This window comes from Bacillus sp. SCT118 (assembly GCF_058566435.1).
On sequence record NZ_CP191225.1, the window covers coordinates 1,153,090 to 1,210,760 of the forward strand.

At 45.1% G+C, this 57,671-nt stretch carries 56 protein-coding genes (2 of these 56 only partly in view); 42 read left to right on the plus strand and 14 right to left on the minus strand.

All coding sequences use genetic code 11. The features are described from left to right. The 5 genes in view from melA to ACQVGT_RS05860 are tightly spaced (at most 33 nt apart) and all read right to left on the minus strand, a layout consistent with a single transcriptional unit that may run on beyond the window. Positions 1-255, minus strand: the 5' portion of a protein-coding gene (melA, locus tag ACQVGT_RS05840; RefSeq protein ID WP_015384421.1) for an alpha-galactosidase MelA. The gene continues 1,044 nt to the left of window position 1, outside the view; the window shows 255 of its 1,299 coding nt (coding positions 1-255); it begins with the start codon at positions 253-255; the stop codon falls past the left edge of the window. A gap of 19 nt (positions 256-274) precedes the next feature. After that, the gene (locus ACQVGT_RS05845) at positions 275-1,105 is read right to left on the minus strand and encodes a carbohydrate ABC transporter permease (protein ID WP_015384420.1); all 831 of its coding nucleotides are present in this window, start codon (positions 1,103-1,105) and stop codon (positions 275-277) included. After that, the gene (locus ACQVGT_RS05850; protein WP_015251409.1) at positions 1,102-2,013 is read right to left on the minus strand and encodes a carbohydrate ABC transporter permease; all 912 of its coding nucleotides are present in this window, start codon (positions 2,011-2,013) and stop codon (positions 1,102-1,104) included. Before ACQVGT_RS05850 ends, ACQVGT_RS05845 begins: the two co-directional genes overlap by 4 nt. Then, positions 2,006-3,286: an ABC transporter substrate-binding protein gene (locus tag ACQVGT_RS05855; protein WP_015483584.1), complete on the minus strand. Its 1,281-nt coding sequence runs from the start codon at positions 3,284-3,286 to the stop codon at positions 2,006-2,008. The genes ACQVGT_RS05850 and ACQVGT_RS05855 overlap by 8 nt, the downstream gene beginning before the upstream one ends. 33 nt (positions 3,287-3,319) lie before the next feature. Beyond that, positions 3,320-4,354 (minus strand): LacI family DNA-binding transcriptional regulator, encoded by a 1,035-nt coding sequence (locus ACQVGT_RS05860; RefSeq protein WP_015384418.1) that lies wholly within the window; start codon positions 4,352-4,354, stop codon positions 3,320-3,322. Positions 4,355-4,573: 219 nt separating this feature from the next. Between ACQVGT_RS05860 and ACQVGT_RS05865 the strand changes: the two genes are divergently transcribed. The 10 genes from ACQVGT_RS05865 to ACQVGT_RS05910 all read left to right on the plus strand — a co-directional run bounded on the left by ACQVGT_RS05865 (position 4,574) and on the right by ACQVGT_RS05910 (position 15,337). After that, entirely contained in the window at positions 4,574-5,473 is a 900-nt protein-coding gene (locus tag ACQVGT_RS05865) for a dienelactone hydrolase family protein (protein ID WP_015483583.1), read from the plus strand. 208 nt (positions 5,474-5,681) lie between these two features. Beyond that, on the plus strand, positions 5,682-6,458 hold the full coding sequence (bioW, locus tag ACQVGT_RS05870; protein WP_015384416.1) for a 6-carboxyhexanoate--CoA ligase: 777 nt from the start codon (positions 5,682-5,684) through the stop codon (positions 6,456-6,458). Further along, on the plus strand, positions 6,448-7,794 hold the full coding sequence (bioA, locus tag ACQVGT_RS05875) for an adenosylmethionine--8-amino-7-oxononanoate transaminase (RefSeq protein ID WP_015384415.1): 1,347 nt from the start codon (positions 6,448-6,450) through the stop codon (positions 7,792-7,794). The genes bioW and bioA overlap by 11 nt, the downstream gene beginning before the upstream one ends. Beyond that, entirely contained in the window at positions 7,784-8,953 is a 1,170-nt protein-coding gene (gene bioF / locus ACQVGT_RS05880; protein ID WP_015483582.1) for an 8-amino-7-oxononanoate synthase, read from the plus strand. Before bioA ends, bioF begins: the two co-directional genes overlap by 11 nt. After that, positions 8,950-9,645 carry a dethiobiotin synthase gene (gene bioD, locus ACQVGT_RS05885; RefSeq protein WP_015483581.1) on the plus strand — a complete coding sequence of 232 codons (696 nt, stop codon included), beginning with the start codon at positions 8,950-8,952 and terminating at the stop codon, positions 9,643-9,645. Before bioF ends, bioD begins: the two co-directional genes overlap by 4 nt. Positions 9,646-9,647: 2 nt before the next feature. Further along, positions 9,648-10,655, plus strand: a complete 1,008-nt coding sequence (bioB, locus tag ACQVGT_RS05890) for a biotin synthase BioB (RefSeq protein ID WP_015483580.1) — start codon at positions 9,648-9,650, stop codon at positions 10,653-10,655. Between the two features lie 68 nt (positions 10,656-10,723). Continuing rightward, positions 10,724-11,911 carry a biotin biosynthesis cytochrome P450 gene (gene bioI, locus ACQVGT_RS05895; protein ID WP_041518253.1) on the plus strand — a complete coding sequence of 396 codons (1,188 nt, stop codon included), beginning with the start codon at positions 10,724-10,726 and terminating at the stop codon, positions 11,909-11,911. 76 nt (positions 11,912-11,987) lie between these two features. Then, complete coding sequence (locus tag ACQVGT_RS05900; protein ID WP_003245974.1) at positions 11,988-12,749, plus strand: NAD-dependent epimerase/dehydratase family protein; 762 nt, start codon at positions 11,988-11,990, stop codon at positions 12,747-12,749. Positions 12,750-12,955: 206 nt separating this feature from the next. After that, positions 12,956-13,816: a carbohydrate ABC transporter permease gene (locus ACQVGT_RS05905; protein ID WP_015251420.1), complete on the plus strand. Its 861-nt coding sequence runs from the start codon at positions 12,956-12,958 to the stop codon at positions 13,814-13,816. Between the two features lie 24 nt (positions 13,817-13,840). Continuing rightward, positions 13,841-15,337 (plus strand): extracellular solute-binding protein, encoded by a 1,497-nt coding sequence (locus ACQVGT_RS05910; RefSeq protein WP_015483578.1) that lies wholly within the window; start codon positions 13,841-13,843, stop codon positions 15,335-15,337. A gap of 40 nt (positions 15,338-15,377) precedes the next feature. On the opposite strand, the gene ACQVGT_RS05915 is transcribed toward ACQVGT_RS05910, so the two are convergent. Beyond that, positions 15,378-17,696: a helix-turn-helix domain-containing protein gene (locus ACQVGT_RS05915; RefSeq protein ID WP_015384409.1), complete on the minus strand. Its 2,319-nt coding sequence runs from the start codon at positions 17,694-17,696 to the stop codon at positions 15,378-15,380. Between the two features lie 215 nt (positions 17,697-17,911). Here ACQVGT_RS05915 and rmgP point away from each other — a divergent pair, with 215 nt between their 5' ends. The 6 genes from rmgP (at position 17,912) to ACQVGT_RS05945 (ending at position 22,744) form a co-directional block, all read left to right on the plus strand. Then, a complete protein-coding gene (gene rmgP / locus ACQVGT_RS05920) occupies positions 17,912-18,877 on the plus strand; it encodes a polygalacturonan/rhamnogalacturonan ABC transporter permease (RefSeq protein WP_015384408.1) in 966 nt (321 codons plus the stop codon). A gap of 7 nt (positions 18,878-18,884) precedes the next feature. After that, positions 18,885-20,006 (plus strand): unsaturated rhamnogalacturonyl hydrolase, encoded by a 1,122-nt coding sequence (rmgQ, locus tag ACQVGT_RS05925; protein WP_015384407.1) that lies wholly within the window; start codon positions 18,885-18,887, stop codon positions 20,004-20,006. Further along, positions 20,003-20,506, plus strand: a complete 504-nt coding sequence (gene rmgS, locus ACQVGT_RS05930) for a rhamnogalaturonan transport/degradation protein RmgS (protein ID WP_080109044.1) — start codon at positions 20,003-20,005, stop codon at positions 20,504-20,506. Before rmgQ ends, rmgS begins: the two co-directional genes overlap by 4 nt. Positions 20,507-20,517: 11 nt before the next feature. Further along, a complete protein-coding gene (locus tag ACQVGT_RS05935; protein WP_015483575.1) occupies positions 20,518-21,804 on the plus strand; it encodes a Gfo/Idh/MocA family protein in 1,287 nt (428 codons plus the stop codon). Between the two features lie 21 nt (positions 21,805-21,825). Beyond that, entirely contained in the window at positions 21,826-22,494 is a 669-nt protein-coding gene (locus tag ACQVGT_RS05940) for a YesL family protein (RefSeq protein WP_015384404.1), read from the plus strand. Positions 22,495-22,561: 67 nt separating this feature from the next. Then, positions 22,562-22,744, plus strand: a complete 183-nt coding sequence (locus tag ACQVGT_RS05945) for a sporulation protein Cse60 (RefSeq protein WP_003223398.1) — start codon at positions 22,562-22,564, stop codon at positions 22,742-22,744. A 36-nt stretch (positions 22,745-22,780) separates the two neighbouring features. Here the strand turns inward: ACQVGT_RS05945 and opuD are convergent, their stop codons facing one another. Beyond that, the gene (gene opuD / locus ACQVGT_RS05950) at positions 22,781-24,319 is read right to left on the minus strand and encodes a glycine betaine transporter OpuD (RefSeq protein WP_015384403.1); all 1,539 of its coding nucleotides are present in this window, start codon (positions 24,317-24,319) and stop codon (positions 22,781-22,783) included. 188 nt (positions 24,320-24,507) lie between these two features. Continuing rightward, positions 24,508-25,770 carry a BaiN/RdsA family NAD(P)/FAD-dependent oxidoreductase gene (locus ACQVGT_RS05955; protein ID WP_015483573.1) on the minus strand — a complete coding sequence of 421 codons (1,263 nt, stop codon included), beginning with the start codon at positions 25,768-25,770 and terminating at the stop codon, positions 24,508-24,510. Between the two features lie 202 nt (positions 25,771-25,972). Here ACQVGT_RS05955 and murJ point away from each other — a divergent pair, with 202 nt between their 5' ends. Beyond that, entirely contained in the window at positions 25,973-27,607 is a 1,635-nt protein-coding gene (gene murJ, locus ACQVGT_RS05960) for a lipid II flippase MurJ (protein ID WP_014480588.1), read from the plus strand. 68 nt (positions 27,608-27,675) lie between these two features. Next, positions 27,676-28,395 (plus strand): pseudouridine synthase, encoded by a 720-nt coding sequence (locus ACQVGT_RS05965; RefSeq protein WP_015384401.1) that lies wholly within the window; start codon positions 27,676-27,678, stop codon positions 28,393-28,395. Positions 28,396-28,516: 121 nt separating this feature from the next. Here ACQVGT_RS05965 and ACQVGT_RS05970 read toward each other — a convergent pair whose 3' ends face one another. Further along, complete coding sequence (locus ACQVGT_RS05970; protein WP_003152337.1) at positions 28,517-28,738, minus strand: DeoR family transcriptional regulator; 222 nt, start codon at positions 28,736-28,738, stop codon at positions 28,517-28,519. 289 nt (positions 28,739-29,027) lie between these two features. Between ACQVGT_RS05970 and ACQVGT_RS05975 the strand changes: the two genes are divergently transcribed. Next, positions 29,028-29,738: an ABC transporter ATP-binding protein gene (locus tag ACQVGT_RS05975; RefSeq protein ID WP_015384400.1), complete on the plus strand. Its 711-nt coding sequence runs from the start codon at positions 29,028-29,030 to the stop codon at positions 29,736-29,738. Beyond that, positions 29,735-30,892 carry an ABC transporter permease gene (locus ACQVGT_RS05980; RefSeq protein WP_015384399.1) on the plus strand — a complete coding sequence of 386 codons (1,158 nt, stop codon included), beginning with the start codon at positions 29,735-29,737 and terminating at the stop codon, positions 30,890-30,892. The genes ACQVGT_RS05975 and ACQVGT_RS05980 overlap by 4 nt, the downstream gene beginning before the upstream one ends. Before the next feature lie 39 nt (positions 30,893-30,931). On the opposite strand, the gene pbuO is transcribed toward ACQVGT_RS05980, so the two are convergent. Continuing rightward, positions 30,932-32,230, minus strand: coding sequence for a hypoxanthine/guanine permease PbuO (gene pbuO / locus ACQVGT_RS05985; RefSeq protein ID WP_003229234.1), 1,299 nt, complete (start codon positions 32,228-32,230; stop codon positions 30,932-30,934). A 96-nt stretch (positions 32,231-32,326) separates the two neighbouring features. Here pbuO and pepV point away from each other — a divergent pair, with 96 nt between their 5' ends. Next, a complete protein-coding gene (gene pepV, locus ACQVGT_RS05990) occupies positions 32,327-33,718 on the plus strand; it encodes a dipeptidase PepV (RefSeq protein WP_015483572.1) in 1,392 nt (463 codons plus the stop codon). A 33-nt stretch (positions 33,719-33,751) separates the two neighbouring features. On the opposite strand, the gene cysK is transcribed toward pepV, so the two are convergent. Beyond that, entirely contained in the window at positions 33,752-34,687 is a 936-nt protein-coding gene (cysK, locus tag ACQVGT_RS05995) for a cysteine synthase A (protein ID WP_015384397.1), read from the minus strand. A gap of 148 nt (positions 34,688-34,835) precedes the next feature. Between cysK and thpR the strand changes: the two genes are divergently transcribed. From thpR to ACQVGT_RS06020, 5 genes are all read left to right on the plus strand, one after another. Further along, entirely contained in the window at positions 34,836-35,387 is a 552-nt protein-coding gene (gene thpR, locus ACQVGT_RS06000) for an RNA 2',3'-cyclic phosphodiesterase (protein ID WP_015483570.1), read from the plus strand. Positions 35,388-35,412: 25 nt separating this feature from the next. Beyond that, entirely contained in the window at positions 35,413-36,327 is a 915-nt protein-coding gene (locus ACQVGT_RS06005; protein WP_015384395.1) for a hypothetical protein, read from the plus strand. 48 nt (positions 36,328-36,375) lie between these two features. Then, positions 36,376-37,305, plus strand: coding sequence for a diacylglycerol kinase family lipid kinase (locus ACQVGT_RS06010; RefSeq protein ID WP_003229243.1), 930 nt, complete (start codon positions 36,376-36,378; stop codon positions 37,303-37,305). A 25-nt stretch (positions 37,306-37,330) separates the two neighbouring features. Beyond that, positions 37,331-39,487, plus strand: a complete 2,157-nt coding sequence (gene pulA, locus ACQVGT_RS06015) for a type I pullulanase (protein ID WP_015384394.1) — start codon at positions 37,331-37,333, stop codon at positions 39,485-39,487. A gap of 179 nt (positions 39,488-39,666) precedes the next feature. Continuing rightward, positions 39,667-40,464, plus strand: coding sequence for a phosphotransferase family protein (locus tag ACQVGT_RS06020; protein ID WP_009967993.1), 798 nt, complete (start codon positions 39,667-39,669; stop codon positions 40,462-40,464). Here the strand turns inward: ACQVGT_RS06020 and ACQVGT_RS06025 are convergent, their stop codons facing one another. Continuing rightward, entirely contained in the window at positions 40,465-40,743 is a 279-nt protein-coding gene (locus tag ACQVGT_RS06025; RefSeq protein ID WP_003237926.1) for a YtzH-like family protein, read from the minus strand. It abuts the gene before it with no gap. A gap of 206 nt (positions 40,744-40,949) precedes the next feature. Between ACQVGT_RS06025 and trmB the strand changes: the two genes are divergently transcribed. The 3 genes from trmB to ACQVGT_RS06040 all read left to right on the plus strand — a co-directional run bounded on the left by trmB (position 40,950) and on the right by ACQVGT_RS06040 (position 44,289). Continuing rightward, positions 40,950-41,591 (plus strand): tRNA (guanosine(46)-N7)-methyltransferase TrmB, encoded by a 642-nt coding sequence (trmB, locus tag ACQVGT_RS06030; protein ID WP_014477684.1) that lies wholly within the window; start codon positions 40,950-40,952, stop codon positions 41,589-41,591. Between the two features lie 69 nt (positions 41,592-41,660). Then, complete coding sequence (locus ACQVGT_RS06035) at positions 41,661-42,506, plus strand: YtnP family quorum-quenching lactonase (protein WP_014477683.1); 846 nt, start codon at positions 41,661-41,663, stop codon at positions 42,504-42,506. 82 nt (positions 42,507-42,588) lie between these two features. Beyond that, the gene (locus tag ACQVGT_RS06040; protein WP_003229258.1) at positions 42,589-44,289 is read left to right on the plus strand and encodes an NAD-dependent malic enzyme; all 1,701 of its coding nucleotides are present in this window, start codon (positions 42,589-42,591) and stop codon (positions 44,287-44,289) included. A 52-nt stretch (positions 44,290-44,341) separates the two neighbouring features. Here the strand turns inward: ACQVGT_RS06040 and ACQVGT_RS06045 are convergent, their stop codons facing one another. Beyond that, positions 44,342-44,659 carry a PepSY domain-containing protein gene (locus ACQVGT_RS06045; RefSeq protein ID WP_014477682.1) on the minus strand — a complete coding sequence of 106 codons (318 nt, stop codon included), beginning with the start codon at positions 44,657-44,659 and terminating at the stop codon, positions 44,342-44,344. Positions 44,660-44,817: 158 nt separating this feature from the next. Here ACQVGT_RS06045 and ACQVGT_RS06050 point away from each other — a divergent pair, with 158 nt between their 5' ends. Beyond that, positions 44,818-45,891 (plus strand): M42 family metallopeptidase, encoded by a 1,074-nt coding sequence (locus tag ACQVGT_RS06050; protein WP_015384391.1) that lies wholly within the window; start codon positions 44,818-44,820, stop codon positions 45,889-45,891. 54 nt (positions 45,892-45,945) lie between these two features. Here the strand turns inward: ACQVGT_RS06050 and ACQVGT_RS06055 are convergent, their stop codons facing one another. Further along, entirely contained in the window at positions 45,946-46,392 is a 447-nt protein-coding gene (locus ACQVGT_RS06055) for a YtoQ family protein (protein WP_003229263.1), read from the minus strand. Between the two features lie 78 nt (positions 46,393-46,470). On the opposite strand from ACQVGT_RS06055, the gene ACQVGT_RS06060 reads away from it, so the two are divergent. From ACQVGT_RS06060 to motP, 12 genes are all read left to right on the plus strand, one after another. Then, entirely contained in the window at positions 46,471-46,587 is a 117-nt protein-coding gene (locus ACQVGT_RS06060) for a hypothetical protein (RefSeq protein ID WP_004399150.1), read from the plus strand. Between the two features lie 38 nt (positions 46,588-46,625). Beyond that, a complete protein-coding gene (locus tag ACQVGT_RS06065) occupies positions 46,626-46,949 on the plus strand; it encodes a thioredoxin family protein (RefSeq protein ID WP_015384390.1) in 324 nt (107 codons plus the stop codon). 14 nt (positions 46,950-46,963) lie between these two features. Further along, positions 46,964-47,773 carry a DUF1444 domain-containing protein gene (locus ACQVGT_RS06070; RefSeq protein WP_009967991.1) on the plus strand — a complete coding sequence of 270 codons (810 nt, stop codon included), beginning with the start codon at positions 46,964-46,966 and terminating at the stop codon, positions 47,771-47,773. A 15-nt stretch (positions 47,774-47,788) separates the two neighbouring features. Then, the gene (gene ytpR, locus ACQVGT_RS06075; RefSeq protein WP_003229269.1) at positions 47,789-48,394 is read left to right on the plus strand and encodes a YtpR family tRNA-binding protein; all 606 of its coding nucleotides are present in this window, start codon (positions 47,789-47,791) and stop codon (positions 48,392-48,394) included. A gap of 159 nt (positions 48,395-48,553) precedes the next feature. After that, complete coding sequence (gene sftA / locus ACQVGT_RS06080) at positions 48,554-51,412, plus strand: DNA translocase SftA (RefSeq protein ID WP_015384389.1); 2,859 nt, start codon at positions 48,554-48,556, stop codon at positions 51,410-51,412. Between the two features lie 248 nt (positions 51,413-51,660). Continuing rightward, the gene (gene murC / locus ACQVGT_RS06085) at positions 51,661-52,959 is read left to right on the plus strand and encodes a UDP-N-acetylmuramate--L-alanine ligase (protein WP_003229274.1); all 1,299 of its coding nucleotides are present in this window, start codon (positions 51,661-51,663) and stop codon (positions 52,957-52,959) included. Between the two features lie 162 nt (positions 52,960-53,121). Next, on the plus strand, positions 53,122-53,544 hold the full coding sequence (locus ACQVGT_RS06090) for a DUF948 domain-containing protein (RefSeq protein ID WP_003229276.1): 423 nt from the start codon (positions 53,122-53,124) through the stop codon (positions 53,542-53,544). A gap of 30 nt (positions 53,545-53,574) precedes the next feature. Continuing rightward, positions 53,575-54,030, plus strand: coding sequence for a YtxH domain-containing protein (locus tag ACQVGT_RS06095; protein ID WP_004398549.1), 456 nt, complete (start codon positions 53,575-53,577; stop codon positions 54,028-54,030). A 23-nt stretch (positions 54,031-54,053) separates the two neighbouring features. Further along, positions 54,054-54,380 (plus strand): bacillithiol system redox-active protein YtxJ, encoded by a 327-nt coding sequence (gene ytxJ, locus ACQVGT_RS06100; RefSeq protein ID WP_015251445.1) that lies wholly within the window; start codon positions 54,054-54,056, stop codon positions 54,378-54,380. Between the two features lie 237 nt (positions 54,381-54,617). Beyond that, positions 54,618-55,694 (plus strand): bifunctional 3-deoxy-7-phosphoheptulonate synthase/chorismate mutase, encoded by a 1,077-nt coding sequence (locus tag ACQVGT_RS06105; protein ID WP_003223454.1) that lies wholly within the window; start codon positions 54,618-54,620, stop codon positions 55,692-55,694. 275 nt (positions 55,695-55,969) lie between these two features. Beyond that, positions 55,970-56,974, plus strand: coding sequence for a catabolite control protein A (gene ccpA, locus ACQVGT_RS06110; RefSeq protein ID WP_003229285.1), 1,005 nt, complete (start codon positions 55,970-55,972; stop codon positions 56,972-56,974). 62 nt (positions 56,975-57,036) lie between these two features. Further along, positions 57,037-57,671 carry the 5' portion of a flagellar motor protein MotP gene (gene motP, locus ACQVGT_RS06115; protein ID WP_014477672.1) on the plus strand. Its footprint extends 184 nt past the window's final position, so 635 of the gene's 819 nt are visible here — the first part of the coding sequence; its start codon is at positions 57,037-57,039; its stop codon lies beyond the right edge, outside the window.

Below are 57,671 nucleotides of genomic sequence, written 5' to 3' on the forward strand. Positions count from 1 at the left end.
AACCTGAATCGCATTGATGACATAGCCTGCGTTTTGCAAGGCGAGTTTTCTGTCATCATAGCTATTGATGGCCACACTTGGGTTATAACGGTCTCTTAGATTTTCGAGCATGAGCTGGGATTCTTGCAGGCGTTTGGGATCAATGTCGTAAAGAGCGAACTCAAATCCATTCAGTGCCTCTGTTAACAGGCAGTCTCCCAAAACATTTTTGGCGAAAATCGTGCTCCCTGCACCGATAAATGTAATCTTCTTCATATTGCTTCCCCCTTTAAAGTTAACCCTTTACCGCTCCGGAAGACAGGCCGGCAATAAAGTATTTTTGCAGCGCCAAAAACAGAACAACCATCGGCAGCATTGCCATCAGTGCCGCTGCGGCAACTAAATGAAGGTTGTTTGCGTTTTCTCCGAAAAAACCTGCCATGGCTACTGTTAATGTCTGAACCTTTTGATCTTGTAAAAAGAAAATGGCAAATTGATAGTCGTTCCAAATAAAGACACAAGAAATAATACAGATGGTCGCAGTGATCGGCTTCAGCAGAGGAAACACAATCATAAAAAAGATTTTCAGCATGCCTGCGCCGTCAATTCTTGCGGCTTCTTCAAGCTCTTTTGGAATGGTCGATCGGATAAAGCCTGAATACAAGAATACGGTTAACGGCATGTAAGCCGCTGTATTAATGAAAATGGCGATTGCGTGTGTATTGACCATTCCGGCGTCCACAACCATTCGATACAAAGGAACCATGGACGTTAACGGAGGGATGATCATAATGGAAATCAGCAAGGCAAAAACGGCTTTATTCAGTTTCGTTTCCCGCCGGGCAAGCGGGTAGGCGGCAAGTGAGCCGAATATAATTAATAACAAGGCAGAAGAACCTGTGATGATCATGGTGTTTATAAAAGAGTTTCCTAGCGAAGCGCGCTCCCACGCCTCTGAAAAATTATGAAAGGAGATGTCGGCTGGAAATATCCATTTCGAACTGTAGTCTCCTTTTGCTTTCAATGAAGTGGTCAGCAGGATATAAAAAGGAATAAAATGCGCACAGGCCACAATGGCTGCAAGAAGCGTAATGATCCGCATGCTTTTTGTACGGGCGGCTCTCATGACATTTCCGTCTCCTTTCTTTTAAAGTACGCAAGCGCGCAAAAGCTGATGATCAAAATGACAAATGCCATAAATATGCCTTGCGTTGCGGCATAGCCGGCATCCTGCCGTTTGAAATACAAATCATACATAAATGTGGACATGGATTGTGACGCATTTCCGGGGCCGCCAGCGGTGAGTGCAATAATGACGTCAAACAGCTTTAAGCCTCCGATAATGTTGATGACCATATTAATGGTAATGGAGGGCATTAACAGCGGCAGCGTGATGGTAAAAAACTGCTGGCCTTGTTTCGCGCCATCCATTTGCGCCGCTTCATAGTAGTCTTTCGGAATGCTTTGCAGACCGGCTAAGTAGACAACCATAGCGATTCCGACATATTGATAGGTGTTAATCATGACAATGATCCATGGATTGAGCGAGGGACTGGCGAGCGCATTAATAGGGCTGATGCCGAAGACCCCGAGCAAATCGTTAAGTGCGCCTCCGTCATAGGAGAAGAAAAAGTACCAAATGTAGCCCATAATGAGCGGGCTGATCATCACCGGCAAATACACAATTGTTCTTGTTACCGCTTTCGTTTTAATGCTTTGATTTAAGAGCAGAGCGTACAGAAGCCCGACCACATTTTGAAAAAAGGTGCTGCCAAGCCCGTAAAGCAGAGTGTTTTTTAAGATATGCCAAGTATCAGGATCAGAAAACAGCCTTTCATATTGCGCGAATCCAACCCATTGGTAAACTTGTGAAAAGCCGTTCCAGTTTGTAAAGGTAATCAATGTGCCTTTCACAAACGGATAAATCATAAAGACCAGAACGGAGAGCAAAGCAGGAATGTACATCCACCAAAGTGAGGACTGTTTTTTTGGCTTAACCTGTTTCACATGAACGTCCCTTGCGATCTCACTCATTGTTTTCAGCTCCCTGTGTTTCCGATTGCTCCCTGAGTCGTTTATATTCTCTTCCCAGCTTCTGCGAAATGTCTTGAGGCGCCAAAATGTCAGCCGCCAGCTCCTGTCCGACCGTGCCCAGGACATCCCACATTCCGTTTGGCAAGTATAAACGGTCGAAGTAAGGCTCGACTTTGACATCTTGATAATGCTCATAATCGTTTGCGTAGAAAATATCAGCTTTCACATTGGTCAGCCCTGAAGGAAGCGATGTGGCTTCAGCCATTTGTTTGGCATTGGCCGGGCGGGCCATAAATGCGATAAATTCTTTTGCCTCTTTTAATTGAGGCGAATCTTTCCATGCTGCAAGGGTGTAGCGTTCACCGCCGATCCATATCGGGTTATCACCGGGATGTATGGCGGGTGTCGGGATAATGCCGACCTTGACGTTCGGATTGATCTGGGCAACGTCTTGGCCGAGTGTGCCGCCTTGCATTGTAAAGGCGATTTTGTTTTGGGCCATTAATTCAATGAGCTGTGATTTTTTTGCCGTGACGGCGTCGATGTTAATCAATTTTTCTTTCTGCATTTGTTTGAGGATTTTTGATAAGTAAGTGAATTTATTCCATTTAAAAGAACCGTTGATGAGCTGTTTTTTTTCATTATGGGCAGGGTCTGTGATGAGAAGAGGTGTAGCGAATTGGTCGTAATATTGAGCGAATGAGCTTTTGTCATAGCCGGCAAACCAGAAGGGAACAATGCTTCCCTTGCTCTTTTCTTTAATCGTTCTCAGTGCTTTGATAAAGTCATCCATGGTTTCCGGCGGAGCAATGCCGTAACGGTCTAAAATATTGCGGTTATACGCCAGACCGTCTTTTGCCTGATTGATCGGATAGGCATACACCTTTCCGCTTTTATTTTTGAGGATGCTGTTTAAATTGGGATCAAGATCTTGAGTCCATTCCATATCCCGGAGATCCGCTGTATATTCACCGTACCTGATTTTCCCCCAGCCATGTGTATCGAATAGATCTGGCAAATCATTGGCCGCCATTCTGACACGCATCATATTTTCATAGTCATTGCCTGGGAAATGAAGGCTGACATGAATGTCACTGTGTTCCTTTTCGAATGCTGCCGCTAGTTTTCTGAACGTATCTCTTTCACTGTCGGTTGACATTGTAGAATAAATGGTTAACGTCTTTTTTGCGGTATCTGCTGAGCTTTTCTCTGCTGAACACCCGGGCAGAACAAGCAGAATAAGAGAGAGAAATAAAACAAAAGTGTGTTTCATCTTTTCCTCCTTATCATCGTGATGAATCTTTGCTTATGTCACCTCCTTTGCTGTACATCCGCAGCTTTGTCTTACGATTAATGTTGTAGGCAGGGTGACATGTTGAGGAAGCGTTCGGCCATTGAGACGGTCAAGCAGCAGTTTTACGCCTGTCCGGCCCATTTCTTCTGTGTATACCTTCACCGTCGTTAAAGGCGTGCTGGCAAATTCAGCTTCCTCAATGCCGTTAAAGCTGACAATTGCAGTATCCCGTGGCACTTGCAGTCCGGCTTCCTGCAGCGCTTTTAATGCGCCGATCGCCATAGAATCGCTGGCAATAAAGAATGCTTCCGGCAGATGGCTTTGATCGATTGCTTTCTTCATCAGGCGATAGCCCTCACGCATGCTGTATTCTCCGATCAGCACATGCTCAGGCTGGGGGGCGGCTGACTCCAAAAAAGCGGTCAGGCGTTTGTCTTCAATCGTTCTGCGAATGCTTTGGCCGTCCTTCAGCGTATGCTCTTTTTCTTGTCCGCCAATGTAGCCTAACCGTTTGTAGCCTAAGTCGAAAAGGTGATCAATCGCCTGGCGTGAAGCCGATTCAAAATCGATTCCAATCGAATCGTATGCTTGCGGATCTGGTGAATGATTGATAAATACGGCATGCTCCAGCCTTCCGCTGATATGCTTAACCGCTTCATCATGAACACGGCCGATGACAATGACACCATCCAATTCCCGAAGAATATGTTCCTGAAAGGAGCCGAGATGAATCGAATTTGTAATGAAAATTTCCTGTTCAAAGCATTCCTTTTCAATGCCTTTCCGAATGGAAGAAAAATAAGGGTCCTGCCTTTCCTGATCAGGGGACAGACAGCTCAGCACACCGATCAGCGGCTGGGCCCGCTGTTTTTGCCCGCGGGATTTTCGGCGTTTGGCAACGGTTTGATAACCAAGCTCTTCAGCGATGTTGACGACTCTTTGTCTCGTTTCGCCCGCAACAGAAAGCGACTCATCTTCATTTAAAATTCTGGACACAGTTGCGCTGGAAACATTAGCTTTCAATGCGATATCTTTAATACGAACCATGGGTCTCCCTCTCATCTATATTTAGTAAAATATTAACTCACCTGTTTTTGATAAATTGATACTATCATATAAAAGTAAGCGGTTACAATAATTATTTTCGGAATATTTCGTTATATTTACTAAATATTTAGTAAATGATGTGATTTATGTTGGAAAAATAAAGGGGAACCCAGATCTGTCTCGTAAATGTGAAGTAAGCGAATAAGGAAGGGTGATGGGATGAGAGCCGAAAGAAGAAAGCAACTGTTTCGATTGCTTGGTGATTTGCCTGATCGGAGGCCAATCAGTGTTGAGACATTACGTATTGAAGAAAGAGAAGAAAATATTGTTGAAACGCTCCTGCTCGATTTAAATGGACATGAAAAGGTACCCGCTTATTTTGTGAAGCCGAAGAAAACAGAAGGACCGTGCCCAGCCGTATTGTTTCAGCATTCGCATGGGGGCCAGTATGATAGGGGGAAAAGTGAGCTGATTGAGGGAGCGGATTATTTGAAAACGCCTTCTTTTTCTGATGAGCTTACTTCACTCGGATACGGCGTTCTTGCGATTGATCATTGGGGATTTGGAGATCGGCGGGGAAAAGCGGAAAGCGAGATATTTAAAGAAATGCTTCTCACCGGAAAAGTGATGTGGGGAATGATGATTTATGACAGTTTAAGTGCGTTAGACTATATGCAGTCACGCTCTGATGTTCAGCCTGACAGGATCGGAACCATCGGCATGTCTATGGGAGGTTTGCTGGCGTGGTGGACAGCGGCGCTCGATGACCGGATTAAGGTGTGTGTGGATTTGTGCAGCCAGGTGGATCATCATGTGCTGATCAAAACACAGAATCTTGACAGGCACGGCTTTTATTATTACGTCCCATCGCTTGCAAAGCATTTTTCCGCATCGGAGATCCAAAGCCTGATCGCACCGCGCCCGCACCTTAGTCTTGTTGGTGTACACGATCGGTTAACGCCGGCCGAGGGCGTGGACAAAATCGAAAAAGAATTGACAGCTGTCTATGCTGGACAGGGAGCTGCTGATTGCTACCGAGTGGTCCGTTCTGCTTCGGGACATTTCGAAACAGCAGTCATGAGGCATGAAGCTGTCCAGTTTTTGCAAAAGTGGCTGTGACTGTTATAAGAAATCGAAAAAGACCGTTTGTGTGAAAACGGTCTTTTTGTTTCCTTTTAACCAACTGCCATAAATCGATGCTTTCTTCTATTGACAGAAACAGGAGAGAATAATATATTCTAATTGTTAACCTTTAAATATAATAGGTTAACAATTAAAATGAGAAGCACTGCACGTTCTTCAGTTATCAGTGAAAGGGCGAGAAATGATGCAAGAAGAAACATTTTTTAGTGTCAGAATGAGGGCTTCTATGAATGGATCTCATGAAGACGGCGGAAAGCATATATCCGGCGGAGAACGGCTTATTCCTTTCCATGAGATGAAGCATACAGTCAATGCTTTATTAGAAAAAGGGTTATCCCATTCAAGAGGAAAACCTGATTTTATGCAAATTCAATTTGAAGAGGTATATGAATCGATAAAAACCATTCAGCCATTGCCTGTGCATACGAATGAAGTGAGCTGCCCGGAAGAAGGGCAAAAGCTGGCCCGATTGTTATTGGAAAAAGAAGGCGTTTCACGAGATGTGATTGAAAAAGCATATGAACAAATCCCTGAATGGTCAGATGTCAGGGGTGCGGTGTTGTTTGATATTCATACAGGAAAGCGAATGGATCAAACAAAAGAAAAAGGGGTGCGGGTCTCCAGAATGGATTGGCCGGACGCTAATTTTGAAAAATGGGCGCTTCACAGTCACGTGCCAGCTCATTCAAGAATAAAAGAGGCTCTTGCGCTCGCTTCAAAGGTAAGCCGGCACCCGGCAGCCATTGCAGAATTATGCTGGTCGGACGATCCGGATTACATAACAGGCTATGTTGCGGGTAAGAAAATGGGCTATCAGCGTATTACAGCAATGAAAGAATACGGGTCTGAAGAGGGCTGCCGAGTTTTTTTTATTGATGGATCCAATGATGTAAACACGTACATACATGATCTGGAGAAGCAGCCTATTTTAATAGAGTGGGAGGAAGATCATGACTCATGATTTGATAGAAAAAAGTAAAAAGCACCTTTGGCTGCCATTTACCCAAATGAAAGATTATGATGAAAACCCCTTAATCATCGAAAGCGGGACTGGAATCAAAGTCAAAGACATAAATGGCAAGGAATACTATGACGGTTTTTCATCAGTTTGGCTTAATGTCCACGGACACCGCAAAAAAGAACTAGATAATGCCATAAAAAAACAGCTCGGAAAAATTGCGCACTCCACGTTATTGGGCATGACCAATGTTCCAGCAACCCAGCTTGCCGAAACATTAATCGACATCAGCCCAAAAAAGCTCACGCGGGTCTTTTATTCAGACAGCGGTGCAGAAGCGATGGAAATAGCCCTAAAAATGGCGTTTCAGTATTGGAAGAACATCGGGAAGCCCGAGAAACAAAAATTTATCGCAATGAAAAACGGGTATCACGGTGATACGATTGGCGCCGTCAGTGTCGGTTCAATTGAACTTTTTCACCACGTATACGGCCCGTTGATGTTCGAGAGTTACAAGGCTCCGATTCCTTATGTGTATCGCTCAGAAAGCGGTGATCCTGATGAGTGCCGTGATCAGTGCCTCCGAGAGCTTGAACAGCTGCTTAAGGAACATCACGAGGAAATTGCCGCGCTTTCCATTGAATCAATGGTACAAGGCGCGTCCGGTATGATCGTGATGCCGGAAGGATATTTGGCAGGGGTGCGCGAGCTATGTACAACATACGATGTCTTAATGATCGTTGATGAAGTCGCTACAGGCTTTGGCCGTACAGGAAAAATGTTTGCGTGCGAGCACGAGAATGTCCAGCCTGATCTGATGGCTGCCGGTAAAGGCATTACAGGAGGTTATTTGCCAATTGCCGTTACGTTTGCCACTGAAGACATCTATAAGGCATTCTATGATGATTATGAAAACCTAAAAACCTTTTTCCATGGCCATTCCTATACAGGCAATCAGCTTGGCTGTGCGGTTGCGCTTGAAAATCTGGCATTATTTGAATCTGAAAACATTGTGGAACAAGTAGCGGAAAAAAGTAAAAAGCTCCATTTTCTTCTTCAAGATCTGCACGCTCTTCCTCATGTTGGGGATATTCGGCAGCTTGGCTTTATGTGCGGTGCAGAGCTTGTCCGGTCAAAGGAAACCAAAGAACCTTACCCGGCTGATCGGCGGATCGGATACAAAGTTTCCTTAAAAATGAGAGAGTTAGGAATGCTGACAAGACCGCTTGGGGACGTGGTTGCATTTCTTCCTCCTCTTGCCAGCACAGCTGAGGAGCTCGGGGAAATGGTTGCCATTATGAAACAAGCGATCCATGAGGTTACGAGCCTTGAAGATTGATTCCTGGTTGAACAAGCGGTTAGACAGAATGAAAGAAGACGGCGTACACCGTAACCTGCGGACAATGAATGGGGCACCGGTTCCAGAGAGGAACATTGATGGCGAAAATCAAACGGTCTGGTCCTCAAACAATTATTTAGGGCTCGCAAGCGATAGACGTTTGATCGATGCAGCCCAAACAGCATTGCAGCAATTTGGGACAGGAAGCAGCGGTTCACGTTTAACGACAGGCAATTCGGTCTGGCATGAAAAGCTAGAAAAGAAGATTGCCAGCTTTAAACGGTCAGAAGCGGCCCTGCTGTTTTCGAGCGGTTACTTGGCCAATGTCGGTGTCCTTTCATCCTTGCCAGAAAAGGAAGATGTCATTTTAAGTGACCAGCTCAATCATGCAAGTATTATCGACGGCTGCCGACTTTCTAAGGCTGATACAGTTGTTTATCGGCATATTGATATGAATGATCTTGAAAACAAGCTGAATGAAACACAGCGTTATCAGCGCCGTTTTATCGTAACAGACGGGGTATTCAGCATGGATGGCACAATCGCCCCTCTTGATCAGATCATCTCACTTGCGAAACGCTATCATGCCTTCGTGGTCGTTGATGATGCCCACGCAACAGGAGTTTTGGGCGATTCGGGACGAGGAACGAGTGAATACTTTGGTGTTTGTCCCGACATTGTGATCGGCACCTTAAGCAAAGCTGTTGGCGCGGAAGGAGGTTTTGCGGCAGGATCAGCGGTCTTCATCGACTTTTTGCTGAACCATGCCAGAACATTTATCTTTCAAACCGCTATTCCGCCAGCCAGCTGTGCGGCTGCTCATGAGGCTTTCAACATTATTGAAGCCAGCAGGGAAAAACGACAGCTTTTATTTTCTTATATCAGCATGATTAGAACCAGTCTGAAGAATATGGGTTATGTGGTAAAAGGAGATCACACACCGATTATTCCTGTAGTCATTGGCGATGCCCATAAAACGGTCATATTTGCTGAAAAACTGCAGGGCAAGGGAATTTATGCTCCTGCCATTCGGCCGCCGACCGTTGCGCCGGGTGAAAGCCGTATTCGAATTACAATCACGTCTGACCACAGTATGGGTGATATTGATGATTTGCTGAAAACATTTCATTCAATCGGAAAGGAGCTGTATATCATTTGAGGGGTTTTTTTGTGACGGGAACTGATACAGAAGTGGGGAAAACGGTTATATCCAGCGGTCTTGCTGCCTTATTGAAAGAACATAATAGAGATGTCGGGGTGTATAAACCATTTTTAAGCGGGATATCGCGTCATCATCCAGATAGTGATACTAGTCTGCTGAAAGGCATGTCGCAGACCGGTCTTTCTCATGAAGACATTACGCCTTTTGCCTTCAAAGCGCCACTTGCACCATACGTTGCAGGGAAACTTGAGGGAAAGACTGTCACCATGGAAGAGGTTTTAAGCCATTGGGGGCGGATTAGAGAAAAACATGAATGCTTCATCGTAGAAGGTGCGGGCGGTATTTCTGTGCCATTGGGAGAGGACTATTTGGTCAGTCATGTCATAAAAGCGTTGCAGCTTCCCATGATTATTGTGGCACGTCCTCACCTTGGAACCATTAATCATACCTTTTTAACTGTCAAATATGCAGAAAGCATGGGGCTTCCAATCGCCGGAATTATCATCAATGGAATCAGTGACTCTCCTGATGAAGATGAAAAAACCAATCCTGAGATGATTGAACGCTTATGCGGTGTGCCGGTTTTAGGGATTACGCCAAAGCTTGCCAACGTGACGAAAGAAACGGTTCTACATATGGTAAAAGACCATATCAATCTATCATTACTGATGAATCAAGTGGGGGTATGAGAATGAATCAATGGATGGAACTTGCAGACCGGGTGCTGTCTGGAGCAGAAGTGACTGACGAAGAAGCGCTTTCAATATTACATTGTCCTGACGAAGATATTTTGCTATTAATGCATGGAGCTTTTCATATCAGAAAACACTTTTATGGAAAAAAAGTAAAGCTCAATATGATTATGAATGCGAAATCCGGGCTCTGCCCGGAAAACTGCGGCTATTGTTCACAGTCTGCGATTTCGAAAGCGCCGATTGAGTCTTACCGGATGGTGAATAAGGAAACGCTGCTTGAAGGCGCGAAGCGGGCGCACGATCTGAATATCGGCACATATTGTATCGTGGCAAGCGGCAGAGGGCCGTCTAACAGAGAAGTGGATCAGGTCGTAGATGCGGTTCAGGAAATTAAAGAGACGTATGGACTGAAGGTTTGTGCGTGTCTCGGACTGTTGAAGCCAGAGCAGGCGAAGCGGCTCAAAGATGCCGGAGTAGACCGCTATAATCATAATTTGAATACGTCACAGAGAAACCATTCAAACATCACGACCTCACATACATACGATGACAGAGTCAATACGGTTGAAATCGCAAAAGAATCGGGGCTGTCTCCGTGTTCAGGCGCCATTATCGGGATGAAGGAGACGAAACAAGATGTCATTGACATCGCCAAAAGCTTGAAGGCTCTTGACGCGGATTCCATTCCTGTGAATTTTTTGCATGCAATTGATGGTACGCCGTTAGAAGGCGTCAACGAATTAAACCCGCTGTATTGTTTAAAAGTGCTGGCGCTGTTCCGTTTTATCAATCCATCAAAAGAAATTCGCATATCCGGAGGAAGAGAGGTCAATCTCCGCTCATTGCAGCCATTAGGGCTTTACGCCGCAAACTCCATTTTTGTCGGAGACTACTTAACAACTGCCGGGCAAGAGGAGACGGAGGATCATAAAATGCTGAGTGATTTAGGTTTTGAAGTTGAATCAGTCGAAGAAATGAAGTCCAGTTTAAGTGCGAAAAGCTGAAAGCATCAATAAAAGCAATCGGTATGATGTCGATTGCTTTTATTTTTGAACAGAAAGGAGAAAATCACGTGACAATTGCATCGTCAACTGCATCTTCTGAGTTTTTGAAAAACCCATATTCTTTTTACGACACATTGCGAGCTGTTCATCCTATCTATAAAGGGAGTTTCTTAAAATACCCGGGCTGGTATGTCACAGGATATGAAGAAACGGCTGCTATTTTGAAAGATGCGAGATTCAAAGTCCGCACCCCGCTGCCTGAGAGCCCAACCAAATATCAGGACCTTTCACATGTGCAAAATCAAATGATGCTGTTTCAGAACCAGCCTGATCATAGACGATTGCGGACGCTTGCCAGCGGAGCGTTTACGCCGAGAGCGACAGAGAGTTATCAGCCGTATATCATTGAAACTGTCCATCATTTGCTTGATCAAGTGCAAGGTAAAAAAAAGATGGAGGTCATTTCGGACTTTGCTTTTCCTTTAGCAAGCTTTGTCATAGCTAACATTATAGGTGTACCGGAGGAAGATAGGGAGCAATTAAAGGAGTGGGCTGCGAGTCTCATTCAAACGATTGATTTTACCCGGTCAAGAAAGGCATTAACAGAGGGCAATCATATGGCTGTGCAGGCTATGGCATATTTCAAAGAGCTGATTCAAAAGCGAAAACGCCACCCTCAACAGGATATGATCAGCATGCTCTTGAAGGGGAAAGAAAAGGATAAGCTGACGGAAGAGGAGGCGGCATCTACGTGCATATTGCTGGCGATCGCCGGACATGAGACAACGGTCAATCTCATCAGCAATTCAGTCCTTTGTCTGCTGCAGCATCCAGAACAGATTTTGAAACTGAGAGAAAATCCAGATCTTATTGGTACCGCAGTCGAGGAATGTTTACGCTATGAAATCCCCACGCAAATGACAGCCAGAGTTGCGTCAGAGGATATTGACATCAGCGGGGTGACGATCCGTCAAGGAGAGCAAGTCTATCTTTTGTTAGGGGCGGCTAATCGAGACCCAAGCATTTTCACGAACCCCGATGTCTTCGATATTACGAGAAGTCCTAATCCGCACCTTTCATTTGGTCATGGCCATCATGTTTGTTTAGGGTCCTCGCTGGCACGATTAGAAGCGCAAATTGCGATTAACACTCTTCTGCAGCGGATGCCCAGCCTTACGCTCGCGGATTTTGAATGGCGGTATCGGCCGCTTTTTGGATTTCGGGCGCTTGAGGAGCTGCCGGTGACTTTTGAATAAGCCTAAGAATGTGAGTGCCAAAAAAGTGTCAGCCCCGCCGAAAATGGGCAATCTATAAAAAAGGGGAGTGAATATCGTGAAAAAAGTGCTGATCGCCGGCGGAAATGGTGTGATTGGGAGACTGCTTGCTGAAGGGCTTATTTCAGACTATGAAGTGACAGTGCTTGATAAAGATCATTTCGATGGCAAAGCCTCTTCCATTCAGGCTGACGCGGCAAATTATGAGGAGCTGTTGAAGAAGATTCCAAAAGATACCGATGCCATCTTGAATTTACTCGCTGTTAAAATCAAATACGATATTATGGACATCGCTGAGTTTGAAAAAATGACGGATGTTTTCTATAGGGCAAGCTATTATCTGTGCCGTGCGGCAGCGGAGCTCGGCATTCAAAAGCTCGTGTTCGCCAGCAGCAATCATGTCACAGATGTATACGAAAAAGACGGGCGCTCGCTCTTAGGACGGGAAATCACAACAAGCGATTATCCGCTGTCAAAAAACTTGTACGGTGTATTAAAGCTGACCTCTGAACAGATCGGCCATTTGTTTTATTTGGAAAATAAGCTATCAGTAATCAACCTTCGAATCGGAACAGTCGTCACAGATGAAATGGATACGCTGCATGAAAAAGAACGGACGAAAAAGACACTGCTTTCTCACCCCGATCTGCTGTCGATTTTCAAAGCCGCCATTGAGACCAATATCCGGTACGGCACTTATTACGCCGTCTCTGATAATCCGGGCCGGCCATGGTCCATTGAATCTGCCGTGAATGAACTTGGGTTTTCGCCACAAATCAATACGGCCGAACTTCTGAACGAGGAGGAGAACGGAGCATAATCATTTTCTAAGATTATGCTCTTTTTCTTTTGTTATCGGTCTCAATTCGCGGCAGCCCCCGCCCGGCCGGGGACTCTGTTCAAATGATTATAGACATGGCAATCACAGATTTGCTACATTTTAGACACGATATCGTCACATGCTGAGCTCGGTTTTCAAAAATATGATAACGCTTACAAAGAGAGGTGGGAGCTATCGCACATTCACTGAAAAACCGTCTGTTTGATATGTTGATTTATGGTTTCTTGCTGATGTTCGCTTTAATATGCGTACTTCCGTTCATTCATGTCATCGCTGCATCTTTCGCCACAGTAGAAGAAGTCGTGTCGAAAACATTTATTTTAATACCGACCACTTTTTCGCTAGATGCTTATCGCTACATTTTTTCAACAGATATTATTTATAAGAGTTTGCTTGTTTCTGTGTTTGTGACAGTGATAGGCACTGCGGTCAGCATGTTTCTTTCTTCACTGATGGCTTACGGGTTATCCCGCCGTGATTTAATCGGCCGGCAGCCGCTCATGTTTCTCGTCGTATTTACGATGCTGTTTAGCGGCGGCATGATTCCGACTTTCCTTGTGGTCAAATCGCTTGGATTGCTCGATTCTTACTGGGCGCTTATTTTGCCGACAGCCATTAATGCCTTTAACCTGATCATTCTGAAAAACTTCTTTCAAAATATCCCGTCAAGCCTGGAAGAGTCCGCGAAAATTGACGGGTGCAATGATCTGGGCATATTCTTTAAAATTGTGCTGCCGCTGTCTCTTCCTGCGATCGCAACGATTTCACTATTTTATGCAGTCACGTATTGGAACACGTATATGACAGCGATCTTGTACTTAAATGATTCAGCAAAATGGCCGATTCAGGTGCTTCTGCGCCAAATCGTCATAGTATCAAGCGGTATGCAGGGGGATATGTCTGAAATGGGGTCGGGCAGCCCGCCGCCTGAGCAAACCATTAAAATGGCGGTCATAGTGGTGGCGACCATCCCGGTTCTGCTTGTCTATCCGTTTATACAAAAGCATTTTGCAAAAGGAGCTTTGCTGGGATCTGTCAAAGGATAAAGAAATATGAAACGGAGGGGTACGATGGGAAACAAATGGAGGGTGCATTTGATTGTGCTTGTACTGGCACTCGGCGGAGTGCTGGCGGGCTGTAAAGGGGCTGATCAGTCTTCGGCTGAAGGCAAAGCTGGCCCGGATTCAAAGGTAAAGCTGTCTTGGATGGCGATTTTGTATCACCAGCAGCCGCCGAAAGACAGGGCGATTAAAGAAATCGAAAAGCTGACAAATACAGAACTCGACATCACCTGGGTTCCAGACGCGGTGAAAGAAGACAGGCTGAATGCAGCGCTTGCAGCCGGCAATCTTCCGCAAATCGTGACCATCCAGGATATTAAAAATTCGTCAGTCATGAATGCCTTTCGGTCAGGAATGTTTTGGGAAATCGGCGATTATATCAAAGATTATCCCAACTTAAACAAAATGAACAAACTCATTAATAAAAATGTGACAATTGACGGCAAGCTCTACGGGATATACAGAGAACGTCCGCTTTCCAGACAGGGGATCGTCATTCGGAAGGACTGGCTGGACAATTTGAATTTGGAAACGCCGAAAACACTTGATGAGCTTTATGAAGTGGCCAAAGCGTTTACGGAGGATGATCCGGATAAGGATGGGAAAGACAATACATTCGGGCTGACAGACCGCAATGACTTGATTTACGGCGCGTTTAAAACACTCGGCTCTTATGAAGGCATGCCAACAGATTGGAAGGAATCAGGCGGCAAATTCACGCCTGATTTCATGACACAGGAATACAAAGACACGATGAACTATATGAAAAAGCTGCGGGATAATGGGTATATGAATAAGGATTTTCCCGTCACAAGCAAAACCCAGCAGCAGGAGCTGTTTTCTCAAGGAAAAGCCGGAATTTATATTGGCAATATGGTAGATGCGGTCAATCTGCGCGACCATGCCTCTGATAAATCGATGAAGCTCGAGATCATCAACCGCATAAAAGGCTCGGATGGGAAAGAGCGGGTATGGGCATCAGGAGGCCATAACGGCGTGTTTGCTTTCCCGAAAACGAGTGTGAAAACGGAAGCAGAGCTTAAACGGATCTTAGCGTTTTTTGACCGAATTGCCGAAGAAGATGTCTATAGCCTGATGACTTATGGCATTGACGGTGTTCACTACAACAAAGGAGAGGATAAAACGTTTACACGCAAAGAAAGCCAGGTAAAAGACTGGCAGACTGATATTCAGCCGCTGTCCGCTTTAATTGCCATTGATAAAGCCTACTTAAAAAACACTGGAGATCCGCTTCGGACGGCGTACGAGGAGCTGACCGAGGACAATGAAAAGATTATCGTCTCAAACCCGGCTGAAAGCCTGTATTCCGCATCGGAGTCGGAACGGGGTGATGAACTGAAGAAAATCATTGATGATGCGACCTATAAATATATGATTGGAGACATCACAGAAAGCCAGTTCGATAAAGAAGTGGAAAAATGGGAGTCAAGCGGAGGAAAACAAATTATTCAGGAATACGAAGAAGCGTTTAAACAAGCAAAATAACATTGGAAAAACCCAAAACGCGCAAGCGGTTTTGGGTTTTTTACATGCTTCTTTTTTGCTGGCGGTAGTTTCCCGGTGTAATCCCTTCCAGCTTCTTAAATGATCTGATGAAATTTTGCGAGTTTTTATATTTCAGCTTTTCGGCAATGTCCTTGACCGCCATGTCTGTTTCGGCAAGCCAGCTTTTTGCCATATGGTGTCGGTAGCTTGAGACATACTCGCTGAATGAAATACCCATTTCTTTTTTGAAAATGCTGCTTAAATAATTTGGGTTGTAATGCAGCCTGCGCGCGATTTCGTCCAGTGTCAATTCGGATTCAAACTCATGATGGATGATATGAATGATGTTGTCGGAAATATTTTTGTACTGGGCATCCGCGCGGGCGTTCACTTTGTCTGTCATCGGATCAATAAACTCATTCTTTAGCCAGTTTTCGGTATCCTCGAACGTTTTCAGCTCAAAAATTTGGTCATACAGCATTTTGTTTTCTTCAAGCTCAAACAATTCGATCCCGAGCACATGCATCAGCTCAATCACATGGTTCAAAAAACGGGCGATGGCGATTTGAAATTGATACGGGTTGGTGTTCTGGGTGAAAATGGCTTGCAAAATCGCGTGCAGGCATTTATCCGCTTTCTCCTTGTCTCCTGCTTTAACAGCATCAAACAGCTCATGCTGAAGCTGCTTTGGAAAATGGGTTTTGAAGGTTTTCTTCTGGTCAAGGTCTTCGTAAAAGATGATCGACTTGTTTTCCGCTTTAAGCCGGTATTTCAACGCTTCTGAGCCTTCCGCATAGGCTGTTTTCGCTTTTGTCAGCACATCAAACGGCTGGCTGATGCCGATGCTGACAGACAGCTGCAGCTCAGCTTCCGCTTTTTCCTGAATCATCCTTGCAGTCTCATTCAGCTCAGCTATGAATTCTTCTTTTGTCCCGCTTTGGTTGATCAAAATCGTCGCCTGCTGTTTGTCAACTACAGCGGGGGCAAGATGTTTGTCCGTCGGGATGGTGCGCTCAATCAGGCTGTTGACGGCAAACAAAAGCAGATCCATATCTTTTTTCTCATAAGGCGTATGATTCAGTGTGTCAATTTGGAGCACAAGCAGGGCAAGGTGCCGCCAATTTTGCTTTAAACCGAGGCTTTCAAAGCGGTTATCAACCTCCTCATCCGTCAGTTTTCCGAGCATAAGCCTGACCATAAAATATTGCTGCAGATGAGTGGCCTGCTGCTTCATCGTTTCCTCAAGGTCGTCATTTCTGTCCTTCAGCTGCTTAAAGCTCTGTTCAATTAACTCAAATTCATTTTGAGGAGGCTGTTGTTTCTCTTGTATGGCTCCATGTCTTGCGAATGATTCGTAAAGCACCCTGATCGGCTTGTAAAAATGGCGGGAGCCCAGCCAAGAGAACAATAATGAAAGCGTTAACAAAATAATGCATACTGTAAAAGTGATCCAGCCGATTGATTTGGCTTCTTTTTTTAGCTCAGGCAGGGAAACGAGAGAAAAATAAGTCCATGTATTATAGTCAGATTTTTGATAGGTAACTTTATAATGAATCCGGTCAATCACTGTTTCAAACTGTCCGCTATTGGCGGTTTGCGCCAGCACTTTTTGGACAAAGCCATCGTTATGAAGAGATTCACCGACGTCAGACATGTTGTTATGAAGGATGATGCGGCCTTTTTCATCGATGATAAACAGGTTGTTGGCGTTTGAATAGCCAGGCATATTTTTGACAAGCGAACAGCTCGGGATGCTTGCGGCGGCCAATCCCTTTGTATTTGTGCTGTTCAAAGGAAGCTGCTTAATTAAATTGATATTGTAGCGGCAGTTTTCTGCTGTGCCTTCTTTGGTTGAAATCAAATGATTGTTTTCCTCAAGCGTCCAATATGAGCGGCTCGCTTTGTGTTTCGTGTACGCTGAAGCTGCTTCATGAAGAGTGTCTGTATTCAACCGGTACAAACCGGAATTGTTCATGTACCATTTTTTCGTATAACTGACTAATGTCATGTTGGACAGGTCGGTATCAAAGCTTTGCAGATAATTGAGCTCTTGGTTCACTTGGTTATAGATTTGAAATTGGTCTGAGTGCAAAGGCTCGGACAATGTGCGAAGGAGAGGCGGCGAACTCACATAGTGGGTTAAAGAGTGATCGACGGTTTTCAATATATGTTCGATGCTTTGCTGGGTCTGCTGGAGTGTGTCGAATTTTTCCTCCGAAACGTTGGAAATAGCCGTTTTCTGGGAGTGCTCGTACGAAAACAATCCGACCAAAATAACCGGAATGGTGCTGAGCAGGCAGAAAAACGTGATCAGTTTGTAGTAAAACTTGTATTGGCTTCTTTTCATAAAACCCCCCATTTCATAACATCCACTTCACCTTAATACAATTAATCCAAAGATTGATAGATATTGTCAATAATCATTTTCTAATATCGGTGTCTTTTTTTCAGGTGGACCGTCTGAACCCTTGATTATAAAGGGATAAAACAGGATGTGATCATATGATTGTAGACGGACTTTTGCCTGCTGGGCTACAGTGAATGCAAGAACCCGTGAAAGGAGGCTAGGAAAAAATGAAAACAGCAGAAGCGCAAGCGCCGGCTGTTGATGCAGTCATTTTTAAAAAAGAAAAAAGAAAGCGCTTACTAAGTAAGCTGATTCAGCAAAAATATTTGTACTTGATGATTTTGCCGGGGTGTATTTATTTTTTGCTTTTTAAGTATATCCCGATGTGGGGAATTGTGATTGCGTTTCAGGATTATCAGCCGTTCCTCGGCATTTTGGGCAGTGAGTGGGTGGGGCTGAAGCATTTTATCAGGCTGTTTACTGAGCCTACATTTTTTCTCTTGTTAAAAAACACGCTCGTGTTATTTGCGTTGAACCTGGCCATATTTTTCCCGGTGCCGATACTGCTGGCGCTTCTATTGAACGAAGTGCGGATTGCTCTCTTTAAAAAATTTGTTCAGACGCTGATTTATATCCCGCATTTTATGTCTTGGGTCATTGTTGTATCGCTTTCGTTTGTGCTTTTAACGGTAGACGGAGGCTTGATTAATGAACTGATTGTGTTTTTTGGCGGTGAAAAAATCAATTTTCTGCTGAACGAAGAATGGTTCCGGCCCCTGTATATTCTGCAGGTTATCTGGAGGGAAGCGGGATGGTCGACGATCATTTATCTGGCGGCCATTACAGCGGTTGACCCCCAGTTGTATGAAGCGGCGAAAATGGACGGAGCGGGACGGCTGCGGCAAATGTGGCATATTACGCTGCCCGCCATTAAAAGCGTTATCGTCGTTTTGCTGATTTTGAAAATCGGAGACACGCTGGAGCTTGGCTTCGAGCATGTGTATTTGCTGTTAAATGCGACTAACAGGGAAGTGGCGGAAATTTTTGATACGTATGTTTATACTGCAGGGCTGAAACAGGGCCAATTCAGCTACAGTACAGCAGTCGGCGTATTTAAAGCGGCGGTCGGGCTGATTTTGGTCATGCTTGCGAATCGTTTGGCGAAGAAATTTGGCGAGGAAGGAATTTATTAAGAAAGGGATGGGATCAATGGATCAATCAATCGCTGTAAAATCGCCTCTTACGTACGCGGAGGCATTGGCAAAAACCATTATGAACACGTACACAGTCGAGGAGCTGCCTCCTGCAAACCGCTGGCACTACCATCAAGGTGTTTTCTTATGCGGTGTATTGCGGCTGTGGGAAGCAACCGGGGAAAAGCGGTATTTTGAGTATGCGAAGGCTTATGCAGATCTCTTAATCGATGATTATGGCAATCTATTATTTAGAAGAGATGAACTGGACGCCATTCAAGCGGGTCTCATTCTTTTTCCATTATACGAGCAGACGAAGGATGAGCGGTATGTCAAAGCGGCAAAAAGGCTGCGCGGCTTATATGGAACACTGAACCGGACGTCTGAGGGCGGTTTTTGGCACAAAGACGGTTATCCTTACCAAATGTGGCTTGACGGCTTATACATGGGGGGGCCGTTCGCACTGAAATATGCCAATCTGAAGCAGGAGCCGGAGCTGTTTGATCAGGTCGTGCTGCAGGAGTCATTGATGAGAAAGCATACGAAGGATGCAAAAACCGGACTCTTTTATCACGCCTGGGATGAAGCGAAAAAAATGCCTTGGGCCAATGAAGAGACAGGCTGTTCACCGGAATTTTGGGCACGTTCCATCGGCTGGTACGTCATGTCTCTTGCTGACATGATTGAAGAGCTGCCGAAGAAGCATCCAAACCGTCACGTGTGGAAAAACACGCTGCAGGACATGATTAAAAGCATCTGCCGCTATCAAGACAAGGAGACGGGGTTATGGTATCAGATCGTTGATAAGGGAGACAGGTCTGATAACTGGCTGGAAAGCTCAGGATCCTGTCTGTACATGTACGCATTTGCGAAAGGAATCAATAAAGGCTATCTAGACAGAGCTTACGAAACAACACTACTAAAAGCGTATCAAGGCTTGATTCAGCATAAAACCGAAACATCAGAAGACGGCGCGTTTCTCGTCAAAGACATATGTGTCGGAACGTCAGCCGGTTTCTATGACTATTATGTCAGCCGCGAAAGAAGCACAAACGATCTGCACGGAGCCGGCGCGTTTATTTTGGCTATGACAGAGCTGGAGCCTCTTTTTAGGTCAGCGGGGAAATGACAAAAAGGATACGGACGGCTTTGTGTGTGATCGTCTCAGTGCTCTTTTTGGCATCATGCTCAAGCAGGCCGGACGGAATGCATGTCATTCTCTTTTCTGATATGCAGGCTGGCGTACAGGAAAAAATAAAACAAGCCGCCGAGCAGAATGCCGGGAAGGTCGATATCTTTCCAGCTTTTCAGGAAAAACTGCTGACTGAAATTACCGCCCATGAAGGAGATGTTTTCATCGTGCCTGAAGACATGTTTCAAGCTTACGATGATCCGGAAAATTTTCAGCCGTTAAACGGATTGCCTCCTGAAAAAACATCTCCTTATACAACTGTTAATAAAAAATCAGGAGAAAAAACGATCTATGCCGTTCAGATCGAAAAAGGGAAAAAGCAGCTGAACGGCTATTCTTTTCGATTGAATCGCGATATGGCGGCGTTTATCCCTGTGTATGCTGAAAAAACAGAGGAAGCGCTGCAGCTGATTTCTCAACTAACTGAAGCCCGATAGAGGTGAGGATATTGAAGAACATCGTCTTTTGCGGATTGAGCAGCAGAGCATTCAGTATGTTTATCAAACCGCTGTTGGAGCGGTTTTCAACTCATTATGAGATTACGGGATTGCTGGATGCCGATCCGAAACGTTTTGCCGTTTGCAAGAAGAAATTTCCCGAGCTGGCCCACGTGCCCGAGTTTAGCGAAGATGCTTTTGACGAGATGATGCGCGTGTCAAAGCCTGATATCGTCATTGTGGCAGGCAGGGACGATACGCATGTCACATATATTGTAAAAAGCCTTCAGTGGGATACAGATGTAATTACTGAAAAACCAATGGTGACAACAGTGCAGGATGCGAATCGGGTGCTTGAAGCGGAGGCCAAAAGCGAAGGAAAAGTCACCGTCGCGTTTAACTATCGCTACAGCCCGTTTCATCGGAAAATAAAAGAAATGATTCTGGACGGAAAAATAGGCAGGGTCACCTCCGTTGATTTAAATTGGTATATTGATACGTATCATGGCGCCAGCTATTTTAAACGCTGGAACAGGTCTAGACAGTTTTCCGGGGGCCTTTCTGTCCATAAATCAACACATCACTTTGATCTCGTCAATTGGTGGCTCGGGCAAAATCCGGAAGAGGTATTTGCTTATGGCGCCTTGAATTACTATGGGCCGGACAGTGAGTGGAACCCCTTGCCGGAAGAAGACGGGCGTTTTTGCGGTACATGCCGGGTCAAAGAAAAATGCCACTACTATTCAAGGTGGCATCCCCGTTCCTCTAAAGCTTCTATAAAGGATGATCATCTCGAAGCAGGAGACCAGTCCAGCTTATATACTGCATACAGGCCTGACGCGTGTATTTTTGACGAGGAAATTGACATCGAGGATACGTACGTGGCGGCAGTCAAATATGATGGCGGCGCACTGTTAAGCTACTCGATTATTTTTTCGGCCCCGTATGAAGGCTACCGGCTGACGATCAACGGCACAAAAGGGCGTATTGAATCAAATGAATTTCACGAACCTTCCAGAATTCCGTTTGCTTTTCCTGAGCAGACAATCGAATACTATCCGCTTTTTGAATCAAAGCAGACGATACAAGTAGTCAAAAATGAAGGGGGGCATGGCGGAGGTGATCCGCTTTTGCTTGAGGATCTTTTTTTAGGAAAAGACCCGCTGCGCCGCTATGATATTTTAGCCGGGGCTGAAGCTGGAGCCTACTCCATCGCGGTTGGTGAGGGAATGTGGCGCTCGGTTGCCGAAAAGAAGCCGATCGGCATGAAAGAGCTTTTTCAGATGCAGAATGTATAATGCAAAAAAGGAGGGGGCGCCATGGAACATGATGGTTCACTGGGGCGGATGCTGCGTTTTTGCGAATGGATTATGAGATTTGCGTATACAAACTTGCTGTGGCTGTTTTTTACGTTACTCGGTCTCGGTGTGTTTGGCATCATGCCCGCGACCGCGGCTTTATTCGCTGTCATGCGGAAGTGGATCCAGGGGCAGGACAACGTTCCGGTGCTCAAAACGTTTTGGCAGGAATACAAGGGTGAATTTTTTCGTTCAAATCTGCTCGGCGCTGTACTGGCGCTCATCGGAGTGATCATTTATATTGATTTGGCCTTCATTTATCCAAGTCATTTCCTTTTGCACATCCTGCGCTTCGCCATTATGATATTTGGCTTTTTGTTCGTATCCATGCTTTTTTATGTGTTTCCGCTGCTTGTCCATTTTGACTGGAAAAAACGTCTGTATGTGAAATTTTCGCTCTTGCTCAGTGTGGCGTATTTGCAATATACGCTTGCTATGCTTGCGCTGACTGTTGCTCTCTTTTTCTTGCTTGCGTACCTGCCCGGCATTGTCCCTTTTTTCAGCGTCAGCCTGATCAGCTACTGTCATATGCGAATTGTTTATGCCGTGCTGCTGAAAGTGGAGCAGCACGGCGGCGAGCCACAGAGGGAATCCCATATACGGAAAGCTTTTTATCCGGAAACGAGATAATCATCATTTCTCTATCATAACGCTGTTCCAAACGGAATAGATTGATAGAGAAAGGAGAGCGGATAAAATGCTGAAGGTAGCGGTATTTGATGAAGAGCATGAAAAAGACTTACAGACGGAAATCAATTCATTTTTAAAAGGGATATCGGAGGAGCAGCTGATTGATATCAAATATACGGTTTCGGCAGCGTGCGACCCAGACGGCGAGCAGCTTTACTGTTTTTCCGCCCTTATCTTATATCGCAAATAAAAAGATCTTTCCGCAGGCGCGGAAAGATCTTTTTTGTTAATATGCTTTTTTCACTCTTGGACTTCTCGGTTTATCGAGTTTCTCCGCTTTTTTGATCTCTCTTCTTTCTTTTGAGAGCGATTGATAGAGAGAGGCAATCATCAGCAGGATAACGATAGAAAACGGCAGCGCTGCCAGAATCGCTGTGTTCTGCAAAGCGGCAAGCCCTCCGGAATATAGGAGCACAGCCGCCATGGCGGACTGAATGATACCCCAGCTGAGTTTCACAGAATTCGCCGGATTTAAAGAACCGTACGACGTCTGCATGCCCAGCACGAATGTAGCTGAATCTGCAGACGTGATAAAGAATACTGCGATCAGAATCAATGCAAGGATCGATGTTACCATTGTCAGCGGATAGTGATCAAGTGTTCCGAACAGCATCGTTTCAGTGGACAGCTTGGCTACATTGAACGTGCCTTTTTGCTGGAGATCCATGGCTGATACGCCGAAAATGGAGAACCATAGAAATGTCAAAATACAAGGTGTCACCAAGACACCGATTAAAAATTCGCGGATCGTCCGGCCTCTGGATACACGGGCGATGAAAATGCCGACAAATGGAGACCAGGAAATCCACCATGCCCAATAGAAAATCGTCCAGCTGTTAATCCATTCGCGTTTTTCAGGATCGTTCGGTGTCAGTCTGAAGCTCATTTGAACGATATTTTGAATGTATTGTCCGATAGAATCTGTAAATGAGTTCATGATCAGCACTGTAGGCCCGACAACGAGCATAAACAACATTAACAATCCGGCCAATACCATGTTTGTGTTGCTTAAATACTTAATTCCTTTTCCGAGTCCGCTCCACGCAGAAAGTAAAAAGAGCACTGTCACAATAATGATTAAAACCAATTGGACGATAAACGCATTCGGAATGCCGAACAGGTAATTCAAACCGCCGTTAATTTGGGTTGCGCCAAGACCAAGACTTGTTGACACCCCGACAACAGTGGCGAAAACTGCAATACAGTCAATGGCCTTTCCGATCGGTCCGTTTACTTTATCGCCGAGAATCGGTGACAGTGTGCTGCTGATTAACCCGGGCGCGCCTTTGCGGAATTGGAAATAGGCAATGCATAATGCCACAATGGCATAAATGGCCCAAGCGTGCAAACCCCAGTGGAAAAACGTATAGCGGAGTGCATCTCTGAAGGCTTGGGGGGTTTCTGTTTCACCTGATGGAGAGCTAATTGCGTAATGGCTGATCGGTTCAGCCGCACCGTAGAATACTAAGCCGATTCCCATGCCTGCGCTGAACAGCATGGCAAACCATGATAGTAACCCGAATTCCGGTTTTTCATCAGGCTTTCCGAGTTTGATTTTTCCGATCGGGCTGAAAATCAAAAAGAGACAAAACCCGACAAACAAAGAGACAACTAAAAGATAATACCAACCAAATGAATCGGTAATAAATGCTTGTGCCGATTGAGACACATTTTGCAGGCTGTCAGGAGAAATAACACCCCATAATACAGCTGCAGCTGTGATTGCAATCACAATCCAAAATACACTAGATATATGTTTCAACATTTCTCACCCTCTAATTTTTTGTGTACGCCTATATCTTGCTCGCAGGCTTAGTATGGTCGTACGATGGCAGCTCATTCCTCTCTTAAAATTACCCCGCAATCAGGTGAAACAAAACAAGTCTCACCCTAACATGAATGCGGGGAATGTTCAAATGTGAGTTTGGCGGCAAGGGATTTAAAGAGTAATGATTAAGAACGGGCGTATTGCCCGGCATTTAGCCCTGCAAGCCTGCCTGTGACAAGGGCGGAGGTAATATTGTATCCACCTGTGTAGCCGTGGATATCCAGAATTTCACCGCAAAAATAAAGCCCCTCCATTTTTTTAGAAGCCATCTTTTTCGGGTCAATTTCTTTTACAGATACCCCGCCTCCCGTGACAAATGCCTTATCAAGCGACAGTGTGCCATTTGCGAGGACAGTAAACTGCTTGCAGTCCCTTACAAATTGTCTGAAAGGATCCTTCGGCAGCTCAGAAAACGATACGTTCGGAGAGATGCCGTTTTTTTCGAGCAGGAATAGGAGATAGCGCTCCTGCATCCAAGGCTTCAGCACGTTTTTAATGGTTTTTTTCGGTGCTTCCTTCAGTTCTTTATACATCTTTTGGAAAAGCGTTTCTTCATTGATATCCGGATACAAGTCGATTCTGATCGGCACTTGAGGCTGTTTTTTCAGCTCTTTTACGACAAATTGGCTGCATCTGAGAATGGCAGGTCCTGAGAGGCCGAAATGGGTAAACAGCATGTCCATTTTATGTGTGATAATCGGTTTGCCTTTTTTATTTAACACACTGACGGCTACATCTCTTAGTGATAAGCCCTGAAGTGTTTTTTGCTTAATGAACGGTTCGGCAGAAGTGACGGGAACCTCTGTCGGAAACAGCTCTGTTATGGTATGGCCCGCGGCTTCAGCCCATTCATAGCCGTCTCCCGTGCTTCCGGTATGAGGCACGCTTTTACCGCCTACAGCGATAATGACTGCCTGGCTATGGATCATTTCGCCATTATTCGTCACAATCCCTGCTGCCTGTCCATCTTCATATAAAACAGATTTAATTTTCTCGTTCGTTCTGATTGTTACGCGGAGCTGCTTCAGCCTGTTTAACAGCGCGTCAACGACACTTTGGGCTTTGTCGGTAACAGGAAACATCCGGCCGTGATCCTCTTCCTTCAATTGAATGCCGAGGTTTTCAAAAAACTTGATAATGTCTTCATTATTAAATTCAGAAAACGCGCTGTATAAAAAACGCCCGTTGCCGGGGATGTGCTTGATAATTTCTTCCACAGGAAGGCGGTTCGTCACATTACAGCGGCCGCCCCCGGAAATCGCGAGTTTCCGTCCTAATTTATTTCCTTTATCTATCAGCAACACGCCAGCGCCCTGTTCTCCTGCTGCAATCGCAGCCATCAAGCCTGAAGGGCCTCCGCCGATTACGATTACGTCATATTGTTTCATCTTTATCATCAACTTTCTTTTCATTTCGTGTGTGGACACCCCGTCCGCAGTACTATTATAGCGAAAGAAAGCCGCTCCTTAAACGTCTTTTGCCGCGGACATGAATGTTCACAGGATTGCTTTTGTATTTATTACCGTCTAAATGCCCAGTTGTGGTAAAATAGAAAAGTTGAATCTTCGTAGAAAATGGTGATGAAGAAACATGTCAAGCAAACTGTTAAGAGGCACGTTTGTATTAACGCTCGGTACATATATATCGCGGATTCTGGGGATGGTCTATTTAATTCCCTTCAGCATTATGGTCGGGGCGACAGGCGGTGCATTATTTCAATACGGATACAACCAATACACTTTATTTTTGAATATTGCTACGATGGGCTTTCCGGCCGCTGTTTCTAAATTTGTTTCCAAATATAATTCAAAAGGGGATTATGAGACAAGCAGGAAAATGCTCAAGGCGGGCATGTCGGTTATGCTCGTCACAGGAATGATAGCCTTTTTCATTCTGTATCTATCGGCTCCGATGTTTGCGGAAATATCGCTGGGAGGCAAGGATAATAACGGCCTGACAATTGATCATGTCGTTTATGTCATCCGCATGGTCAGCTTAGCGCTTTTGGTCGTACCGATTATGAGCCTTGTCCGCGGATTCTTTCAAGGGCACCAAATGATGGGTCCGACAGCTGTTTCCCAAGTCGTTGAACAGATTGTCCGCATCATCTTTCTATTGAGTGCGACATTCTTGATTTTGAAGGTTTTCAACGGCGGCCTTGTCATCGCTGTGGGCTATGCAACCTTCGCAGCGCTGATCGGTGCCTTCGGAGGGCTGGTCGTGCTTTATATTTATTGGAACAAACGGAAGGGCAGCCTGCTGGCGATGATGCCGAATACGGGTCCGACAGCAAACCTAAGCTACAAGAAAATGTTTTTCGAGCTGTTCAGCTATGCTGCTCCGTACGTTTTTGTCGGACTAGCCATCCCTTTGTATAACTATATTGATACAAATACGTTTAACAAAGCGATGATTGAAGCCGGTCATCAAGCCATCAGCCAGGACATGCTTGCGATTCTAACCCTGTATGTTCAGAAGCTCGTGATGATCCCGGTTTCCCTAGCAACTGCTTTCGGACTGACATTAATTCCAACGATTACTGAATCGTTTACAAGCGGAAACTATAAGCTATTAAATCAGCAGATTAATCAAACGATGCAGACGATCCTGTTTTTAATTATTCCGGCTGTTGTCGGGATCTCTCTATTGTCAGGACCGACGTATACGTTCTTTTACGGGTCAGAGAGCCTTCACCCTGAACTGGGGGCAAACATTTTGCTATGGTATTCGCCAGTCGCAATTCTGTTCTCTTTGTTTACAGTCAACGCAGCCATTTTGCAGGGCATCAATAAGCAAAAATTTGCGGTTGTCAGCCTTGTGATTGGCGTCGTGATCAAGCTTGTGCTGAATGTTCCGCTGATCAAGCTGATGCAGGCTGACGGAGCGATTTTAGCGACGGCGCTTGGATATATCGCTTCCCTTTTATATGGGTTTATCATGATTAAGCGCCATGCAGGCTATTCGTATAAGATACTAGTTAAACGAACTGTTTTGATGCTGGTCTTATCAGCCATTATGGGTATTGCCGTGAAAATCGTGCAGTGGGTATTAGGCTTCTTTATTTCCTATCAGGATGGCCAGCTGCAAGCTGCGATTGTTGTGGTGATCGCGGCCGCTGTTGGCGGAGCTGTCTACCTGTATTGCGGCTACCGATTAGGATTTTTGCAGAAAATTTTAGGCCGCCGTTTGCCAGGTTTCTTAAGGAAAGGCAGACATGCAGGCTGATGAACTAAATATGATGAAACTGAGGGCTCGCATGCTGCGGGCTTTCTTTTATAAAGGAGAGATTGGGAATGAGACTTGATAAGCTGCTTGCCAACAGCGGGTATGGTTCCAGAAAAGAAGTCAAAGCCGTTGTGAAGGCTGGAGCCGTTATGATCGACGGCAAACCTGCCAAAGATGTAAAGGCGCACGTTGATCCTGATGCGCAGGAGGTGACCGTATACGGGGAACCGGTTGATTATCGAGAGTTCATTTATCTTATGATGAATAAACCGCAGGGTGTGCTGTCGGCGACTGAGGACAGCCGGCAGCAAACAGTGGTCGATCTGCTGACGCCGGAGGAGATGAGATTTGAGCCATTTCCAGCCGGCAGGCTTGATAAAGATACAGAGGGCTTTTTGCTGCTCACAAATGACGGGCAGCTCGCACATCGGCTCCTTTCTCCTAAAAAGCATGTTCCAAAAACGTATGAAGTCCATTTAAAATCACAGATTTCTCGGGAAGACATCTCCGATTTGGAAACGGGTGTCTACATAGAGGGCGGCTATAAAACAAAGCCGGCGAAAGCGGAAATTAAAACAAACGACAGTGGCAATAGCGTGATATACCTGACAATTACAGAAGGAAAATACCATCAGGTCAAGCAAATGGCAAAGGCTGTCGGCAATGAAGTGGTTTATCTGAAGCGGCTTTCGATGGGACGCGTTTTCCTAGATCCCGCTCTGGCACCCGGAGAATACCGTGAGCTGACAGAGGAAGAGCTTCATTTGCTCAATGAGTCGCAAGCATGACAAAAACCCCGCATACCTAATGCGGGGTTTTATTTATAAGCACACAAAAACAAGGCTCAGTAGTTTCTTCGCCCTGTTATCTATCGGGCCGCTCTCAGGCGGCCCTATGTAATTTTTCAATTTATGAGGTAATCTTTACTTTCTTTCTCGTTGTCTCCCACTTGCCACGGCTTGGACTATGAACAAGATCATTATATGCCAACACATTTAAGTCTCTTTGAATCGTTCTAGGTGTAATGCCGAATTCGTCAACCAGTTCCTGTGTTGTCACAAGACCTTTTTCTTGGATAAACATGTAAACTGATTTGATTCGAGTTAGCATACGGTTTGTTGAAGGTTTCAAAAAACCACTCCCTATCATAAGATCGGATGGACTTGACTAACCACAACTCACGACTATCAACTGCGTACGAAATAGCAACAAAGGCAGACATCTGTAATTGTTATAATAATTCGCCCTCATTATACACGATATTGCAGTGATGAATCTAGGGATAACTCCTATTAATTTTTTCCAATTCGCGTTGGGCAGCCATCCTTGTTGGATTACTATGTATTTCGGCTCAATATTATTATGGTTAAAGAAACTTTTTTTATTCTGTTTCGTAGTAAATTTTGGAGGTGGGTGAGTTTTGACAAGTTTGCTTGAAGCTTCAATAGAACGGGCCGGGTATACAAGCCGAAAAATAGTGCTCACCGATGTTTTTTTGGAAGTCAGAAAAGGGGAACTAGTTGGACTGATCGGAGCTAACGGCGCCGGAAAAAGCACCGCAATCAAGGCGATACTCGGCCTTTCAGAAGATTTTAAAGGGCATATTGCCTGGAACGACTGTTCATTTGCATATATTCCGGAGCATCCGTCCTTCTACGAAGAACTGACGCTGTGGGAGCATTTGGATCTGATCAGCACACTCCACGGCATCAAAGAGAGGGAATTTGCGCATCGGGCCCAAAGCCTGCTGCAGACGTTTTCGCTTGATCATGTCAAACATGAGCTGCCTGTCACCTTTTCGAAGGGCATGCAGCAAAAACTAATGCTTATCCAGGCCTTTCTCTCTAAGCCGGATATGTATGTGATTGATGAACCGTTTATCGGCCTTGATCCGATATCGACGAAACGCTTTGTGGACATGCTTAAGGCTGAAAAAGAACGTGGAGCCGGAATTCTTATGTGCACGCATGTACTCGATACCGCGGAAAAAATCTGTGACCGGTTTTATATGATTGAGAAAGGTTCATTATTTCTCCAAGGCACGTTAAAAGATATTCAGGACAAGACCGGATTAGAGGGGCAGTCATTGCTTGACTGTTTTTATAAGGCAGTTCAAGGTGATCGGCCATGAACGGGCGTACGCTCTTTTTTCGAAGGCTGTTTGACTATTACAAGTATCAGTTTAAAGTGTTGCATGCGGTCATTGACTGGACAGTCGCTCTCTATATCGTTTTGCCGGCGATTGCTTTTGTCATCTATCAGTATATTGATTTGATGAATGGAAGAGGCCTTCTTTATGAGTGGTCTGAAGTGGCGGAGTGGAGATGGCTGTACGCTGTGTGTGGGCTGATCATGTTTACAGGATCGATTCGTACATTTTTAATGGAAGCGGACAAAGTGTTTTTGCTGCAAAAGAAAGAAATCATCTATCAGCTCAAACGGTACGCGCTTTTGTATTCTTTTCTGGTCACGATGGCTAAATGGCTGCTTCTCTTTTTTATTGTCCTTCCCCTTATCAGTCATTTTGTTCACATCACATTCGCAGAAAGCGCTGCTCTATTGTGTTATTTGTTTGGCCTTCATATAGTCTTTTTATCTTTAAAGCAAGACAGGATCAGAAAGCCGCGCTCTATTTCGAGATGGATTGGCGATATCCTTGTCAGAGCTATTCTTTTTGCTGGTTCTGCGATCCTGATTGTTTTTACTGAGCGGCACTTGCTTGCGCTTTTTGGCATTTTATTTTTGCTTTTCTCAGTTATCCGCAGTTTGAAAAAGACAGCTTCGTTCACGGCTTTTGAAGCTGAGGTGACTGAAGAGAAAAAAAGCAGGCTTGCCCTTGCAGGACTTGTGATGATGATGAGTCAGGAGGCGGGAATGCCAAAAGTAAAAGACAGGATGAGAAGAAAACCGTTATTATACCGAAATTCAAAAAGGATATTTAAAAGACGAACGATCTGCACAGGCTATAAGGAATTGTTTTTTAAAGTCATGCTGAGGAATGGCGAGTATGCGAGGCAGATGTACATGCTATTGTCAGCTTTCACCGTTCTCATATTTGTTTCCCCAATTTGGCTGAAGGTGATTGCACTGCTGGTATATACAGGGGTTTGCCGTTATATCCTGACGCTTATTTTTGACAAGGTCATGGATGCCCCTTTTTTAATTGGCACCGATAAGGAAAGTGATGAATATTATCGGGCCAGAAAAAGCTGTATCAATATCCTGCACTATACGTTTGCCGCCTGTTGTTTTTTAGCGGCCGCTGTCTCTTTATTGTTTACATAAAAAACCCAAACGGCTGCCGTCTGGGTTTTTTGGTCTATGTTATAAAATAAAAAGCTGGATGAAAAACAGAATGGCGAAAACGATGACGAGCGGATGAATCTCTCTCCATTTTCCCCGCGCCGCTTTTACTATTGGGTACGAAATAAAGCCAAGCGCGATTCCTGTAGAAATGCTAGAGGTCAAAGGCATGGCCAGAATGACGAGAAACGCAGGAAATGCCTCGTCCATCTCTTTCCAGTTCATATTGGAAACTGAGCCCATCATCAGGCTACCGACGATAATCAAAGCAGGCGAGGTGATGGCGGCTATACCTGACAAGGCGCTGACAAGCGGACTGAAAAACATTGAAGCCGCAAACATCACCGCGACAGTCAAAGCCGTAAGCCCCGTTCTTCCCCCGGCTGCGACACCCGCCGAAGATTCGATAAATGCAGTCGTCGGACTTGTGCCGAAAACAGCTCCTACTGTCGTCGCGGTTGAATCAGCAAGCAGCGCTTTTCGCACGTTCGGCAGCTTGTTGTTCTTCATCAGCCCGGCTTGCTCGGCAACTCCGATCATCGTGCCTGTCGTATCAAAAATTGTGACTAATAGAAAAGAAAAGACGACAGCGTACAGGCCGTGATGAATGACATCGCCAAAAGCGGTAAATGGATTTGAGATCATCAATCCTTCCGGCAAATGAGGAAGCGACATAAATCCCTTTGAAAAATGGAGCTGACCGGTGAAAAAGGCGATCAAAGCGGTAGCTGCCATTCCGATAAATAAAGCGCCGCTTACATTCAGCACCATCAGGACCACGCTGATCAAAAGGCCAACCAGCGTTAAGATCACACCAGGTGAATGCAGATTGCCGAGAGTGACCAGGTTTGACTCATCAGCTGCCACAATTCCCGCTTGACGCAAACCGATAAAAGCAATAAACAGCCCGATCCCTGTTGTGATCCCGTATTTTAAATTGTTTGGAATCGCTTCTATAAGTTGTTTTCTTAAAGGCGTTAACGATAGAATAATGAAGAGAACCCCTGCTGTAAATACTGCGCTGAAAGCTGTTGCGTACGTGATGCCGCCATCGCTTGCGCTTACGACATGAAAGGCTAAATAAGCGTTCAAGCCCATGCCGGGCGCAATAGCAATCGGATAATTTGCTGCCAGGGCCATCCACAGCGTTCCGACAATGGAGGCAATAATCGTTGCGGTGAACACCTGGTCGAAAGGAACCCCGGCGTTAGCCAGAATGACCGGATTGACCACGACGATATAGACCATTGTGAAAAAGGTCGTCAGCCCTGCTATGATTTCTTGCTTTATGGATGTTTGCTGCTCTTTTAGATGAAACATAGTATCCTCCAATTACGAACGTTTTAACAAAACACCATTAATATTATTCGTTTTATTTGGTTTTTGCAAGTCATTTCTTGCGGAAAGGGGATCATTATGAACTGGGAAGTTGAAGTGATCAGAAAAAAAGAGGATTTAATTCGTGATACGCAGGAATTTTTGAGAATCAACAGTGTCATGGACGAAACAACCGCCGGACCCGGTAAACCGTTTGGAGAAGGGGTAAATGCCAGCCTGACTTCATTGCTGGAGCTTGGAGAAAAAGAAGGCTTTACAACAAAAAATCTTGACGGCTTCGCAGGTCATATTGAATGGGGGGAGGGCGATGACATTATCGGCGTACTTTGCCATGTTGACGTCGTTCCGCCGGGAGATGGGTGGACGAGTGATCCATTTTCAGCTGAAATCCGCAACGGACGGATTTATGCAAGGGGCGCCATTGATGACAAAGGCCCGACAATGGCGGCATTCTACGCGCTGAAAATCGTGAAAGACATGAATTTGCCCCTGTCCAAGCGAGTCAGAATAATTATCGGAACAGATGAAGAAAGCGATTGGAGATGCGTAGAGCATTATTTCAAGCATGAAGAAATGCCAACAATGGGCTTTGCGCCTGACGCCGATTTTCCGATCATTAATGCGGAAAAAGGGATCATTGATGCTTCTTTACTTATTCCGCACCGCCCAAATCAAGCAGAAGCAAAGGCAGTGCTTGTCTCGTTTCAATCAGGCCTTCGTTTAAACATGGTGCCTGACGCTGCGGAAGCTGTCATTGAAGGGCCGAAAAAAGAAGAGATTCTGTCTTCATTTAAAGACATGCTCCGCACGACGGACCAAAAAGGGGAAGCTGCAATAGAGAACGGACAGCTCATTTTGCGTATGTACGGTCTTTCCTGCCATGCGATGGAACCGAACAATGGGATCAATGCCGGCATTTTATTGTGCGAATTTCTCCAGCAGACTGAGCTTGACGATGCAGGAAAGCGGTTTGTGCAAGTTGTGACAGATAAGTTCTCAGGTGATACAAGAGGAAAAAAACTGGACATCGACTGTGAGGATGAAATCAGCGGTGAGCTGACATTAAATGTCGGAACACTGCGCTATAAAGAAGGGCAAGGAGGCGAGCTCGGGATCAATATCCGCTATCCTGTGACAGCGGAAAGCAAAGCGATCCGCGATGCATTCGAAAGCGCATCTGAATTTGAGCTGGGAGAATTCAAAGACAGCAAGCCGCATCACGTGTCCGCAGATCATCCGTTAGTCAAAACCCTGCAAAAGGTTTATGAAGGCCAGCTGGGTAAAAAAGCTGACTTAATCTCAATTGGCGGGGGGACTTATGCGAGATCCTTAAAAGCCGGTGTCGCGTTCGGCCCGCTGTTCCCCGGACGCCCCGACAGCGCACACCAAAAGGATGAATATATCGAAATTGATGACCTGCTGAGATCGACAGCGTTATATGCTCAGGCAATTTACGAGCTTGCAAAATAAAAGGACCGGCTTCTGCTGAAGCCAGTCCTTTTTTTAAATAAATGACCATAAATCAGTTGATAAGTACCGTTCTCCTGTATCAGCTGTCATGCAGACCACAACTTTGTCAGGAGAGAGGCGTTTCGCTGTTTCGATTGCCGCGAAGCAGGCAGCGCCTGATGAAGGACCGACAAGAATTCCTTCTTCAGCAGCAAGCCGTCTTGTCGTCGTATACGCGTCTTCATCAGAGATTTTGATAATTTCATCATAAACGTCTTCATTTAAAATCGGCGGTATAAAGCCTGGGCTCGTTCCTACAAGTTTATGCGCGCCAGGTTTTCCGCCGGATAATACAGGCGAACCCGCTGGCTCAACAACATGAACCGTGATATCCGGAAAAAGCTCTTTGAGCGCCTCACCTGTTCCGGTAATGGTTCCGCCCGTTCCAGAGGAGGCGACAAAAGCGCCGAGCGGTTTTCCGATTTCCTCTATTGCCCGGGCGATTTCAGGCGCTGTTGTTTTCCGGTGCGCATCAGGATTGGCAGTGTTATCGAACTGCATTGGAATATAGCTGTTCGGAATTTGTTCGGCAAGCTCCTTCGCTTTTTTGATGCTGCCCGGCATTCTTTCCTCTCCGGGAGTTAATACAACCTCTGCACCGTAAGCTTTAAGTAGGTTGATCCGTTCCTTCGTCATCGTATCAGGCATAACTAAGATTGCTTTATATCCGCGTGCTGCCGCATTCATGGCGAGCCCGATTCCGGTATTTCCGCTTGTCGGCTCTATAATAACTGATCCCGGCTTGAGTAAACCGTTTTGTTCAGCTTCTATGATCATTTGATAAGCGGCTCTGTCTTTCACACTGCCGCTCGGATTGAAAAATTCAAGCTTTAAATAGACTTGTGCCGCATTTTCCGGCTGAAGCCGATTCAATCTCACTAGCGGTGTATCTCCTATCAGATCAGCTGTGTTTGTAACGATTTTCAACATTGTCATTCCTTTCTGAATAAAACAAGTGTCATATAATATCCTAACATAATAAACGTTTGTGCGAGAGTGTTTTCATACACTGTTCCTCTATCCGCACAGCCTCTTTATTGATAAAATAATAGCTGTCAAAGAAGGGAGTGTCAGACGGATGCCAGATATACGGCCTCATTATTTCATCGGCGTTCCCATACCTGAGGGAATTGCAAATCCGATCTACCAGGCTGCGAAAAACGAATCGGTATTGGCGTTTCAAAAATGGGTGCACCCGCTTGACTATCATATCACGTTAATTTTTCTCGGAGCGGCGGATGAGACACAAATAAAGAAGCTTGAAGGTTCGCTAACAGAGGTTGCTTCAGAAATTGACCCATTTTCAATTGAGTTTGGCAAGATAGATGTATTTGGCGACCGCAGAAGGCCGCGCGTTTTACATCTGGAGCCAAAGAAAAACAAAACGCTTGATAGACTGCGGGAACATACGAAGCAGGCTGTACTTCAGGCCGGCTTTCAAGTGGAAAAAAGACCGTATCATCCTCATATGACGCTGGCAAGAAAATGGACAGGCGAAGATGGATTTCCAGCTCATGTTCCGTTTGAAAGCGGCGAGGTTTCGATGATGGCTGAACGATTTTCGCTCTTTCAAATACACTTGAACCAATCACCAAAATACGAGGAAATATTCAAATTTCAATTATCTTAATTCATTGCGGAGTGGAGAAACAAACATGGCACAAATCATCAAAATTCATGATTATATATCGAGATATGAGCTTGATCCGTACCATTATATCAACCAGTTTGTACGTCTGAAAAAAGAGCGCTGGCTTTCACTAGTAGAAGCAGCGGAGCGCCAGCATGAAGAAAGGCAAGCCAGTGCTGAAGAACCGGAACCGGTGCAGAAACGAAAAAAATTTTCATTGAAAAGAAGAAAAGAAGAGATAAAAGCCGATATACAAGAAGAGAGACACCAATGGTTTGAGGACGAAGAAGATATTCATGTAAGGCTCCCGAAGAGCAGGGTGGCGCTTGCTTCTTTTTATAAAAGACATTTATATGATTTTCAGCTCAAATGGGCAAGCTCTACTCTTTCAGAAATATCTCAACTCTCAAACCAGGTGAAGCAGGACCGCATTTTGCGTTATCTGACCCAGCAGCTGCCTGATTCTTATTTTATTATGTATAAGCCTGTGCTGAAAATTCAGCAGGCGGCGGTTGAATTAAGCATTGTGATTATTTCTCCTCTGGAAATTTATTGCGTTTCTTTTTTAGAGGCTGAGGAAGACAGTGTCTACATAGGGTCTAAAAATCGTTTTTGGGACAAGAAAACAGCCTCTCAGACTGCATCAGTGTTAAATCCAGGGCTTAGCCTGTTTCGTACGGACTCGGTTGTGTCAAAGATCGTAAAGGAAAAACAGGCTGAGATTCCAGTTCGAAAATTGCTTCTGAGCAGAACGTCGTACATCGATTACCCAGAGCCGCCATACGGCTTAGAAATAGCGGATAAGCGGAGCGCGGAAGAATGGATTGAGCGGCAGAAGAAAAACACTGCGCCGATCAAACATCATCAGTTAAAGGCTGCAAAGGCTCTATTGTCTTACTGCATGTCTGACTCCTATCGCAGACAGGAGTGGCTGGAGTAAAAGAGAACGATTTGAGCGGTTTTCTCATAACATAAGCAGGTGAGAAAGATGAGCCATTGGTTTTTTATTATTAATCCGACAGCAGGACATCGAAACGGCCTGCGTGTTTGGAAGTCCATTCAAAAAGAATTGATCAAACGAAAGGTTGAGCACCGTTCATTTTTAACTGAACATCCGGGACACGCCGAGGTGCTCGCCAGACAGATTTCAACGATACAAGAATATAAGCTGAAGCGCCTGATCGTCATTGGCGGAGACGGAACCATGCATGAAGTTGTCAACGGGCTGAAAGATGTTGACGATATTGAGCTGAGCTTTGTGCCGGCGGGCGCGTATAATGATTTTTCGCGAGGATTCTCTATTAAAAAAATCGATCTGATTCAGGAAATCAAGAAGGTAAAGCGCCCGTTAACAAGAACCTTTCATTTAGGAAGCGTCAATTTCCTTCAGGATAAATCACAGATTCTTTATTTTATGAATCATATCGGGATCGGGTTTGACGCATATGTCAATAAAAAGGCGATGGAATTTCCGTTGAGACGGGTTTTTCTTTTTCTCCGCCTTCGATTTCTTGTGTATCCGCTTTCTCATTTGCACGCTTCGGCAACCTTTAAGCCGTTTACGTTAGCTTGTACGACGGAAGACGAGACGCGCGAATTTCATGATGTCTGGTTTGCCGTTGTATCCAACCATCCGTTTTACGGGGGAGGCATGAAGGCGGCGCCCCTAGCAAATCCGCGCGAGAAGACATTTGATATCGTAATCGTTGAAAACCAGCCGTTTTTGAAAAAATATTGGCTTTTATGTCTCATGGCATTTGGAAAACATACAAAGATGGATGGCGTTACGATGTTTAAAGCGAAGGACATTACATTTTACACGAAGGACAAAATCCCGTTCCATGCTGACGGAGAAATCATGGGCACTACCCCGTTTCGTCTGGCATCTAGTCCTTCACCCCTAAGGATCAAAACATAAACGTGTTTGAAGGAGAGAGCTTCCGATGGTCAGCATCCGCCGCAGCTTCGAAGCGTATGTCGATGACATGAATATCATTACTGTTCTGATTCCTGCTGAACAAAAGGAAATCATGACACCGCCGTTTCGGCTTGAGACAGAAACAACAGTTTTTCCTCTGACTGTCAGGGAGGAATACTCCCTTGAAGCAAAATACAAGTACATCTGCGTATCCGACCATCCTGTGACATTTGGAAAAATCCATTGCGTCAGAGCATCCAGCGGCCACAAAACGGATCTCCAAATTGGCGCGGTCATCCGGACGGCTGCGTTTGATGACGAATTTTATTATGACGGAGAGCTGGGCGCCGTTTATACCGCGGATCATACCTTATTTAAAGTATGGGCGCCTGCTGCAACCTCAGCTGCTGTCAAGCTTTCACACCCCAATAAAAGCGGGCGCACATTCCAAATGACTCGGTTGGAAAAAGGCGTCTATGCCGTTACGGTCACAGGTGACCTTCACGGATATGAGTATTTGTTTTCCATCTGCAACAATTCAGAATGGATGGAAACCGTTGACCCGTATGCAAAGGCTGTGACAGTAAATGGAGAGAAGGGCGTCGTCTTGCGCCAGGATCAAATGAAATGGACTGCTCCTCTTAAACCATTCTCACACCCTGTGGATGCCGTCATCTATGAGACGCATCTTCGCGACTTCTCCATCCATGAAAACAGCGGCATGATAAACAAGGGAAAATATTTAGCGCTGACGGAAACTGAAACACAAACCGCAAATGGCAGTTCTTCGGGACTGGCGTATGTAAAAGAGCTTGGTGTTACACATGTGGAGCTTCTGCCGGTGAATGATTTTGCCGGAGTTGATGAAGAGAAGCCGCTTGATGCATACAATTGGGGATATAACCCGCTTCATTTCTTTGCCCCGGAGGGAAGCTATGCCTCAAACCCTCATGATCCTCAAACGAGAAAAACAGAGCTGAAACAAATAATCAATACCCTGCATCAGCACGGTCTGCGAGTCATTCTGGATGTTGTTTTTAACCATGTGTATAATCGCGAGAATTCACCCTTTGAAAAGACAGTGCCCGGTTACTTTTTCCGGCACGACGAATGTGGGATGCCGTCAAACGGCACCGGCGTTGGCAATGATATTGCATCAGAAAGAAGGATGGCGAGAAAGTTTATTGCAGATTGCGTGGTCTATTGGCTTGAAGAATACAATGTCGACGGCTTCCGATTTGATCTCCTCGGCATTTTAGATATTGACACCGTGCTTTATATGAAAGAGAAAGCAACTAAGGCAAAGCCCGGAATCCTGCTTTTTGGAGAAGGGTGGGATCTGGCTACACCGCTGCCGCATGAACAGAAAGCTGCTTTGGCGAACGCGCCAAGAATGCCGGGCATCGGTTTTTTTAATGATATGTTTCGTGACGCTGTAAAAGGGAACACCTTTCACCTTATGGCAGCAGGGTTTGCGCTCGGCAGCGGTGAATCAGCACAAGCTGTGATGCATGGAATTGCCGGGTCTTCCGGATGGAAGGCATTAGCACCGATTGTTCCGGAACCAAGCCAGTCCATCAATTATATCGAATCACACGACAATCACACCTTTTGGGATAAAATGAGCTTCGCGCTTCCTCAAGAAAATGACAGCCGAAAGCGAAGCAGGCAAATGCTTGCAGCCGCGATTATTTTGCTTGCCCAAGGGGTGCCGTTTATTCACAGCGGCCAGGAATTTTTCCGGACGAAGCAGGGAGTGGAAAACAGCTATCAATCCAGTGACAGCATCAACCAGCTCGACTGGGATCGCCGTGAAACGTTCAAAGAAGATGTTCACTATATCCGCAGGCTGATCTCGCTGAGAAAAGCGCATCCTGCATTCCGTCTTAGGTCCGCTGCAGACATCCGGCGCCATCTTGAATGCTTGACGCTAAAAGAACACCTTATCGCATACAGGCTTTATGATCTTGACGAGGTTGACGAATGGAAAGATATCATTGTTATCCATCACGCGAGTCCAGCCTCCGTCGAGTGGAGGCTGCCAAATGACATACCTTATCGGCTTTTATGTGATCCATCAGGATTTCGGGAAGACCCGGCAGAAATCAAGAAAACGGTTGCAGTAAACGGCATCGGAACGGTTATCTTATATTTAGCATCAGATCTTAAGAGTTTTGCTTGACGAAGTTTGTGCTATAGCGCTAAAATTTAAAGGACGGCTATTGATTAGCATATGAGACTCTCAATAGCTGTCTTTTTTATTTTTATACGATTCGTACGAAAAAGGCATTCGCTGGATAGACTAGAAACGATTAGCCTTAATTCTAAAATATTTTAAGAAATGATGGGTTGAACATTGATATGAACTGGTTGGGACAATTACTAGGTAGCGATTGGGAGATCTTCCCCGCCGGAGGAGCTACAGGAGATGCATATTATGCGAAACATAACGGGCAGCAGCTTTTTTTAAAACGTAATAGCTCACCTTTTTTAGCTGTTTTATCCGCCGAAGGCATTGTTCCGAAGCTGGTTTGGACAAAACGGATGGAAAATGGGGACGTCATTACGGCCCAGCACTGGATGACCGGCAGAGAGCTGAAGCCTAAAGACATGAGCGGACGGCCCGTTGCTGAATTGCTTCGTAAAATACACACATCAAAAGCCTTGCTGGACATGCTGAAGAGACTTGGAAAAGAACCGCTGAACCCGGGGGCTCTTTTGTCTCAGCTGAAGCAGGCTGTATTTGCTGTGCAGCAATCTTCGCCGCTGATTCAAGAAGGGATCAAGTATTTGGAAGAACACCTGCATGAAGTGCATTTCGGTGAGAAAGTCGTTTGCCATTGTGATGTCAATCATAATAACTGGCTATTGTCTGAAGACAACCAGCTGTATTTAATTGACTGGGACGGCGCCATGATCGCTGATCCGGCGATGGACCTCGGGCCTTTGCTGTACCACTACGTCGAAAAGCCAGCTTGGGAGAGCTGGCTGAGCATGTACGGCATAGAGCTGACAGAAAGCCTTCGGTTGCGAATGGCTTGGTATGTGTTATCTGAAACAATTACTTTCATTGCCTGGCATAAAGCAAAAGGCAATGACAAGGAATTTCATGATGCAATGGAAGAGCTGCATATCCTCATGAAACGAATTGTTGATTAATCAGGAATACGAATCCATTTGCTCTACCCATTGAGACAGGCTGTTCTGATGCTCTTGTATGTGTGAGTCGATGGATTTGGACGATATTCCTGATTGGCTGTAGCGGTAAACATCTTCAAGCACGTTTTTGAAATTTGAATCAAGCTCGGTGTTTGCCATCAGTGATTTAATCACACGCTCAAGCTGCTCGTACTCTGCGACTGTTCCGCAGCAGTCCAATTGATGGTCAGTCAAGATATCCTTCAATAAATGAACTTGATGCTCATAATGTAAACCCATAACGGTACACATCCCTTCAGTATCATACGGGTTAAATTGTTCAAAACAGAGCGTTTTTATACATGTGAAAGGAGTGTTCCAGCAGACGGGACCCTCTTTTTTTATGCGCTCGGCCTTAAGAGAGATACACTGGAAAAACGAGCTTGCGGGTCTTTTTAATTCATGGTATGTTGTTAGTCGAAATAATAGATAGAGGTGTCAATCATATGAGAATGCGCCACAAGCCTTGGGCTGATGACTTTTTGGCTGAAAACGCAGATATTGCCATCAGCAATCCTGCTGATTATAAAGGGAAATGGAACACAGTGTTTGGCAACGACAATCCGATCCATATCGAGGTTGGTACAGGAAAAGGCCAATTTATTTCTGGTATGGCCAAACAAAATCCCGACATCAATTATATTGGTATTGAGTTATTTAAAAGCGTCATCGTGACAGCCGTCCAAAAAGTAAAAGACAGCGAAGCGCAGAATGTAAAGCTTCTGAATATAGATGCGGACACGCTGACGGATGTGTTTGAGCCGGGGGAAGTGAAACGGGTCTACTTGAACTTTTCTGATCCTTGGCCGAAGAAACGGCATGAAAAACGCCGCCTGACATATTCCCACTTCCTCAAAAAATATGAAGATGTAATGGGCAAAGGCGGAGCGATTCATTTTAAAACGGACAACCGAGGTTTGTTTGAGTACTCTTTGAAGAGCTTCTCTGAGTACGGCCTGCTGCTGACATACGTCAGTCTCGATTTGCATAACAGCAATCTGGAAGGCAATATTATGACAGAATATGAAGAAAAATTCTCTGCTCTCGGCCAGCCGATCTATCGGGCTGAGGTTGAATGGAGAACGTAAAGACAGACTCTGACAGGAGTCTGTTTTTTTTATGGACCGTTTGCTACCATGATGACAGGGGGGATGAAAATGGAAACAATGAAAATTGGTAATATCACGTTGACCTGGCTTGACGGGGGCGTGACGCATATGGACGGAGGTGCCATGTTCGGCGTCGTTCCAAAGCCGCTTTGGTCTAAAAAATATCCAGTCAATGAAAAAAACCAGATTGAACTAAGGACAGACCCTATTTTGATTCAAAAGGATGGGCTCAATATCATCGTTGACGCCGGAATTGGGTCCGGCAAGCTGACTGATAAACAAAAACGAAACTATGGCGTGACACAAGAGTCGAATGTGAAACCCTCATTAGCTGCACTCGGATTAACGGTTGCCGATATAGATGTGATCGCAATGACACACCTTCATTTTGATCATGCATGCGGTTTAACGGAATATGAAGGTGAACGGCTCGTCTCTGTCTTTCCGAATGCAGTGATTTATACATCAGCTGTTGAATGGGACGAAATGCGCCATCCGAATATCAGGTCGAAAAATACGTATTGGAAAGAAAATTGGGAGGCTGTAGCTGGCCAAGTCAAAACCTTTGAAGACACCTTAACGATCACAGAGGGTATTACAATGCATCACACCGGAGGCCATAGCGACGGACACAGTGTCCTGATATGCGAGGATGCGGGTGAAACTGCCGTACATATGGCAGATCTGATGCCGACACATGCCCACCGCAATCCGCTATGGGTGCTGGCTTACGATGATTATCCGATGACCTCTATCCCGCAAAAGCAGAAATGGCAGGCGTTCGCAGCGGAAAAAGACGCTTGGTTTATTTTTTATCATGATGCCGAGTATCGCGCCCTTCAATGGGAGGAGGACGGAAGCATCAAAAAGTCAGTTAAGCGAATGAAGCAATAGCATATTTTTATGTTTACCCTGCATGTTTTCCGGCTAATAATGCAAACCTAGTACTAATTATGCTCAGAAAGGAAGAGGCAGGGTGAAACAATTCAGAGTAACAAACGAAGGAGACATTCAAACAACATTAAGAGGCCTTGAAGTGCTCTCTGTTCCTTTTTTGAACAAAGGTGTTGCTTTTACTGAGGAAGAAAGAAAAGAACTTGGTTTAAAAGGCTTTCTGCCGCCCAAGGTATTAACAATTGATGATCAGGCGAAAAGAGCGTATGAACAATATTCCGCACAGCCTGACGATTTGAGTAAAAATGTCTATTTAACGGCGCTGCACGATCGGAATGAAACGTTGTTTTACCGCCTGTTAAATGACCATTTAGGAGAAATGCTCCCGATTGTCTACACACCGACAGTCGGAACGGCAATTCAGAGATACAGCCATGAATACAGAAAACCACGAGGGCTCTATCTGTCAATCGATGACCCGGACGGTATGAAAGAAGCATTTAAACAGTATAAAGATCAAAGCGATACGATCGATTTAATTGTTGCAACTGATGCGGAAGGAATTTTAGGAATCGGTGACTGGGGCGTCGGAGGAATCGCGATTTCTATTGGCAAGCTGGCGGTTTATACAGCGGCTGCGGGCATTGATCCGAGCAGAGTGCTGGCTGTTGTTTTAGATGCGGGGACAAATCAGGAGAGCCTCTTGAACGACCCGCTTTATGTCGGCAACCAGCATTCCAGAGTGCGCGGAGAACGTTATGACCAATTTATTGACGACTACGTTGCGCTGGCGAGAGAAACATTTCCGAATGCATTGCTGCATTGGGAGGATTTCGGGGCGAAAAACGCGCGAAGCATTTTGAAACGCTATAAAGATAAAGTGTGTACCTTCAATGATGATATCCAAGGAACTGGCGCTGTTTCTTTGGCCGCAGTCTTATCCTGTGCAAAAGCGTCTAAAGTTCCGCTGAGAGATCACAGAGTTGTTATATTCGGAGCGGGAACGGCAGGAATCGGAATAGCCGAACAGCTGCGGGAAGCATTGGTGCGCGAGGGACTGAGTGAAGAAGAATCATACAAGCGCTTCTGGTGCATAGACAGAAACGGGCTGTTAACAGATGATATGGATCAGCTTCTTGATTTCCAAAAGCCGTATGCTCGTTCGGCTGATGAAGTGAAGGATTATCAGCGGAACGGAGACGGCGGAGGCATTGATCTTCTTGAAGTGGTCCGGCAGGCGAAACCGACGATCCTGATCGGCACATCTACGGTTTCCGGCGCTTTCACTGAAGAAATTGTAAAAGAAATGGCGTCACATGTGAAACGGCCGGCGATTTTGCCAATGTCAAATCCGACAACTCTTTCTGAAGCAAAGCCGGAGGATTTAATTGAATGGACAGAAGGCCGTGCGCTGATTACGACAGGAAGCCCGTTCCCGCCAGTTGAATATAACGGAGTTACGTATCATATCGGGCAGGCGAACAATGCGCTTGTCTTCCCTGGTCTCGGTCTTGGAACGATTGTTACCAAATCAAAATTAATTACCGACGGCATGTTTGAAGCATGTGCCCGGGCAATCGCAGGTATGGTCAATGTCGGGGTGCCTGGCGCGCCGATGCTTCCAAAAGTTGAAGATTTGCGCACTGTTTCGGCAACCGTTGCTGTTGAAGTTGCAAAAACCGCAATGAAGGAAGGCGTCGCTACGGAAGAGCCTGAAGACATTATACAGGCAGTGCAGGATGCGATGTGGTATCCGGTATACAAACCGATTCGCGCGATATAATAAAAAAGAGCCGCTGCGTAGGCAGCGGCTTCTATTTTTTGCTTGTCCGGTGTTAAGAGGCGATTGTATCAATGACATCAACAATTTCTCCCGTTTTCGCATCCACCATGACTTCATACTGTTCTAATTCTCCGAAAGCTGATCGTGTAATGCCGGTTTTGTATACCTGTACCGTTTCTCCGTTAATATTGTAAGGCTCCGGCTGGGTGTAAATCCATGATCCGTCTATCGGGCCCCGCTGCTTAAAAGCAGACTTTACAATGCGAAGCGCTTTTTCTGAAGAAATATAAGGCTTCATCACATATTGTTTCACAACGACAGCCGTACAAATTCCAAGTCCTGCTCCTAAAAGAAGATGACGCAATTTCAAAATAAAGCACCTCCTGGTTGATCGTACTTTTCATTATACAGAAACAGCCAAATCCTGTTAAGCAATACGCGGCTGATCGAGCAGATTGGGTCAGGGTGCTTGGAAAACTTCATTGTTTCTAATAAAATAAAAGGACTACATAGAAATGAGGGGAAAACATGAATCAAGAAACGAAAGCGCTTTTCCAAACACTGACGCAGCTTCCCGGCGCGCCGGGCAATGAGCATCAGGTTCGTGCTTTTATGAAGCAGGAGCTAGCCAAATATGCCGATGACATCGTTCAGGACAGACTGGGAAGTGTTTTCGGAGTCAGACGAGGCGCAGAGGACACACCGAGAATTATGGTAGCCGGGCACATGGACGAAGTCGGCTTCATGGTGACATCCATTACAGACAACGGGCTGCTCAGATTCCAGACGCTCGGAGGCTGGTGGAGCCAAGTTTTGCTTGCGCAACGGGTTGAAATTCAAACAGATAACGGGCCGGTTCCGGGTGTGATTTCAAGCATACCGCCGCATTTATTGACAGATGCACAGCGAAACCGTCCGATGGATATCAAAAACATGATGATCGATATTGGAGCGGATGATAAGGAAGACGCCATCAAAATCGGCATTAAACCGGGACAGCAGATCGTGCCTGTTTGTCCGTTTACGACGATGGCGAATGAAAAGAAAATTTTATCAAAAGCATGGGATAACAGATATGGATGCGGCTTAAGCATTGAACTTCTGAAGGAATTACACGGTAAAGAGCTTCCGAATACACTCTATGCGGGTGCAACGGTTCAGGAAGAAGTAGGGCTAAGGGGCGCGCAGACGGCTTCTCATATGATTAAACCGGACTTGTTTTTCGCCCTTGACGCCAGCCCGGCAAACGATATGAGCGGAGACAAAAATGAATTCGGCCAGCTTGGAAAAGGCTTTTTGCTGCGCATTCTTGACAGAACGACAGTCATGCATCGCGGAATGAGGGAATTCGTTCTTGATATGGCTGAAACGCATGATATTCCATATCAATATTTTGTATCCGGCGGGGGAACAGACGCAGGCAAGGTTCATATTTCGAACAGCGGTGTGCCGTCAGCGGTTATCGGAATATGTTCCCGCTATATTCATACAAACGCTTCTATCATTCATATTGATGATTATGCTGCTGCTAAAGAAATGCTCATCAAACTTGTAACAGCCTGCGATAAGCAGACAGTGGATGCGATTAAAGAAAATATGTAGGTTTCATAAAAGCTTGTTGAACGAGCAGTAAGCCCGGATCGACAAGCTTTTTTCTTATTCTGTTTCAAATAGATAGGAAAGGGCCTTAATGGCTTGGTTAACGGTTTCAACCGTAATATTCGCTTTATTGGAAAGCTCTTTTAAAGGATGGTGGAGCGATTCCGGCCGGATGATAATCAGGGGTTTTCCTTTTGCGATCGCATATGATGCATCCATTGCCGTGTTCCACTGTTTGTACTTTTCGCCAAACAGGGCGATCACAAAGTCTGCTTTATTCATCAGGACGGCGGTTCTGAAGTTGTTGATGTCAGAGGCTTTGTCATCCTTTAAAACGGCATTTGGCTGTACGCCCATAATTTCTTCACCAATATTGTCTGAGCGGTCATGATTCTCCATCGGGCCAACAAACGTAATCGGGAGCTTCAGTGATTTTGTTTTCTCTTTAATTTCCTCGCGCCAATTGCTGTGGATTTCTCCTGCTAAATAGACGATAAACTCCATATAAAAATCCCTCCTTATGTATGTCCATCTGTAATTTTTACCCTCATGTACACGATGTTAAACGAAACGAGCTTGATAATGCAAATAAAATATGATAATGATAATGGGAAAGCCAATCTTACATATTCATTCGTTGCATATAAGTGGTTTTGCCTCAAGCAGTTTGGTATGATCCAAATGGACGAGTATCGATAAAAAACATGTAAGAACATAAACAACTGGAGGGATATGAAATGAAAAAAATTGAATCAACTCAAGAGCTGGAAAAAGCGATAAAGGATGATTGGTCTGTATTTATGTTTTCAGCCGATTGGTGCCCGGATTGCCGTTTTGTAGAGCCTTTCCTGCCTGAACTGGAAGCGAATTTCCCTGAATTCACCTACTACTACGTAGACCGTGACAAATTCATTGATACATGTGCAGAGTGGGAAATTTACGGAATCCCAAGCTTTGTGGTGTTTAATGAAGGAAAAGAAGTAAATCGTTTTGTGAGCAAAGACCGCAAAACAAAAGAAGAAATTGAACAGTTTTTAACAGACTCTCTCGCTAAAGCGTAAAGGAGGACATCGGTTTGAAAATGACCTCAAGGAAGCTGTCAGATATACTGAAGCAGCGCCTTCAGCACGAGAATCGCTCCTTTCTGTTTGACAGAGAAAAAGACACCCTCCGTGTTGAGGATCAAACGACTAAAAAAGGGATTACACTCGATTTGCCGCCGATTATTGCAAAATGGGAACTGAAAAAAGACGAAGCCATTGATGAGATCGTGTACTATGTCTCCGAAGCGATGACGGCAATGGAAGGGAAGGCTCAGGAAATGACCGGGAAAGAAACTCGCATTTATCCGGTCATCCGCTCGACTTCCTTCCCAGACAAGTCCAGCGAAGATATCCCGCTCATTTATGACGATCATACCGCAGAGACAAGAATTTATTACGCGCTCGATCTCGGGAAAACCTACCGTTTAATTGACCAGCGCATGCTTGAGAAAGAAAACTGGACAAAAGAGCGGATCAGAGAGACGGCCGCATTTAATCTCCGTTCCCTGCCGACGGTTGTCAAAGAGGATACGGTTGCCGGCAATTACTTTTATTTCTTCAGGGCAAACGACGGATACGACGCAAGCCGGATTTTGAACGAAGCGATCTTAAATGAGTATAAGCAGCATGCAGAAGGGGAGCTGGCGATCTCTGTTCCTCATCAGGACGTTTTGATTCTTGCTGACATCCGGAATGAATCGGGGTATGATATTCTAGGACAAATGTCGATGAGCTTCTTTGCAGGCGGCACCGTCCCGATTACCGCCCTTTCATTTTTGTACAATGAAGGAAAGCTGGAACCGGTGTTTATCCTGGCGAAAAGCCGTCCGAAAAAGGATTAGAAAGGATTTTTACTTATGAACGCTTTTTATAATAAAGAAGGTGTGGGAGACACGCTCCTGATCTCTCTTCAAGATGTGACACGCGAACAATTAGGCTATGAAAAACACGGCGACGTCGTCAAAATTTTCAATAACGAAACAAAAGAAACAACGGGCTTCAACATTTTCAACGCGTCTTCTTACTTGACCATTGATGAAAACGGCCCTGTTGCGCTCTCAGAAACATTCGTGCAAGATGTGAATGAGATTTTAAACAGAAACGGCGTTGAAGAAACATTAGTCGTTGATTTATCTCCGAAGTTTGTTGTGGGGTATGTAGAATCAAAAGAAAAACATCCGAATGCGGATAAATTAAGCGTATGTAAAGTCAACGTAGGAGAAGAAACGCTTCAGATCGTCTGCGGCGCGCCTAACGTTGACCAAGGCCAAAAAGTTGTCGTTGCCAAAGTCGGTGCTGTGATGCCTAGCGGACTTGTCATTAAGGATGCAGAGCTTCGCGGCGTTCCGTCAAGCGGGATGATCTGCTCAGCGAAAGAGCTTGATTTGCCGGATGCCCCTGCTGAAAAAGGAATCCTTGTGTTAGAAGGAGACTATGAGGCGGGAGACGCATTTCAGTTTTAGACTCCCATAAATCCGCCAAAAAAAACGAATCATGTGAAAAGCCGCTAAGCCCTTGTTTAGCGGCTTTGTTTCTGCTGATAGCTTAATCTTTTCTGGGCCGACCAGCAGTGGTATACTAAAAACCGTCCCAGAAAACTATAAGGGAGTTAGAGATAAATTATGAGTTGGCTTCATAAATTTTTTGATTTGTTTTTAGGCGAAAGCGAAGAGGATGCTGAACGGGAGACAAAACCCGCTCAAATTCCGCAGCAACAAGAAGTACATCATCCTGAAGGACAATTAAAAAGATTGGAAGATCCTAAAATATATTATGAATATCCAAAAGGCAAATTCCGTTTTCCAGTCGTGCCTGACGGATACAAAAATCATGACCTGAGAAGGCGCCGCACACCATCGGACGAACCGAAATCCGCGCCTCGTCCAAGTGCTGCACCTTACAGAGAGCGTCCCAGAAATGAAGAAGAGCAGCATACATATCAAGCATCAGAGCCGGCGAAGAAACCGTTTAAACCGACAAATATCCCTTCGCCTGTCTATGGATTCAATCAAAAACCATCTGTTAAAAAGGATGTGCCGAAAAAGCCTTCTGAAACATTGAACGAACCGGATAAATCGGTAAAAGAGAAGGTAACACTGCTGTCAGAAGAGATCGAACGTGAACGCGGCTATCCTGCTTCAGACACACAGGCGCATTCCAAAAAAGAAAGTCCTTTCTTAACGGATACCCAATTTGAAAAACAGCCTTCTGGCGGTTTAAACAGAAAGGATACGGAGTATGATGAGGCGCTGGCGAAACGGCCAGCCGAGCCGTCAGGTAACAAAGTGCCATTTGAGTCAGGCGTTCAACAGCCGGAAAAAGAGGAGCCTTCCTTCCCAGCTGAACATCCCGAAGAGCAAACACCGCCTGAGATGCTCACAGATACGGCGGCTGAAGGGCTTTCAGACAGTGAAGTAGGTCGCGAAGAGCCTGCAGCGGCTGAGGAAGAACAAAGGGAGCAGCAGTCAGAGAAATTTGAAGAGCCTGTTTTCTCCGCTGAACTTGATGAAGAGCAAACAGCTCCTGAATCTCAGACAGAGGCAGTATCTGAGGATGAAAAAGCAAAAGAGCCGTCAGACAGCCCAGTATACAATCATCATGAAAACGCGGCAGAAGGTGCTGAGTCCCCGTTCGTTCAAGAAGAACAAATGGACATTCGTCAGGAAGAGCCTTTATTTACTGATCATGGGTATTCATCAGAGGCTCTGGCTCAAGCAGAAACTGTGGCAAAAGAATCAGAAGAGCCATCAGACAGCATAATAAATAATCATTATGACATCCTGGGAGAGGCTCAGGAAACGAAGATAGATGTTCAGCCAGACAGCCATACAGAGCTTGAGAAAACTGAACGCTTGGAGCAGGGTTCCAAATCGTTTTCTGCAACTCTTGAAAACCGGCAGGAAATTCGTGCAGACAAACCTCGCGAAGCTTCAGAAGAGCCGAAAAAAAGGCCTGGTGTACAGGAGAAAAGGACCGAACAAAGCGCATCTTCTCAAAAAGGGCCATCCGTTCCTTTTAATGTGATGATGCTGAAAAGAGATACGCATAAACAGCAAAAAGCAGAGGAGCGCCGCGGCAGCTATGTATTTCCGAATGTTGCACTGCTTGATGTCCCGCCAGCGCAGGTTCAAGATGATACTGCGTGGATCGAAGAACAGCGTCAGCTTCTTGATTTGACCTTGAAAAATTTCAATGTCCGCGCCAATGTGGTCCATGTAACCCAGGGTCCGTCTGTCACGAGATTTGAAGTGCATCCTGAACCAGGTGTAAAGGTGAATAAAATCACCAACTTGTCCGATGATATTAAACTCAGTCTCTCAGCGAGAGATATTCGGATTGAAGCGCCGATTCCGGGGAAAAACACGATCGGAATAGAAGTGCCGAACCGCACGAGCAAGGTGGTTGATTTGCGCCAGATGATTCGCAGCTCCGCTTTTAGGACAAGCAAGTCACCGCTCACAGCTGCGCTGGGATTAGATATTTCGGGAAATCCTGTCGTTATCGACTTGAAGAAAATGCCGCATGGCTTGATTGCCGGCGCTACAGGCTCCGGAAAAAGCGTATGCATCAATACAATATTAGTCAGCCTGCTTTATAAAGCTGACCCGAGTGAGGTAAAGGTGCTGCTGATTGATCCGAAAATGGTAGAGCTGGCCCCTTACAATAAAATTCCTCACCTCGTCAGCCCGGTCATTACTGACGCCAAAGCGGCTACCGCTGCTTTAAAATGGGTCGTTGAGGAAATGGAGCGCCGCTATGAGCTTTTTGCCCATTCAGGTGTCCGCGACATTGACCGCTTTAATCAATTAACTGCTGAACACCAAATGGGTGAAAAGCTGCCATATTTAGTTGTCATTATTGATGAGCTTGCAGATTTGATGATGGTGGCTCCAAACGATGTGGAAGAAAGCATTGCGCGGATCGCCCAAAAAGCCAGAGCGTGCGGTATCCATCTTCTCGTCGCAACTCAGCGTCCGTCAGTTGATGTCATAACAGGTCTGATTAAGGCGAATATCCCGACGAGAATCGCCTTTTCTGTCTCAAGCCAGGTTGATTCCCGAACAATTATTGACATAGCCGGTGCAGAAAAGCTTCTCGGAAAAGGGGATATGCTCTTTTTGGAAAACGGATCGGGAAAACCGGTCCGTCTGCAAGGTAACTTTGTGTCAGACCGGGAAATCGACCGCGTCGTTTCCCACGTCAGAAGCCAAATGCCGCCGACCTATTTATTTGAACAAGAAGAGCTCGTAAGACAAGGATCAGCCCTGAAAGAAGAGGACGAACTGTTTTACGAAGCGTGTGAGTTTGTTGTAGAGCAAAACAGTGCGAGCACTTCAAGCCTGCAAAGAAGATTCAGAATCGGTTACAATCGTGCGGCAAGGCTGATCGACATGATGGAAGCGGAAGGCATGATTTCTGAGGCAAAAGGAAGCAAGCCTCGGGAGGTGCTGATCACAGCAAGTGATTTAATAAACGAATAATATGGGTTCATTTTCACACCAAACATGGTATGATAGTGTTTAGAGCATTTAACAGCTATGCCGCTTTACAGCAGCTGTGCATAGACAAATCTTGATATCTGGGTTTAATCGGAAAGAAATAACCTGATACTAAACATAACAAAACATATAAAATACGCCGCTAAGGGGGCTTTTCAGCCGCCGCGGTCGCAAATTGAAATGAGCGTCATATACTGGGGAACAGATAGACGTTTGTTGGAGGTACAATTATGACTGTTTATCATTTTGTTGGAATAAAAGGGACCGGTATGAGTCCGCTTGCCCAAATACTTCATGATAATGGATATACTGTCCAAGGATCGGATATCGAAAAATTTATTTTTACGCAAACAGCGCTTGAAAAAAGAAATATTACGATTCTTCCTTTTAGCGCGGAAAATATTAAACCCGGCATGACAGTCATCGCCGGAAACGCATTCCCAGACACGCATCCTGAAATAGAAAAAGCGATGTCTGAGGGAATTCCGGTGATACGTTATCATAAGTTTTTAGGCGACTACATGAAAAAATTCACGAGTGTTGCCGTTACGGGCGCACACGGCAAAACGTCGACTACGGGTCTGCTGGCTCACGTGATCCAAAACGCAAAACCGACGTCTTTCTTAATCGGAGACGGAACAGGCCAGGGAAATGAAAACAGCGAATACTTTGTGTTTGAAGCCTGCGAATACCGCCGCCATTTCTTAAGCTATCAGCCGGATTATGCGATTATGACGAATATTGATTTTGATCACCCTGATTACTTCTCAAGCATTGACGATGTATTTGACGCTTTCCAAGAGATGGCTCTTCAAGTCAACAAAGGCATTATTGCCTGCGGAGACGATGAGCATCTGCCGAAAATCCATGCGAACGTCCCGGTTGTGTATTACGGCACGGGGGAAGAAAATGATTTTCAAGCCAGAAACATCGTAAAAAGCACGGAAGGGACAACTTTTGATGTCTTTGTCCGCAATACGTTCTATGATACGTTTTATATTCCTGCGTACGGCCACCACAATGTATTAAACTCATTGGCGGTCATTGCGTTATGCCATTATGAAGAAATTGATTCCAGCATCATTAAGCATGCTCTCAAATCCTTTGGGGGCGTCAAACGCAGATTCAATGAGAAGCAGCTTGGGGATCAAGTGCTGATCGATGACTATGCTCATCATCCGACAGAAATAAAAGTGACAATTGAGGCGGCAAGACAGAAATATCCTGATCGGGAAATTGTCGCGGTATTTCAGCCTCATACATTTACACGGACGCAGCAGTTTCTTGACGAATTTGCAGAAAGCCTGAGCGGCGCTGACTGTGTGTATTTATGCGATATTTTCGGCTCAGCCCGTGAGAATGCCGGAAAGCTGACGATCGGTGATCTCCAGGGAAAAATTCATAATGCCAAGCTGATTGAAGAAGATGACACATCTGTTTTAAAAGCTCATGATAAAGCCGTTCTCATCTTTATGGGAGCAGGAGATATCCAAAAATATATGAGAGCCTACGAAAACGTCATGGCATAATAAAAAGCAGTGATCTCCACTGCTTTTTATTTATCTGATGGGAAAGCTTATTAAAGGATTTTCTTACATAACGGAGAATAGTATGTATACAGCCCAGTACACATGTTTATGATTGAAGAAAACGGGTAAACAGCAGTATATCCTGCAGCAAGGAGGTTTGAGATGATTATTATTCTTTATTTGAGCGTTGCACTCATCGCAGTTGCATTTCTCGTATTAGTGATCTACTTGTCTAAAACATTGAAGTCACTGCAGCTGACACTAAAAAACGTCGCATCCACTCTTGAAGGGCTGGAGGGACAAATGAAGGGCATCACAACTGAAACAGCCGAGCTTTTACATAAGACCAACCGCCTGGCTGAAGATATTCAGGAAAAATCAGAAAAGCTGAACACGGTCGTTCATGCTGTTCAAGGAGTGGGAGCTTCTGTACAGCAGTTCAATACATCCATGAAACAAGCGGCAGGGTCTGTATCGGCATCAGTTAGAGAAAATCAAGATAAGATCAATCAAGTTGTCACATGGAGTCAAGCAGCAATGGAAATTTGGGAGAAATGGAAGCAAAAGAAAAAATCAGCCCTGTAAGAGAAAAAAATACTAAGAGGAGGAATAATGATGAGCAAAGATGGAATTAATAGTAAAGATTTTTTAATCGGAACTTTAATCGGGGGAATCATCGGTGCCACTACAGCTCTTTTTCTAGCGCCTAAATCAGGCAAAGAACTTCGCGACGATCTCGGCAGCCAAGCTGTTGCTTTACGGGACAAAACTGATAAAATGACGGCAGATGCGAAGGAAAAAGGCACGCAATATGTCAGCATCGCAAAAGATAAAACTTCCAACATCACACAGCTTGTAGCGGATCAGTCTGGGCAGATCATGAACAAGGTAAAGGATTTAAGAGACCGTTCCAAATCTGACAAAACGGATTCATCGACTGCAATGCAAGATATGAGGGAAGAAGCGATGCAGGCGGCTGATGAAACAAAAGATCAAGTCCTCCAGACGAAAGAAGATGTAAAAGACGAACTGAAAGATGCTCAAAAACAGGCTGAGCAGTTGAATCGCTGAGCAGGGAAGGAAGAGCTTGAGTCATGGCTAAACAGCTTATTCAATCTGAGGAAGAATTTAAACGGATTGCAGAACAGGAAGGCGTTTTCGTCTTCTTTAAACACAGCACCACATGCCCGATCAGCCAGGCAGCATTTCATGAGTTTGATGCCTTTGCAAATCAGCATGAGGATGTGCCGGCTTACTATCTTCAAGTACAAGAAGCCCGGCCGCTGTCCAATTTCATTGCAGAAACATATGGGGTCAAGCATGAAAGCCCTCAGATATTCATCATCCAGAACGGTGAAGTGAAATGGCATACCTCACATTCACAAATTACAGAAGCCGCTATTGAGCAGCATTTGTCATAGAAAAAAGCGTCCAGATATCATCTGGCGCTTTTTTTTTTGTAAAAAACCCTTGAACATTGCCCTCACATCATGTAGGATAGCTTCATAGATTACTTTATCACTTAAAAGCGTTTTGGTAATAAAGTAGAGTTTTTATAAAATTTTTTGTATTTCAGTATTTCCATTTGGAATTACTTATAGTAAGATGCATGATAACTACAAAATAAAAAATGAATGTGCAGGGAAAGGATGAAAAAAATGAGCAACACAGAGTTAGAGCTTTTAAGGCAGAAAGCAGACGAATTAAACCTACAAATTTTAAAACTAATCAACGAACGCGGAAATGTTGTAAAAGAGATCGGTAAAGCGAAGGAAGCACAGGGTGTCAACCGATTTGACCCTGTCAGAGAACGCACAATGTTAAACAATATCATTGAAAACAATGACGGGCCGTTCGAAAATTCAACCATCCAGCACATTTTTAAAGAGATATTCAAAGCCGGTTTAGAGCTTCAGGAAGAAGATCACAGCAAAGCGCTGCTTGTCTCCCGCAAGAAAAAACCTGAAGATACAATTGTTGATATCAAAGGCGAAAAAATCGGAGACGGCCAGCAAAGATTCATTGTCGGCCCATGTGCGGTAGAGAGCTATGAGCAGGTAGCTGAAGTCGCTGCAGCTGCGAAAAAACAAGGGATTAAAATTTTGCGCGGTGGAGCCTTTAAGCCTCGTACGAGCCCATACGATTTCCAAGGGCTTGGTGTTGAAGGCCTTCAAATTTTAAAACGTGTAGCGGATGAATTTGATCTGGCGGTTATCAGTGAAATCGTAACTCCGGCTCATATCGAAGAAGCGCTGGACTACATTGATGTCATTCAAATCGGAGCGCGCAACATGCAAAACTTCGAATTGCTGAAGGCGGCCGGCGCAGTGAAAAAGCCAGTGCTTCTGAAACGTGGTCTTGCTGCAACGATCTCTGAATTCATCAATGCTGCTGAATACATCATGTCACAAGGAAATGACCAAATTATCCTTTGTGAGCGCGGAATCAGAACATATGAAACAGCAACGAGAAACACGCTGGATATTTCAGCTGTGCCGATTTTGAAACAAGAAACGCATTTGCCAGTCTTTGTTGATGTTACGCATTCAACAGGCCGCCGTGACCTCTTGCTTCCGACAGCTAAAGCCGCTTTAGCGATCGGTGCAGATGGCGTAATGGCTGAGGTTCACCCTGATCCGTCAGTCGCACTTTCTGACTCTGCTCAGCAAATGGCGATTCCTGAATTCGAAAAATGGCTGAATGAACTGAAGCCAATGGTGAAAGTCAACGCTTAATTGAACAATCCAAAAGGCCGCGCCTGCGGCCTTTTTTTATGCTTTCTCGTTTATTTAGTTATAAAAACCAAGTATACGTTTTCATCATCTATAAAAACGTGTATAATTTCATGAGAAGTAATTAAATTTGATGAATAATGAAAAATAATGTACACTACTGACTTACGCTTACAAATCATAAACGACATAAATTCGGACATTATGACATTTCTCTACATAAAGTGTTTATGCTATAGATAAGGATAAGTGTATCCAGTAAAAGGAGTGGTTTTAGGATGAGCAATATTACGATCTACGATGTAGCGAGAGAAGCTAATGTAAGCATGGCAACCGTTTCCCGTGTCGTGAACGGCAACCCGAATGTAAAACCGACAACGCGGAAAAAAGTCTTGGAAGCCATTGAACGTCTCGGTTACCGTCCAAACGCGGTGGCAAGAGGGCTGGCAAGTAAAAAAACAACAACTGTAGGTGTCATCATTCCCGATATCTCAAGCATTTTCTATTCAGAGCTTGCACGCGGAATTGAAGATATCGCGACAATGTATAAATACAATATTATTTTGAGCAACTCTGACCAAAACATGGAGAAAGAGCTGCACTTGTTAAACACAATGCTCGGCAAACAAGTGGACGGCATCGTGTTTATGGGCGGAAACATTACGGACGAGCATGTGGCGGAATTTAAGCGTTCCCCAGTGCCGATCGTACTTGCTGCTTCTGTAGAAGAGCAGGAGGAAACACCGTCAGTCGCTATCGATTACGAACAGGCGATTTATGATGCCGTGAAGCTTTTGGTTGATAAAGGACATACAGACATCGCGTTCGTTTCCGGACCAATGGCAGAACCGATCAACCGTTCGAAAAAACTCCAAGGCTACAAACGTGCGCTTGAAGAAGCGAACCTTCCGTTTAATGAACAATTTGTAGCTGAAGGGGATTACACATATGATTCCGGACTCGAAGCACTGCAGCATCTGATGAGCCTGGATAAAAAACCGACAGCCATTCTTTCTGCAACTGATGAAATGGCACTGGGCATTATCCATGCTGCTCAGGATCAGGGCTTATCCATTCCGGAGGATCTCGACATTATCGGTTTTGATAATACAAGATTAAGCCTTATGGTTCGCCCGCAGCTTTCAACAGTTGTTCAGCCGACATATGATATTGGCGCCGTTGCGATGAGACTGCTGACGAAGCTCATGAATAAAGAGCCGGTTGAAGAGCATATCGTCGAACTGCCGCACCGTATAGAGCTAAGAAAGTCAACCAAGTCATAAGAAAAACAAAGAGCAAGCTTCACCTTTATGGTGAATTCTTGCTTTTTTCATGGGGAGAAATGATGAAACGTTTTGATTATCTTACACCTGTTGGATTTGTGTTAGGAACGATTATTATTGTTATTGGGATTATTTCGGGATCGGGAGTAAGCGGTTTCCGCTCTTTTCTTGATCTGACCTCTTTCTTCATCGTAACAGGGGGACTTTGCGCCGCTGTTTTTATCAGTTTTCCGCCAAGAGAGCTGAAAAAAGCGCCCTCTGTGTTAAAGCAGGCATTCATCCGCCAGGAAGACAATGTGAAAGATCTTGTGAAAACCTTTGTCTCCCTTTCCGATCACGCGCGAAAACACGGGCTTTTATCATTGGATGATCAGGCTCGGGAAATCAAAGATCCATTCTTGAAAAAAGGGCTGCTTTTAGCGATTGACGGCTGGGATGAAGAAACGATTCGGCTCGTCATGGATTCAGAAATCGCAGCAATGGAGGAACGGCACCGCAAAGGGCGGCGAGTTTTTGAAAAAGCGGGAGAATTCGCTCCGGCGTGGGGAATGATCGGAACACTTGTCGGGCTTGTGCTGATGCTTAAGAACTTAAATGACCCGCATATGCTCGGACCAAACATGGCCATTGCGCTTCTGACGACTTTATATGGTTCATTACTGGCAAATATGGTCTTCAACCCGATCGCGGCTAAGCT

Excerpts from the sequence above, each read along its gene's own strand:
- ytpR (WP_003229269.1), top strand. The coding sequence starts at position 47,789 with ATGAACGCTTTTTATAATAAAGAAGGTGTGGGAGACACGCTCCTGATC.
- ACQVGT_RS06090 (WP_003229276.1), top strand. The coding sequence starts at position 53,122 with ATGATTATTATTCTTTATTTGAGCGTTGCACTCATCGCAGTTGCATTT.
- opuD (WP_015384403.1), bottom strand. The coding sequence starts at position 24,319 with ATGTTGAAACATATATCTAGTGTATTTTGGATTGTGATTGCAATCACA.
- ccpA (WP_003229285.1), top strand. The coding sequence starts at position 55,970 with ATGAGCAATATTACGATCTACGATGTAGCGAGAGAAGCTAATGTAAGC.
- bioA (WP_015384415.1), top strand. The coding sequence starts at position 6,448 with ATGACTCATGATTTGATAGAAAAAAGTAAAAAGCACCTTTGGCTGCCA.
- ACQVGT_RS05855 (WP_015483584.1), bottom strand. The coding sequence starts at position 3,286 with ATGAAACACACTTTTGTTTTATTTCTCTCTCTTATTCTGCTTGTTCTG.
- murJ (WP_014480588.1), top strand. The coding sequence starts at position 25,973 with ATGTCAAGCAAACTGTTAAGAGGCACGTTTGTATTAACGCTCGGTACA.
- ytxJ (WP_015251445.1), top strand. The coding sequence starts at position 54,054 with ATGGCTAAACAGCTTATTCAATCTGAGGAAGAATTTAAACGGATTGCA.
- pulA (WP_015384394.1), top strand. The coding sequence starts at position 37,331 with ATGGTCAGCATCCGCCGCAGCTTCGAAGCGTATGTCGATGACATGAAT.
- murC (WP_003229274.1), top strand. The coding sequence starts at position 51,661 with ATGACTGTTTATCATTTTGTTGGAATAAAAGGGACCGGTATGAGTCCG.
- ACQVGT_RS06105 (WP_003223454.1), top strand. The coding sequence starts at position 54,618 with ATGAGCAACACAGAGTTAGAGCTTTTAAGGCAGAAAGCAGACGAATTA.
- ACQVGT_RS06095 (WP_004398549.1), top strand. The coding sequence starts at position 53,575 with ATGAGCAAAGATGGAATTAATAGTAAAGATTTTTTAATCGGAACTTTA.
- ACQVGT_RS05940 (WP_015384404.1), top strand. The coding sequence starts at position 21,826 with ATGGAACATGATGGTTCACTGGGGCGGATGCTGCGTTTTTGCGAATGG.
- rmgS (WP_080109044.1), top strand. The coding sequence starts at position 20,003 with ATGACAAAAAGGATACGGACGGCTTTGTGTGTGATCGTCTCAGTGCTC.
- ACQVGT_RS06025 (WP_003237926.1), bottom strand. The coding sequence starts at position 40,743 with ATGGGTTTACATTATGAGCATCAAGTTCATTTATTGAAGGATATCTTG.
- pbuO (WP_003229234.1), bottom strand. The coding sequence starts at position 32,230 with ATGTTTCATCTAAAAGAGCAGCAAACATCCATAAAGCAAGAAATCATA.
- ACQVGT_RS05865 (WP_015483583.1), top strand. The coding sequence starts at position 4,574 with ATGAGAGCCGAAAGAAGAAAGCAACTGTTTCGATTGCTTGGTGATTTG.
- ACQVGT_RS05915 (WP_015384409.1), bottom strand. The coding sequence starts at position 17,696 with ATGGGGGGTTTTATGAAAAGAAGCCAATACAAGTTTTACTACAAACTG.
- ACQVGT_RS05860 (WP_015384418.1), bottom strand. The coding sequence starts at position 4,354 with ATGGTTCGTATTAAAGATATCGCATTGAAAGCTAATGTTTCCAGCGCA.
- ACQVGT_RS06055 (WP_003229263.1), bottom strand. The coding sequence starts at position 46,392 with ATGGAGTTTATCGTCTATTTAGCAGGAGAAATCCACAGCAATTGGCGC.
- ACQVGT_RS06020 (WP_009967993.1), top strand. The coding sequence starts at position 39,667 with ATGAACTGGTTGGGACAATTACTAGGTAGCGATTGGGAGATCTTCCCC.
- ACQVGT_RS06065 (WP_015384390.1), top strand. The coding sequence starts at position 46,626 with ATGAAAAAAATTGAATCAACTCAAGAGCTGGAAAAAGCGATAAAGGAT.
- bioW (WP_015384416.1), top strand. The coding sequence starts at position 5,682 with ATGCAAGAAGAAACATTTTTTAGTGTCAGAATGAGGGCTTCTATGAAT.
- ACQVGT_RS05955 (WP_015483573.1), bottom strand. The coding sequence starts at position 25,770 with ATGAAACAATATGACGTAATCGTAATCGGCGGAGGCCCTTCAGGCTTG.
- ACQVGT_RS05965 (WP_015384401.1), top strand. The coding sequence starts at position 27,676 with ATGAGACTTGATAAGCTGCTTGCCAACAGCGGGTATGGTTCCAGAAAA.
- trmB (WP_014477684.1), top strand. The coding sequence starts at position 40,950 with ATGAGAATGCGCCACAAGCCTTGGGCTGATGACTTTTTGGCTGAAAAC.
- ACQVGT_RS06010 (WP_003229243.1), top strand. The coding sequence starts at position 36,376 with ATGAGCCATTGGTTTTTTATTATTAATCCGACAGCAGGACATCGAAAC.
- ACQVGT_RS06035 (WP_014477683.1), top strand. The coding sequence starts at position 41,661 with ATGGAAACAATGAAAATTGGTAATATCACGTTGACCTGGCTTGACGGG.
- ACQVGT_RS06050 (WP_015384391.1), top strand. The coding sequence starts at position 44,818 with ATGAATCAAGAAACGAAAGCGCTTTTCCAAACACTGACGCAGCTTCCC.
- pepV (WP_015483572.1), top strand. The coding sequence starts at position 32,327 with ATGAACTGGGAAGTTGAAGTGATCAGAAAAAAAGAGGATTTAATTCGT.
- ACQVGT_RS05945 (WP_003223398.1), top strand. The coding sequence starts at position 22,562 with ATGCTGAAGGTAGCGGTATTTGATGAAGAGCATGAAAAAGACTTACAG.
- rmgP (WP_015384408.1), top strand. The coding sequence starts at position 17,912 with ATGAAAACAGCAGAAGCGCAAGCGCCGGCTGTTGATGCAGTCATTTTT.
- ACQVGT_RS05845 (WP_015384420.1), bottom strand. The coding sequence starts at position 1,105 with ATGAGAGCCGCCCGTACAAAAAGCATGCGGATCATTACGCTTCTTGCA.
- sftA (WP_015384389.1), top strand. The coding sequence starts at position 48,554 with ATGAGTTGGCTTCATAAATTTTTTGATTTGTTTTTAGGCGAAAGCGAA.
- ACQVGT_RS05910 (WP_015483578.1), top strand. The coding sequence starts at position 13,841 with ATGGGAAACAAATGGAGGGTGCATTTGATTGTGCTTGTACTGGCACTC.
- bioB (WP_015483580.1), top strand. The coding sequence starts at position 9,648 with ATGAATCAATGGATGGAACTTGCAGACCGGGTGCTGTCTGGAGCAGAA.
- ACQVGT_RS05850 (WP_015251409.1), bottom strand. The coding sequence starts at position 2,013 with ATGAGTGAGATCGCAAGGGACGTTCATGTGAAACAGGTTAAGCCAAAA.
- ACQVGT_RS05980 (WP_015384399.1), top strand. The coding sequence starts at position 29,735 with ATGAACGGGCGTACGCTCTTTTTTCGAAGGCTGTTTGACTATTACAAG.
- ACQVGT_RS06060 (WP_004399150.1), top strand. The coding sequence starts at position 46,471 with ATGCAAATAAAATATGATAATGATAATGGGAAAGCCAATCTTACATAT.
- ACQVGT_RS06005 (WP_015384395.1), top strand. The coding sequence starts at position 35,413 with ATGGCACAAATCATCAAAATTCATGATTATATATCGAGATATGAGCTT.
- thpR (WP_015483570.1), top strand. The coding sequence starts at position 34,836 with ATGCCAGATATACGGCCTCATTATTTCATCGGCGTTCCCATACCTGAG.
- rmgQ (WP_015384407.1), top strand. The coding sequence starts at position 18,885 with ATGGGATCAATGGATCAATCAATCGCTGTAAAATCGCCTCTTACGTAC.
- cysK (WP_015384397.1), bottom strand. The coding sequence starts at position 34,687 with ATGTTGAAAATCGTTACAAACACAGCTGATCTGATAGGAGATACACCG.